Consider the following 50,942-nt stretch of genomic DNA (forward strand, 5'->3'; position numbering starts at 1 on the left):
ATCGTGCCCTGGCCGCGCATCAGGCTGGCGATGGCGCGGTTCTGCCAGGCGTGGGTCAGCTCCGACGCCGCGACGGCGGGATCGATCTCGAGACGCTCGCCGCACAGGAAGCCGCCGAAGTCGCGGACCAGCGCGGCCGGGTCCCGGGTGACGTTCATCAGCACGTCCGTCACCGCCAGGGCGCCGGCGTTGATGAACGGATTACGCGGCACGCCTCGCTCGGCCTCCAGCAGCGACAGATGGTTGAACGGCGTGCCCGACGGCTCCTTGCCGACCCGGGTCCAGATCTCGTCGCCGATCCGGTTCAGGGCGAGACCCAGGGCCAGGACCTTGGTGATGCTTTGCAGCGAAAAGGCCTCGTCGGCGTCGCCGATCACGTGCTCGCCGCCATCGACGGTGCGCACGGCCATGCCGAACTTGGTCCCCGGCACGCTGGCCAGCTGCGGGATGTAGTCGGCGGGCTTGCCCTTGCCGAAGTGCGGCTTCACCAGCACGGCCACCTCGGCCAGGACATCGGGGATCGAGAGCGCCTTCATCCTCGTCCCCGCTCGTCTCAGGCGAAGGCCGCGAAGTAGCGGTTGATCAGGGCCTGGTAGGCGCCGGCCAGTTGGCGGACCTCCTCGACCGGAACCCGCTCGTCGACCTGGTGCATGGTCGAGCCGACCAGGCCGAACTCGACGACCGGGCACAAGCTGCGGATGAAGCGGGCGTCGCTGGTGCCGCCGGTGGTCGACAGCTCCGGAACGCGGCCGACAGCGTCGCCGACGGCGGCGACGATCACGTCGGTGAAGGCGCCCGGCTCGGTCAGGAAGGCCTCGCCGCTGATCTTGCACAGCACCTCGACGCGGCCCGAGAAGCCCTCGGCGGCGTCACGGCACTCACCCTCGATCCAGGCGGCCAGGTCCTTGCCCTTATGGGCCGGGTTGAAGCGGATGTTGACCCGCGCCTTGGCCGAGGCCGGGATGACGTTGGTGGCGGTGTTGCCGACATCGACCGTGGTCACTTCCAAGTTCGACGGCTGGAAGCCGGCATAGCCCTCGTCCAACACCCGGCTCTGCAGGCGCGAGAGGATGTCGACCATGACCGGGATCGGGTTGGCGGCGCGGTGCGGATAGGCCACGTGGCCCTGCTTGCCGTCCACGGCGATCCAGGCGTTGATGCTGCCGCGCCGGCCGATCTTGACCATGTCGCCCAGCACGTTGGCGCTGGTCGGCTCGCCGACGATGCAGTGGTCGATGATCTCGCCCTCGGCGGCCAGGGCCTCGACGACCTTGACCGTGCCGTCCTCGGCCACGCCCTCCTCGTCGCCGGTGATCAGGAAGCTGATCGAGCCGGGATGGTCGGGGACGTTCGCGACCGCGGCGACGAAGGCCGCGATGGCGGACTTCATGTCGACCGCGCCGCGGCCGTAGAGCACGCCGTCCTTGATCTCGGCCTCGAAGGGCCCCGCCGTCCAGGCCGCGTCGTCGCCGACCGGCACTACGTCGGTGTGCCCGGCGAAGCAGAGGTTCGGCCGCGCCGTCCCGCGCCGGGCGTAGAGGTTCTCGATCTCGCCGAACTTCATCCGGCGGCAGGCGAAGCCCAGGGCTTCCAGCTGACGCTGCAGCGTGTCCATCGCGCCTTCGTCGGCCGGAGTCACCGACGGGCGGCGGATCAGGGCCTGGGCGAGCGCGACGGGATCGATGCTGACGGAAACGGGCGCGGGGCTGTTCATGGTCCTGCCTTTAGGCTTCCCTCCGTCGGGACGCAAACTCGGCAAGCCTATACACGGACCGCCCATGCCCAAGATCGATCTCGCCTCGGCTCCGACCCGCGTCGGCACGGCCTATCCCGCCCCGTTCAACACCCCCTGCCTGGATCGCCATCGCACCAAGCTGGGCGACGCGGTCGGGCTCTCGCAGTTCGGCGTCAATCTGCTGCGTCTGCCGCCTGGCCAGTGGTCCAGCCAGCGCCACTGGCACACGGCCGAGGACGAGTTCACCTGGGTCGTCGAGGGCGAGGTGGTGCTGGTCGACAACGACGGCGAGACGGTGCTGCGGGCCGGCGACTGCGCCGGTTTCAAGGCCGGAGACGCCAACGGCCATCACTTCCAGAACCGCTCCGACCGCGACGTGCTGCTGCTGGAGATCGGCTCGCGGCGTCCCGACGTCGACGGCTGCGACTATCCCGACATCGACCTCATCCTGCGCGACGGCGAGGACATCTACCGCCACCGGGACGGGACGCCCTACGAGACCGACCAGGGCCGCAAGCGCTAGCTGGACGACGCGGCCTCGAACACCGCCAGTTGGGCCGCGAACGCGCGCTGGAACGCCGGGCGCGCCTCGGCCCGGGCGACATAGGCGGCGAGGTTCGGATAGTCGGCCAAGAGATTCGCGCCCGCGGGGCGGCGCAGCACGGTGACCATCACCAGGTCGCCGGCGCTGAAGGCCCCGTCCAGCCACTCGGCCTCGCCCAGCCGTTGGGAAAGATCCTCTAGGCGCTTGCGCACCTCCTTCTCAAGGTCCGGCTGCCGAGCCTCGAACCACGGCTTTTCGCGCTCCAGAAGCATCGAGCGCTCGCGCTCGACGATCGGCGGCTGCACCGTGCTGACGGCGGCGAACATCCAGGCGATCGCCCGGGCCCGGGCTTCGGCGTCCGTGGGCAGCAGCCCCGGATGACGCTCGGCGATGTGGAGGACGATCGCGCCGGACTCGAACAGCACGAGGCCGTGCTCCTCATAGGTCGGGATCTGACCGAACGGCTGCAGGGCCTTGTGGGCCGGCTCCTTCATCTCGGCGAAGGTCACGAGCCGGACGTCGTAGGGCTGGCCGACCTCCTCCAGCGCCCAACGGACCGGCATGTCGCGCGCGAGACCGCGTCCCCGGTCGGGCGAGGTCTTGAAGGCGGTGAGGATCGGGTTCATCGCGCGTCTCCCAGGCTGTTGTAAGCCAAGGACGAACGCGCGGCGACGATGCCGACAGCCTTAAGCGGCGCGACGGGCCTTCTTGACCTTGGCGATGGCGCGATCGCGGCGCAGGCGCGAGAGGTGATCGATGAACAGGACGCCTTCCAGGTGGTCCATCTCGTGCTGGATGCAGACGGCGAACAGGCCCTCGGCCTCCTCGACGACCGTCTCGCCATGGTAGTTCATGTAGCGCAGGGTGACCTTGGCCGGGCGCTCGACCTCGTCGAAATATTCCGGCACCGACAGGCAGCCTTCCTCGTAGACGAACATCTCCTCTGAGCTGGCCAGGATCTCGGGATTGACGAAGTAGCGCGGCGCCTTCTCCTCGCCGTCGCGGGAGAGGTCCATGGTGATCACCCGCACGGGCTCGCCGATCTGGACGGCGGCTAGGCCGATGCCCGGGGCGTCGTACATCGTCTCCAACATGTCATCCATCAGGGCGCGCAGATCGTCGGTGACGGCCTCCACCGGGGTGGAGATCTTCTTCAGGACCGCCAGGTCGGCGGCGTTATCGACGGTGAGGATGCGACGGATAGCCATGATGCTCGTCAGGTAGGCGCGTCATTTCCGAGGGTCAAGGTGGGAGATTGTCCCGTCCCCGTCTGGGCGGCCAGCTTGGTCAGGGGGCGAACGGCCTGTTCGACGGGCGCGGGCTCGGGGATTTCCTTGCCTTCGTGGTCGACCGACAGGTCCTCGAAGCGGCGAGCCTGGGTGAGGACCTGGCTCTCCAGCGAGCCGACGAACTGGTTGTACTTGCCCACGGCGCTCTCCAGCGCCTTGCCCATGGCGCCGGCGTGGGCGCCCATCACCGAGACGCGCTTGTAGAGCTCGCGGCCGACCTCGACGATGCGGGCGGCGTTCTTGGCCTGATCCTCGGCCCGCCAGCCATAGGCCACGGCCTTGCAGAGGGCGAACAGGGTCGTCGGCGTGACCAGCACCACCCGACGGTCCATGGCCTCGGCCATCAGCTCGGGCAGGCGATCGAGGGCGGCGGCCAGGAAGCCATCGCCCGGCACGAACATGGCCACGAAGTCGGGCGAGCCCTCGCCCGCGAACTGGTCCCAATAGGCCTTGGACGACAGGCCCTGCATGTGGGCGCGGACACTCTGGGCGTGACGGGCCATGGCGGCCTCGCGCAGCACCTCGTCGGTCGCTTCTTGGGCTTCGAGGAAGGCGTTCAGCGAGCACTTGGCGTCGATCACGAACACGCCGCCGCCCGGCAGGGTGACCTTCACGTCGGGCCGGCGCCGGCCTTCCTCGCTGTCGACGCTGAACTGTTCCTGGAAGTCGAAGCGGCTGTTGAGGCCGGCGGCCTCCAGCACGTTGCGTAGGGTCTGCTCGCCCCAGCGGCCCTGCACGCCGGCCCCGCGACGCAGGGCGGCCGACAGCTTGCGGGCCTCGGCCTGGGTGGCGGTGGAGGCCTCCAGCAGGGCGGTGATCTGGGCCTTGAGGCCGCCGGTCTCTTCCGCGCGCGCCTTTTCGACGGCGGTGACCTGGGCCTCGAACTTGGCGAGCGTCTCGGCGACCGGCTTCAGCTGAGCCTCCAGGCGGGCCTCGGCCAGCTTCTCGCGGCTTTTGGCGTTCTCGTCGGCGCGCTTGATCAGCTGCTCGGCGATGGCGTTGGCGCTCTGGGCGGCCTGGGCCTTGATCAGCTCGATCTGGGTGGCGCTCTGGTCCTCGAGCAGCCGATGGCGTTCCTCGGCCTGGGCTAGGCGCTCGTTCAGCAGCCAGCTCTCGGCCTCGGCCTTGGCGGCGCGGCGCTGCGCGGTCACGGCCCACAATCCCATGGCCGCGGCGGCCAGGGCGAAGACGAGGGCCAGGATCGGATAAGGATCGGAGAAGTTCATGCTCCGTTCTTAGCCGGAGTCTGTGCTGCGAGGAAGTTCTCCTTCTCCCCTTGCGGGAGAAGGTGTCATCCGGAGGATGACGGATGAGGGGTCGCGCCGGACTAGGCCGCGAAACCCCTCACCCGGCCCTTCGGGCCACCCTCTCCCGCAGGGGGAGAGGGGAATTCAAAGTCAGTCGTCGCCGTCCGCGAGGTCGGCGATCATGCCGCTGATCGGTTCGCCGCCGAAGCCGGTGACGTTGTGGCCGCGATCGACCACGCCGACCTTGGCGGGGTGCGGGGCTTCGGTCTCGGCTTCCGGAGCCTTGTCTTCGGGCGTGCTCATAAAATCAGTCCCTCCACTATCGCTCCGGCGGTCCGAAGCGAGCCGGCGGAGCTTGGCGCGGGAAAGCGAGGCTGTCAGCCGGATTCCCGACCAAGGGCGAGGATTTCGTCAGGCCGGTCGCCGAGCGCGCAGCGCCTGGGCGATGGTGCCGTCGTCCAGCCAGTCGAGATCGCCCCCGACCGGCACGCCGCGCGCCAGCATGGTCACCGGCACATTGGTCTGAGCCAGGCGGTCGGCGATGTAGTGGGCGGTCGTCTGGCCGTCGACCGTGGCCGGCAGGGCCAGGATCACCTCGGCCACCTCGCCGCCCCCGACCCGCGCGACCAACTCGCCGATGCGCAAGGAGTCGGGACCGACGCCGTCCAAGGCCGACAACAGGCCGCCCAGCACGTGGTAGCGCCCCTTGAACGAGCCGCCGCGCTCCATGGCCCAGACCGAGCCGACCTCCTCGACCACGCACAACAGGCGGCCATCGCGGGTCGCATCGGCGCAGACGGCGCAGGGATCGGTGACGTCCAGCGAGCCGCAGACCGAGCAGGTGCGGACCTTTTCCTGGGCGTCGGCCATGGCGGCGGCCAGCGGCGCCAGCAGGGTGTCGCGCTTCTTGAGCAGGGCCAGGGCCGCCCGCCGGCCCGAGCGCGGCCCCAGCCCCGGCAGCTTGGACAGCAGGGCGATCAGGCGCTCGATTTCGGGTCCGGCGGAGGCGGCCATGGGGTCCTTTTTGCTCTGAACATCATGATCAGAGACTGTTTTTATTCCGTCGTCATCCCGGCCTCAGCGCAGCGGAGAGCCGGGACCCAGGAGCAACCGCACTGCGCCGGCTCCTGGGTCCCGGATAGCCTCTTCGAGGCTTCCGGGATGACGAGGCTATTGGCGCTAGAACTCCGAGCCTAGAATTTCATCCCGGGCAGGCCGCCCATCAGGCCCGCCATCGGGCCAGCGGCTTCCTGCATCAGCTGGGCCTGCTTGGCGTCCAGCTTCTTCTTGGCGTCGGCGTGGGCTGCGACGATCAGGTCGGCGATCACCTCGCCCTCGCCCGGCTCGATCAGGCTTTCGTCCAGCGTCACCTTGGCCAGCTCGCCCGTGCCCTTCAGCGTCACCGTCACCATGCCACCGCCCGACGTGCCTTCGACGGTGCTCTCGGCCAGGCGCGCCTGAGCGTCCTGGAGCTTCTGCTGCATGGCCTGGGCCTGCTTCATCAGGCCGCCGAGGTCTTTCATGTCTTGGTCTCCAACTCTCACATCGCGTTCCCCTCCCCTTGATGGGGAGGGGTAGGGTGGGGTGATGCTGCGATCGATGCGGCGCACGGCCGGAAAAGCAGAAATCACCCCCATCCCCGCCCTTCCCCCATCAAGGGGGAAGGGAGAATAGTTCAGCCCTCTTCCTCGTCCGGCTCCAGCGGCGCGGCTTCGGGCGTGAGGACCTTGCGGATCTCGACGATCTCGGCGCCGGGGAAGGCCGACAGGACCGAGGCGACGAAGGGGTCCTTCTTGATGGCCTCCAGCGCCTCGCGCTCCTCGCGCTTCTGGCGCTCCATCATGCTCTCGGCCCCGCCGCCGCCCTCGGCCGCGACCAGCCAAGGCTGGCCGGTGTGCTCCTTCAGGAAGCGGACGAGACGCCCCGCCAGGTTTCCAGGCGCGCCAGGAGCGGCCTCGAAGGTGATGGCGCCTGGCCGGAAGTTGATCGGCCGGACGTACTGCTCGACGTCCAGGCGCAGACCGATGTCGCGCTTGGCGGCGATCAGGGCCATGACGTCCTCGAACGAGGCCAGGACCGGCATGGCCTGGGCGCCGGGCGCGGCCATGGTCATGGGCGCGTGGGCCGAGGCCGTGGCCCCGCCCGCGCCGCCGCCGACCGACACGCCGCCACCGGGGCCGCCGCCGCCGATCGGGGCGCCGTCCCGCAGCGCCTTCAGCGCCTCTTCCGGACCGGGCAGGTCGGCGGCGTAGCACAGGCGGATCAGGGCCATCTCGGCCGCCGCCATGGCGTCAGGGGCGCGGCGCACCTCCTCATGGGCCTTCAGCAGCATCTGCCACAAGCGCGACAGCGTGCCGGCCGAGGTGTGGGCGCCGATGGCCGCCAGGCGGGCGGCCTGCTCCTTGGGCATGGACAGGGCGTCGGGGCCCAGCGCCTTGGACACCGCCGAGGCGTGGCAGTGGTCGAGGACGTCCAGCATCACCACCGCCGGATCGGCCCCGAAGCCCCACAGGGCGCGGAACGCTTCCAGCGCGTCCTTGGTCTTGCCGGCCATCAGGTGCTCGTAGAGCGCGATGGTCTGGCCGCGGTCGGCCAGGCCCAGCATGTCGCGCACCACCGTGGCGGTGACCGTCTGGCCGCGTTCGGTCTGGACGATGGCCTGGTCCAGCAGCGACAGGCCGTCGCGCACCGAGCCCTCGGCGGCGCGGGCGATCAGGGCCAGGGCGTCCATCTCGATCCGCGCGCCTTCCTTGGCGGCGATGCGGTCGAAGTGCTTGACCAGCACGTCCGGCTCGACCCGGCGCAGGTCGAAGCGCTGGCAGCGCGACAGGATCGTGACCGGGACCTTGCGGATCTCGGTGGTGGCGAAGATGAACTTGGCGTGCGGCGGCGGCTCTTCCAGCGTCTTCAGCAGGGCGTTGAACGCCGCCGTCGACAGCATGTGCACTTCGTCGATGATGTAGACCTTGTAGCGCGCCTCGACCGGGGCGTAGCGCACCCCGTCCAAGAGCTCGCGCATCTCGTCGACCTTGGTGCGCGAGGCGGCGTCTAGCTCCAGCACGTCCATGTGCCGGCCTTCGATGATGGCCCGGCAGTGGTAGCCCTCGGTGGTCAGGTCGACCGAGGGGCCTTTGACGGTGTCGGTCTCGTAGTTCAGCGCCCGGGCCAAGAGGCGCGCGGTCGTGGTCTTGCCGACGCCGCGGACGCCGGTGAGCATGAAGGCGTGGGCGATGCGGCCGGTCGAGAACGCATTCGCCAGCGTGCGGACCATGGCTTCCTGGCCGATCAGGTCCTCGAAGGTGCGAGGACGATACTTCCGCGCCAGCACGGTGTAGGCGTCGCCGGTCTCGGCGGGAGGGGCCTCGACGACCGGACGCGCCTCTTCGGCCGCCGGCGCGGCCGGAGGTCCGCCGAAGATGTCGGCGGTGTTCTCGTCGCGTTCAGCGGGCGCTTCGTCCCACGGCGGCGCGGAATCAGGCGAAAGGTCGTCGTGGTCGGCCATGGTCTTCAGTGTAGTGGGGCGAAGGGCGCAGCAAAAGCCTCACGCCCGCGCGCAAGCGCATCTGCTGACAGATTTGTCTCGATTGTAGGGGAAGGTGGAGACCGGACAGCGACCCGAAGGGGATCTCGTTGTGGCTGCTGCCTTCCGGCCCTGACCAGGTTGGCGAGGACTTCGTCCGAGCCGATCTCCGAGGCCTATATCGCGACTCATCGCGCAGGATGCAAGGCTGACGAGTCATTCTGCTCACGCTACACAGTGGCGCATGGCCCTTTCGATCATCACCAACACCTTCGCCGGCAACCCGTTGAACCGCGACAGCGAGCGGCGCGGGGACGAGGCGTTCATCGCCGAAAAGCTGGCCGACTCGGAGTCGCTGGCCGTGGCGCTGTGGAACGGCAAACCGCTGGTCGAGGACATTCTGGACGCCGACGGCAAGCCGAAAGGCGTGCAGATCGCCTACCTCCGCGCCGACATGGCCCAGGACCTGGCCGGCGGGAATGAGAAGCTGCTCTACATGGGCCTCTGGAAGGACATCGCGGTCTTCGCGGTCGACATCGAGGGGCCGGCGGACCCCGCCGAGGGACCGCTGCAGGGGCTGGGCCGCTTCGAGGAGCTGCGCGGGGCCGCCGCCAGCATGCCGCCGGCGGACGCCGGCATCCTGGCCACGGCCAAGTCGATGTTCGAATGGCGCCGCCGCCACCGCTGGTGCAGCGCCTGCGGCCAGAAGACCGAGGTCGCCGACGGCGGCTGGAAGCGCGTCTGCCCCGCCTGCGACGCCGAGCACTTCCCGCGCACGGACCCGGTGGCGATCATGCTGGCTGTCCATGACGGCAAGTGCCTGCTGGGTCGCCAGGCCGCCTGGCCGCCCGGGATGTTCTCGGCCCTGGCCGGCTTCATCGAGCCCGGCGAGACCATCGAGGAGGCCTGCGCCCGCGAGCTCCAGGAAGAGGCCGGCCTGAAGGCGACGGCCGTCCGCTACCACTCCAGCCAACCCTGGCCGTGGCCTAGCTCGCTGATGATCGGCATGATCGCCGATGTCGACAGCGACGAGGCCGCGCCGGACCAGACCGAGCTGGAGGAAGTTCGCTGGTTCACCAAGGAAGAGGCGATCCGCCTGATCAAGGGCGAGTTCGAAGGCGGCCTCTTCGCCCCGCCGGCCCTGGCGATCGCGCACCAGCTAATCAAGGCCTGGGCGGAGGGGTAGGGGCAATCAAGATGCTCCCCCCGCGATGCGGGGGAGCTGTCGCGGAGCGACTGAGGAGGCAAGCCACACGAACGCAGCGTTAGCCCCCTCCGGCCCTCTGGGCCACCTCCCCCGCATCGCGGGGGAGGATCTTCAAACCCCCACCAGCCCCAACAACCCCCGCAACGTCGGCGCGTCATCCTCCCGCCGCCACACAAGCCCCGTCTCCAGCACGGGCGGCGCCGCGAGCTCGACATAGGCCACGCCCGCCCGCGCCAGGTTCCTGAGCGAGGCCGGGACCAGCGCCAGGCCCAGGCCCGCCGAGACCAGGCTGATGATGGTCTGCATCTGGATGGCCTCCTGGACGATCCGCGCCGGCCGGCCTCGCGCGCTGAAATAGCCGGTGACCAGGTCGTGGAACGCCGGCGCGACGGTGCGGGGGAACAGCACCAGCGGCGCGTCCAGTAACGCCTCGGGCGCCAGGACGCCGTCCGTGATCGGCAACCGCCCGTCCGCGATCCAGGCGGCGGGGACGGCGGCGACCAGGGGTTCGGAGACCAGGCGGTGATAGGCCAGGGCTTCGGGCAGGGCCCGCTCGGCCGGCGGAATGATGATGCCCGCGTGGCGCTCGCCAGCGACCACCGCCGGGATCTGCACGTCGCTGGTCGCCTCGACCAGACGGATCTCGACGTCCGGATAGGCCTCGGCGTAGCGGCGGACGAGATCGGGCAGAACGCTGTAGTCGGCGGTGCTGACGAACGACAGGGTCAGGTAGCCCGTCTGGCCGTCCCGCAGCCGGCGCGCCGTCTCGGGCAAGGCGTCGATGGCGGCCAGGGCGTCCAGCACATGCGGCAGCCATTGCTCTCCCAAGGGGGTCAGTTCGACGCTGCGCTTGGTCCGCGCGAACAGCGGCGCGCCCAACTCCTTCTCCAGCGCCAGGATCGACTGGCTGAGCGGCGGCTGGGTCATGCCCAAGCGCTCGGCGGCCTTCCCGAAGTGCAGGCTTTCGGCCACGGCGGCGAAGTGGCGGAACTGGCGGATGTCCATGGCGATAGGCTTAGCGACTTAATCGGAGCCGACTAATATATTTTTCGATCGAGCGCGGGCGCCGTAAAAGACCCCACGACCGACACTGGAATTTGACCATGCCTCCCTATCGCTCGCGCACCTCGACCCACGGCCGCAACATGGCCGGCGCCCGCGGCCTCTGGCGCGCCACCGGCATGAAGGACAGCGACTTCGGCAAGCCGATCATCGCCATCGCCAACAGCTTCACCCAGTTCGTGCCCGGCCACGTGCACCTGAAGGACCTGGGTCAGTTGGTCGCCCACGAGATCGAAGCGGCCGGGGGCGTGGCCAAGGAGTTCAACACCATCGCCGTCGACGACGGCATCGCCATGGGCCACGGCGGCATGCTGTACTCCCTGCCCAGCCGCGACCTGATCGCCGACAGCGTCGAGTACATGGTCAACGCCCACTGCGCCGACGCGCTGGTCTGCATCTCGAACTGCGACAAGATCACGCCAGGCATGCTGATGGCCGCCATGCGCCTGAACATCCCGGTCGTCTTCGTCTCGGGCGGGCCGATGGAGGCCGGCAAGGTGCAGGTGAAGGGCAAGATCCGCGCCCTGGACCTGGTCGACGCCATGGTGGTGGCCGCCGACGACAGCTATTCCGACGAAGAGGTCTCGGCGATCGAGAAGGCCGCCTGCCCGACCTGCGGCTCGTGCTCGGGCATGTTCACCGCCAACTCGATGAACTGCCTGACCGAGGCGCTCGGCCTCTCCTTGCCCGGCAACGGCTCGGTCCTGGCCACCCACGCCGACCGCGAAGCCCTGTTCAAGGAAGCGGGCCGCCTGGTCGTCGATCTGTGCCAGCGCTGGTACGAGCAGGAGGATGCCACCGCCCTACCGCGCGGGATCGCCACCCGGGCCGCGTTCGAGAACGCCATGAGCCTGGACATCGCCATGGGCGGCTCGACCAACACCGTGCTGCACCTCTTGGCCGCCGCCCACGAGGGCGGGGTCGACTTCAGCATGGCCGACATCGACCGCCTGTCGCGCCGCGTGCCGTGCCTGTCCAAGGTGGCGCCGGCCAAGAGCGACGTGCATATGGAGGACGTCCACCGCGCCGGCGGCGTCATGGCCATCCTCGGCGAACTGGAGCGCGGCGGCCTGATCGACGCCAGCCAGCCGACCGTCCACGCCGCCACCCTGGGCGAGGCCCTGGCCCGCTGGGACATCGGTCGCACCAACAGCCAGACCGCCCACGAGTTCTTCAAGGCCGCGCCGGGCGGCAAGCCGACCCAGGTCGCCTTCAGCCAGGCCGCTCGCTGGGAGGACTTGGACTTGGACCGCGAAAAGGGCGTCATCCGCTCGGTCGAGCACCCGTTCTCCAAGGATGGCGGCCTCGCCGTCCTATTCGGCAACCTGGCCCCCGAGGGCTGCATCGTGAAGACGGCCGGGGTCGACGAGTCGATCCTGACCTTCCGCGGCACGGCGCGGGTCTTCGAGAGCCAGGACGCGGCGGTCAGCGGCATCCTGGGCGGCCAGGTCGTGGCCGGCGAGGTCGTGGTGATCCGCTACGAAGGCCCCAAGGGCGGCCCGGGCATGCAGGAGATGCTGTACCCGACCACCTATCTGAAATCGAAGGGCCTGGGCGCGGCCTGCGCCCTGATCACCGACGGCCGCTTCTCGGGCGGCACGTCCGGCCTGTCGATCGGCCACGTCTCGCCCGAGGCCGGCGAAGGCGGGCTGATCGCCCTGGTCGAGACCGGCGACTCGATCCTGATCGACATCCCCAACCGGGGGATCACCCTGGAGGTCGCCGAGGACATCCTGGCCCAGCGCCGCGCCGCCGAGCTGGCCCGCGGCGCCGACGCCTGGAAGCCGAAGAACCGCCAGCGCGAGGTCAGCCCGGCCCTGCGCGCCTACGCGGCCATGACCACCAACGCCGCCAAGGGCGCGGTGCGCGATGTCAGCCAGGTGGAACGGCGATAGAGGCGCTCTAATCAGCCGGTCGATATCAGCGCAACCAGCCTAAAATCATCGCCTTCCTGGGCCTTGTGCCCAGGACCCAGAGTTCCGAGACTGTTGCGCCAGACGTGCAGGCTGGGACTAGCCGCTGCGATGATCCCAAACGACGAGACTGCCTTCGAGCATGGGTCCTGGGCACAAGGCCCAGGAAGGCGATGCTGTTTGCTTGTGGTGGACTATGGAGCCCCTACCCCCGCACCGCGTACCGCGCCAGGAAGGTCTCCACCGCGTCCTCTGCGATCTCTCGCAGGGGCCGGCGGGGCTGGACCTCGTCGCCGGCCGAGAGGCCCAGCACCAGGGTCACGTGGTCCAGCATGCCCATCAGCTGGCTGGCCGCCCAGGAGGCCTTCTCGACCTTCAGCTCGCCGGTCCTGACCAGGTCGTTGATCACGGCGATCGCCGCGCCGCCCAGCTCGTCGCGGGCGCTCTGCAGCAGGTATTCGGCCACGTCCTCGAAGCGGCGCCGCTCGGACGTCACCACCCGGAACAGCGCCCGGGCGTCCGGACGCGAGAAGAAGTTGGCGTAGGCGCAAGCCAGGGCGGTCAGCCGGGTGCGCGCGTCGCCCTTGATCCGAACGGCTTCGCGGACCGGCGCGGCCACGCCGCTCACCGTCTCCATGACGATGGCCCGGAACAGGTCCGCCTTGCCCGGGAAGTAGGCGTAGAGCGTCGCCGTCGAGACCCCCGCCGCGCGGGCCACCACCTCCATGCCCGCGTCGGCATAGCCTTCGCGGAGGAACAGCGCCCTGGCGGAGGCGAGGATCTCCTCCCGCTTGTGACCCGACCGCTTCAGACCTGCGCCGACGAGCATGGGGAAACTCGCTGTTTGATTTGCGATGCAATCTAGCCGCGAAAATGAGGGGTAAGCAAGGGTCGCGCGAGAGGACTTCGCGTTCTGTTTCGGTTAAGGAGCGCCTTCGCCTGGTTTGTGGGCGCAAGAACGGGATCGAAAGCGTGATCAAGGACGCGGAAGCCGCGCGCGAACAGGAAGTGGCCGCCTGGTTTGGCGAGCGCGCGGAAAGCACGATCGAAACCTCGTGCGCCCGCGTGTTCCTGATTGGCGGCTCGGCCTTCAAGGTGAAGCGGCCGGTCGACTTCGGCTTCCTGGACTATTCGACGTTGGAGCTGCGCCGCTGGGCCCTGGAGCGCGAGCTGACCTTCAACCGCGCCGCCGCGCCGGACATCTATCGCGAGGTGCGCCGCCTGACCCGCATGGCCGACGGCGGGGTCGAGCTCGACGGCGACGGCGAGATCGTCGAGTACCTGCTGGAAATGCGCCGCTTCGACCAGAACGGCGTGCTGGCGACCCAGCCCTGGGCGATCGACGACGCGCTGGAAGATTCGCTGGGCCGCACCGTGGCGCGCTTCCACGCCGGATCGAGCCTACGTCCGCAAGGCGGCGGGGTCTCGGCCCTGGGCTACACGATCCGCTCCAACGCCAACCTGCTGCGCGGCCTCGCGCCCCGCCTGGGCAAGCAGGCCGTCGAGCGCCTGGTGCAGGAGACCGACCTCGCCCTGGAGCGCCTCGGCCCGCTGCTCGACGCCCGCGCCGCCGACGGCTTCGCCCGCCACTGCCACGGCGACCTGCACCTCGGCAACATCCTGATCGAGAACGGCCAGCCGATCCTGTTCGACTGCATCGAGTTCAACGACACCCTGTCGGACATCGACATCCAGTACGACCTGGCCTTCCTGCTGATGGACCTGGACTTCCGCCGCCGCCGCGACGCCGCCGGCCGGGTGCTGAACGCCTATCTCGACGAGGCGGCCCGGTCGTTCGGCGACGGTCTGTGGACCGGTTTGGCCGCCCTGCCCCTGATGCTGAGCGTCCGCGCCGCCGTGCGCACCCACGTCTGGGCCTATACCGGCGACGACGAGGCCGCCCGCGCCTATCTGCAGACGGCGCTGGAGCACCTGGCCCCGCGGCCGGTCAGCCTGATCGCCGCCGGCGGCCTGTCGGGCTCGGGCAAGTCGACCTTCTCGCGGGTCTGCGCGCCGGGCCTGGGCGCCGCGCCCGGCGCCGTGGTCCTGCGCACCGACGAGATCCGCAAGCGGCTGTGGGGCGTGCCGTCTCTGCAGCGCCTGCCGCGCGAGGCCTATACGCCGGAGATGAGCGCCAAGACCTACGACCAGCTGTTCCACGACGCGGCGCTGTGCCTGAAGGCCGGCCGCTCGGTGGTGCTGGACGCGGTGTTCCTCAAGCCCGAGGAGCGCGCCCGCGCCGAGGCCCTCGCCAAGTCCGCCGACGTCGCCTTCCAGGGCGTCTGGCTGGAAGCCCCACCGGAGGTGCTGCGCGCCCGCGTCGCCGCCCGCGTCAACGACGCCTCCGACGCCGACGTGGCGGTGCTGGAGAACCAGCTGGCCCGCGATCCGGGCGAGATCGCCTGGCGCAAGGTCGACACCGTCAGCGCCTTCGAGGACGAGGCCCGGGCGCTGGCGGAAGCCATGGGGTAGGGTCCACGCTAGGCGTGAATTACAAAACCCTAAATTGACGGCCCCTCCGCCGAACGTCGCTAATCCCTTCGCACAAAGGGATTCAAGATGAACCGACCGCTGATCCGCCTCTGCCTGGCCGCGAGCTTGATGGCCGCCTCCAGCGCCGCGGCCGCGCCGGATGTTTCGAGTCGGATCGAGGCGGTGACCTCGGGCCTGCGGCCGGCGGTGACGATCAAGGGCGCGCCGGTCAAGCGCGCCCTGGCCGACGAGATGGCGGCCCTGAAGGTCCCCGGCGTCAGCATCGCGGTCATCCACGACGGCAAGGTCGAATGGACCCGCGGGTTCGGCGTGACACGGACGGGCGGCGCGCCCGTAACGGCCGAGACGCTGTTTCAGGCGGGTTCAGTGAGCAAGCCGGTCGCCGCCATGGTCGCCCTCCGCCTTGTCCAGGAGGGCAAGCTGTCGCTCGATAGCGACGTCAACGCGACGCTGAAGTCCTGGACCCTGCCGCCCAGCCCCTTCACCGCGAGCAAGCCCGTGACCTTGCGGGCGCTGCTGTCGCACACGGCCGGAACGACGGTGCACGGCTTCGCCGGCTACGCCGCGGGCGAGGCGGTTCCGACCTTGCCCCAGGTGCTGAGCGGCGCGCCGCCCGCCAATTCCGCGCCGGTGATGGTCGACCAGCCCGTGGGCGAAGCCTACCGCTATTCGGGCGGCGGCTATTCCATCGCCCAGCAGATGATGGTCGACGCCACCGGCCAGTCCTTCCCCGCGCTTGTGCAAGATCGCGTCTTCAAGCCGATCGGCATGAGCCACAGCACCGAGGACCAGCCGCTGGACGCCGCGCGCCTGGCTAAGGTCGCCTGGCCGCACGACGCCGCCGGCGTCCCCATCGCCGGAGGGCCGCACACCTATCCCGAGATGGCGGCCGCCGGTCTGTGGACCACCGCCGAGGATCTCGCCCGGTTCGTGATCGACCTGCAGCGCTCGGCCAACGGGCGCGCCGACGGCGTGCTGTCGCCCGAGATGACCAAGACCATGCTGACCCCGGTCAAGGGCGGCTACGGTCTTGGCCTGAACATCGGCGGTGTGGGCCCCCGCAAGTACTTCGCCCATGACGGCTCCAACGCCGGCTACAAGGCCACCCTGGTCGGCTATCCGGACGGCGACGGCGTCGTGGTGATGACCAACGGCGACCAGGGCTACCAGCTCGGCGAAGAGATCGTCCGCGCGGTGGCCGCCGAATACGGCTGGCCCGACTATCAGCCGGTCGAACGTGAGGTCGCCAAGGTCGCGATCGCCGACCAGGCGCGGTTCGTGGGGACCTTCACGATCAAGGGGCCCGGCGATTTCGAGATCCGTCGCGACGGCGACCGGCTGGTGGCCGAGATCTGGAAGGGCGTGGTCGATCCACTCTACCCGGCCTCGCCGCGCGAGTTCTTCATCCTGTCCCAGGACCTGCGGCTGGTGTTCAGCGACGCCGACCACGGGACGGTGACGTTGGGCGCCTTTAGCGCGCCGTTCGAGCGCAAGGCCAAGCCTTGAGCTAGGCCGCGCCCCTCAGCCGGGCCGCGCTGGTCCCATCGACCGCCGAGGCGATGACCATGACCAGATCGGCGGGCCGGATCGGCTTGCCCAGGTGGTCGTCGAAGCCCAGGGCCAGGAAATGCTCGCGATCCCCGGCCATGGCCGAGGCGGTCAGGGCGATGATCGGCGGGGGCTGGGCGCCGACCCGGCCGGCGCGGATGGCCTCCAGCGCCGTGACGCCGTCCATCACCGGCATGTTGATGTCCATCAGCACGCAGTCGTAGCGGGCGTCGCCCAAGGCCTCGAGCGCGTCCTGGCCGTTGTCGACCACGGTGAGGACGACGCCGAGCGGCTCCAGCATGGCGCGGACGACCAGCTGGTTGACCGCGTTGTCCTCGGCCATCAGCACCCGAACCTGATCGAGGGCCGGGACATCTTCGAGGGCGTCGCGAGGTTCGGTCTCCAGGGCGACCGCCTCGGCCGCCTCGAACCGGAACACGAACCGCGCGCCGGTCTCGCTGGGCGCCAGGGTCAGGTCGTCGCCCATCCGCCGCGCCAGCGCCCGGGCGATGCTGAGGCCAAGACCCGCGCCGCCATAGTCGCGCGAGACGGTCTCGTCGGCCTGGGTGAAGCTGTCGAACACCCGCTCGCGGGCGTGGTCGGGCACGCCGGGGCCGCTGTCGGCGACCGTGATCGAGACCATGGGCCTCCCGTCCGGACCAAGAGCCGGTCTCGCGTCGAGCGTCACCCCGCCCACCGCCGTGAACTTGATGGCGTTGGAGACCAGATTGGTCAGCACCTGGCGGATGCGCAGGTCGTCGGCGCGGATCGTCTCGGGCAGGTCCGGCGCGATCGTGACGGTCAGGGTCAGCCCCTTGAACGCGGCGGCGTCGCGCCAGGCGTTGGCGACCTCGCCCACGACGGTCCGCGGGTTGATGTTGGCCGGCGCCAGCTCGATCCGGCCGGTCTCGATCCGCGACAGGTCCAGCACGTCGTTGAGCAGATGCATCAGGCTGTCGCCCGACCGGATCATCAGCTCGACCTGCTCGCGTTGGGCCGGCGACAGGTCCGAGCGCTCCAGAGCGTGGGCCATGCCCAGCAGGCCGTTCATCGGCGTTCGCAGTTCGTGGCTGGCCACGGCGATGAAGGTCGACTTGGCGCGGGCCGCCTCCAGCGCCTTCTCGCGTTCCTGGCGGAGGCCGCGAGTCAGGTCGTCCATCCGGCGAGCCGCCGCGCGGTCAGCAGCATCACATTGACCGTGGTCGCCACCAGGAGCAGCAGGCCCCAGCGCGCGGCGACGACCTCCGGGCCCGAGCCTTCGAGGAAGACGAAGGGGAAGATCACCAGGCAGACCATCGGCGCCAGGCCGGCCAGCACCACCAGCGGACCAGACTGGTGGCGGAAGTTCTGGGTGTAGATCACCTGACCGCACCAGATCGCCACCGCGCCCAGGCGGGTGTCGCCCGGGCCCTCCCACCACAACAGCGCGCCCAACCAGGCCCAGGTGGCGTTGATCGGCAGCGAGGCCCAGGCGAACAGCGCGCGAAGCCGGGCCGTTCCCGGGCGGCCGCCCTTGAAACGACGGGTGATCAGCCAGGCCGCGGCCTCGCACGCCAGCAGGCTGGACAGCCAGCCGACGGCGAGCGGCGCGCCCAGGCCATAGCCGACGATGGCCGCCGCCAGCGTCGCCGAGACCAGGCGCGGGACCGTCAGCCGATAGGTGTCGGCCGCGACCTCATCGAGCCGCGCATCGGACCATGTCTCGCTAAGCCAACCCAAGCCGGGTCTCCGGAACGACGAACCTCGCTCTCCCAGGCTCGATCAAAGCGCAAAAACATCAGAAGCCCGTGAAGACGCGATGCGACCGATGATCGCGGCCGAGCTTGGGGCCGGCCTCTCGCCCTACAGTGGCGCCGCATTGCACAATGGCGCGCGCCCCTCTAGCTTCTCCTGAACAACGATAATCAACCGGGAGAGAAACAGCCGATGTATGGGCTGATGCAGCATGGGGCGCTGACCCTCGACAAGATCATGGACCACGCCGCGCGCTGGCACGCCGATCGCGAGGTGGTCAGCCGGTCCGTCGAGGGGCCGATCGTGCGCACCACCTACGGCCAGATGCGCGACCGCGCCAAGCGGGTGTCGAACGCCCTGCTGGCCTTGGACATGAAGCCCGGCGACCGCATCGGGACCCTGGCCTGGAACACCGGTCGGCACATGGAGGCCTGGTACGGGATCATGGGCCTGGGCATGATCTGCCACACCCTGAACCCGCGCCTCTTCCCCGAGCAGATCGCCTGGATCGCCGACCACGCCGGCGACCGGATGATCTTCACCGACCTGACCTTCCTGCCGATCCTCAAGCAGATCCTGCATCACATTCCCAGCGTCGAGCACGTGGTGGTCTTCACCGACCGCGACCACATGCCGGCCGACTTCGCCCCGGCCGGCGACGCGCCGGGCTTCAAGGGCCTGCTGTGCTACGAAGACCTGGTTGAGCAGCACTCGCCGGACGTCGCCTGGGGCGGGTTCCCGGAGGATACGGCCGCCGGCCTCTGCTACACCTCGGGCACCACGGGCGACCCCAAGGGGGTGCTCTACTCGCACCGCTCGAACTTCCTGCACACCTTCATCACCCTGCAGCCGGACGTGATGGGTCTGTCGCAGAAGGACGTGGTGCTGCCGGTGGTGCCGATGTTCCACGCCAACGCCTGGGGCGTGACCTTCTCCGCGCCCGGGACCGGGGCCAAGATGGTCATGCCCGGCGCCAAGATGGACGGCGCCTCGATTCACGAGCTGCTGGAGACCGAGGGCGTCACCTTCTCGGCCGCCGTACCGACCGTCTGGCAGATGCTGCTGCATCACCTGGAGAGCACCAACGGCAAGATCACCACCCTGAAGAAGGTGGTGATCGGCGGGGCGGCCTGCCCCGAGAGCATCATCCGCGCCTTCCACGACAACTACGGCGTCGAGGTGGTCCACGCCTGGGGCATGACCGAGACCTCGCCGGTCGGCACCCTGTCGGTGATGACCGACGCGCTCAGCAAGCTCCCCTACGACCAGCAGATGCCCTGGCGCCTGAAGCAGGGCCGCCCGCCGCTGGGCGTCGAGATCTGCCTGAAGGATGACGACGACAAGCCCCTGCCCCACGACGGCAAGGCCTTCGGCCACCTGAAGATCCGCGGGCCGATCATCGCCGGCGAGTACTTCAAGGGCGCGGGCGGGAACATCCTCGACGCCGAGGGCTATTTCGACACCGGCGACGTCGCCACGATCGATCCGCAAGGCTTTATGCAGATCACCGACCGCGCCAAGGACGTGGTCAAGTCGGGCGGCGAGTGGATCAGCACGATCGAGATCGAGAACATCGCCGTCGGCCACCCCAAGGCCGCCCTCGCCGCCGTGGTCGGCGTCCCGCACCCCAAGTGGGACGAGCGCCCGGTGCTGCTGATCAAGCTCAAGCCCGGCGAGACCGCGACGCGGATCGAGTTCCTCGACTTCCTGCAAGGCAAGATCGCCAAGTGGTGGACCCCCGACGACGTACTGTTCGTCGAAGACATCCCGCTGGGCGCGACCGGCAAGATCGACAAGAAGGTCATCCGCAAGCGGTTGACGGAGGAGGGTTACGCGCTGCCGGGGTGAGGGAGGCGCCCTCCCGGGGAGAGGCGTGGACGTCAGCTATGGGTGGTTAGCGAACGCGTTGAAATCCCTCTCTCTTTGAGAGAGGGATTTCGCGCGGCGTCCGCAATGGGTCGCAAACCGACCTTCCAGGTCGGTGCGAGCCTTAAATCTCTTGGAGGCTGCAGCGTGTAGGGCTGGTCGGGTTGGTCAAGGACCGGCCTCCGGCCGGCCGCGCCGCGGCGGCGCTCCGCGCCGTCCTTGAGCAACCCGAACAGCCCTGCGATCGTCTCGCCGTGAGATGTAAGGAGGACTCCTTCTCGGAGGAGAAGGAGGGCGGACGCGCGAAACCAACAAGCATCCGACCTCCCCGGCGAATGCCGGGGCCCAGATTCATCCGGAGCGGTTGGGGCGGACGCGCCACGCGCCCTTGCGAGCGCCTCGACGTTAGCGGGTTCGATCTGGGCCCCGGCTTTCGCCGGGGAGGTCGGAGGATTTGCCGCGCCCCGTAAAAGCCCTCTGCCCCCTCACCCTCCCACCGCTGCGCGGCGGGCCCCGCCCTCTCCCTCTGGAAGAGGGGTTTAGCAACGCCCTCCCCTCAATGGAAATCCCGGCTCCGCAGCAGCCGCCCGGACACCTTCTGCCGCACGCGGGGGGCGGGCGCGCCGGGTTCGTCACGCAGGCTGGACAGGTGCGCCGAGAGATCGGTAAAGCCCTCGGCCACCACGTGGATCACCCCGTCGGCGCGCTGCACCCGGCCGTGGACGACCAGGAACGAGGCGGTCATCACGAGGTTGCGGTCGACCTCGAAGCGGTCTTTCCAGACCACCGCGTTGGCGACGCCGGTCTCGTCCTCCAGGGTGACGAACACCACGCCCTTGGCCGTGCCCGGCCGCTGGCGGATCAAAACGAGGCCCGCCACCGAGACGCGGGCGCCGTCCTTCAGGGTCGACAGCCGCTCGGCCGTGATCACCCCACGCCGCTGCAGCATGGGTCGATAGAAGCCGATCGGGTGGGCCTTCAGGGAAAGGCTGGTGGTGCGGTAGTCCTCGGCCACCTCCTGGGGCGCGGCCATGGCCGGCAGGGCGACCCTGTCCTCGAACAAGGGCAGGCCCGCCAGCAGCGGCGCCTGGACCGGGGCCTTGTGCTCGCCCTTCAGCCCCTTGACCGCCCACAGCGCCTCGCGCCGCGAGATCCCCACCCCGGCGAAGGCGTCGGCCTCCGCCAAGAGCTCCAGCGCGCGTTGGGGAACACCACCCTGGGCGAACTCGCCCGGCGTGCGAGCGCCCTCCTCGCGGGCCTTGGCCAGGACGGCGACGTCGGCCTTCTTCAATCCCTTGATCTGGCGGAAGCCCAGGCGGACGGCCTTCCAGTTCTGGCGGTTGGCGTAGTCGGCGATCTTGTCGGCCCGGGGCCGGAAGCCCTCATACGCGGCGCCCCGCTCCAGCGTGCAGTCCCAGTCGCTGGCCAGGATGTCCGGCGGCAGGACCTCGACCCCGTGCTCGCGCGCGTCGCGGACCAGCTGGGCCGGCTGGTAGAAGCCCATCGGCTGGGAGTTGATCAGGGCCGCGCAGAACACGTCCGGCCAGGCCCATTTGATCCAGGCCGAGACATAGACGAGCTTGGCGAAGCTGGCCGCGTGGCTTTCCGGGAAGCCGTAGTGGCCAAAGCCCTCGATCTGCTTGAAGCAGCGCTCGGCGAAGTCGCGCTGGTAGCCGCGCCGGACCATGCCCTCGACGAACTTGTCGCGATACTCGGCCGGGGTGCCGAGGTTGCGGAAGGTGGCCATGGCCTTGCGCAGGCCGTCGGCCTCGTCGGGCGTGAACTTGGCCGCCTCAATGGCGAGACTCATGGCCTGTTCCTGGAACAGCGGCACGCCGAAGGTGTTGCCCAGGATGCCTTTCAGCTCGTCCGCCGGGCCGTGCTCGGGCGAGGGCGCGGGCCACTCCACCGGCTCGATGCCGTTCTTCCGCTTGAGGTACGGATGGACCATGTCCCCCTGGATCGGCCCGGGGCGCACGATCGCCACCTCGATCACCAGGTCGTAGAACTTGCGCGGCTTCAGGCGCGGCAGCATCGACATCTGGGCCCGGCTCTCGACCTGGAATACCCCGACGCTGTCGGCCTTGCACAGCATGTCGTAGACGCCCGGGACCTCCTTGGGGGTGTCGGCCAGGTCTTGCAGCCAGTCCTGGCCGTGGTCCTCGCGCAGCATGCCCATCGCCCGCTGGATGGCGCTGAGCATGCCCAGCGCTAGGACGTCCACCTTCATCAGTCCCAGGCTGTCGATGTCGTCCTTGTCCCACTCGATGAAGGTGCGGTCCTTCATGGCCGCGTTGCCGATCGGCACGGTCTCGTCCAGGCGCCGCTTGGTCAGGACGAAACCGCCGACGTGCTGGGACAGGTGGCGCGGGAACTTCAGGAGCTCGGTGGCGAGCGCCACGGCGCGCGCGATCTCCGGCGCGTCGGGATCCAGGCCCGCGTTGCGCAGGTGCTCCTCGGGCAGGCCGTCGCCCCAGCTCCCCCAGACCGTGCCGGCCAGCAGGGACGTGACGTCCTCGGTCAGGCCCAGGGCCTTGCCGACGTCGCGGATGGCGCTGCGGGGGCGGTAGTGGATCACCGTGCCGCAGATGGCGGCATACTCACGGCCATAGCGCTCGTAGACATACTGCATCACCTCCTCGCGCCGCTCGTGCTCGAAGTCGACGTCGATGTCCGGCGGCTCGCCGCGGTTCTCGGAGATGAAGCGGGTGAACAACAGGCGGTGCTCGGTCGGGTCGATCGCCGTGACGCCCAGGCAGTAGCAGACCGAGGAATTGGCCGCCGAGCCGCGCCCCTGGCACAGGATCCCCATCTTCCGCGCCTCGCGCACGATGTCGTGCACGGTGATGAAGTAGTTGGGGTAGTCCATCTTGGCGATCAGCCGCAGCTCTTCCTCCAGCTGGGCCTTCACCTTGTCCGGCACGCCGTTCGGATATCGCCAGGCCGCGCCCTGCCAGGTCAGGTCGGTCAGGTGCTGCATCGCCGACTTGCCGGGCGGCACCGGCTCGTCGGGGTATTGCTCCTTGATCTGGCCGAGGTCGAAGCCGATCCGCTCGACGATCTCGACCGTGCGCTCGACCGCGCGCGGCCAGCGTTCGAACAGGCGGGCCATTTCGTCCGCCGACTTCAGGTGGCGCTCGGCGTTGGCCTCCAGCCGGAAGCCCGCCTCGTGGATCGCGCAGTGCTCGCGCACGCAGGTGATGACGTCCTGCAGCGGCCGCCGCTCGGGGCCGTGATAGAGCACGTCGTTGGTCGCCACGATCGGCGCCCCCGCCGTCCGGCCCAGGGCGTCGAGGCGGGAAAGCCGCTTCAGGTCCTGGGCGGCGTAGGCGCGACTGGCCGCCAGCCAGGACCGACCGGACAGGTCGCCGGCCATGCGGGTGAGGTCCCGCTTGAACGCCTCGTCCAGCGTGCGGGGCGGGACGATCAGGCCGAGCTGCCCGTCGGCATGATCCAGGAAATCGGCCCAACTCAGGTGGCACTGGCCCTTCTGCGCCCGGCGCTGGCCCAGGGTCAGCAGACGGGTGAGCCGAGCGAAGGCCTCGCGGTCGGTCGGGTAGCAGATCAGGCTGGGCGTCCCGTCCATGAAGTCCAGCCGGCAGCCGGTCAGGACCCGGACGTTGCGCCGCTTGGCCGCCGTCCAGGCGCGCACCACCCCGGCCAGGCTGTTGCGGTCGGCGATCCCGACGGCCTTCAGTCCCAGCGCCTCGGCGGCGATGGCCAGCTCCTCGGCGTGCGAGGCGCCGCGCAGGAAGGAGAAGTTGCTGGTGGTCTGAAGCTCGGCGTAGGCGGGGGGGCGCGCCATCAGTTCCTCCCCCGCTCGCGGGGGAGGTGTCGGCGGAGCCGACGGAGGGGGCTAACTGGAGCGCGGCCATGCTGGCCCCCTCCGACCCTCTGGGCCACCTCCCCCGCACGCGGGGGAGGAACTGGCCGCGCCTCACCCAAACAGGCCATGGATCCACCACTTCGGCGCGTCTTCCGCGCCAAACAGCCCTTGCCGAAAGATCCAGTACCGCCCGCCCGCCTCGTCCTCGACGCGGTAGTAGTCGCGGATCTTGCCCGGTCCCGTCTCGTCGAGCTCGACCCGCCACCATTCCTGGGCGATGCGCTCGGGCCCCTCGGCGCGGCGCACGCGGTGGGACCGCCCCCGCCAGGTGAAGGACACCGGCGGGTCGTCGGGCACCTTGGCCAGGACCGTGATCGCCTCGGGCCTCTTGAACAGCCTCACCGGGCGGGGACGGTCGGGATCCCAGGCCGCGGCGGGCGGCGGGTCCAGGGGCGCGGCGCGGACCACCGCGCGTTCGGGCACGTGGCTCTCATAGGGATCGGCGCGCCAGACGCGGGCCTCGCCCAGACGGTTGACCAGCCGGTCGATCAGCGGGGCCAGGGTCTCGTCGAGGCCGGCGCCCGCCGCCTTGTCCAGTCCGGCCTGGACGGCGGCCAGGGGCTCGACCCCGGCGGCGTGGACGGTGACGACCTCGATCCCGAAGCCCGGATCGACCTTGTCCAGCTTGGGGACGATCAGCTTGGCCAGGCGCTTGGCGTCGCGACCGATACGGGCGAGGCCCGCGCGCACGGGAAAGGCCTGGCCGTCCAGGCGGTGGAACACGACCTCGAAGCGCTTGGCCCCGCGCCCCTCGGCCTCCAGCCGGGCGCAGATCAGCTCAAGGGCGTCGGCGGCGACGCGGGCCAGATCCTCGGGCGCGCTGATCGGCTCGAAGAAGGCCAGGCGGTCGAACCAGGGACTGGCCGGCCGGCGGAAGGTCAGGGCCTCGCTCGCCGCGCCAAGGGCCTGGTCGAGGCGGGCCGTGAAGCCAAACCCGAACCGCTTGGCCAGCTGGGCGCGCGGCAGGCCGTAGAGCTGGCCCACGCGGTGCAGGCCCAGGCGCGGCAGCTGGGCCTCGGCCGCCTCGTCCAGGCGAAGGGCGGCGACGGGCAGGTCGGCCAGGGCTTCGCGCTGACCACCGGGCGCGACGACGGCCAGATCCTCGCCGTAGCGGGCCAAGCCCCAGGCCGCCCCGGCCGTGTCGGCGATCGCCGCCCGCGCCGGCACGCCCCAACGCGCCAGCCGCGCGACGAGGTCGACCAGCATGGCCGCCTCCCCGCCCCACAGGTGATCGGTCCCGGTGATGTCCAGGAGCAGGCCGTCCTCGCCGTCGATCGCCACGGCCGGCGAGAACCGCACGCACCAGTCGCAGAGCGCCTCCAGCGCCGCGCGGTCGGCGGCGGGGTCGTGGTCGAAGGTCAGAAGGTCCGGGACCAGGGCCAGGGCGTCGGCGGCCTTCTGGCCGGGGAAGAGGCCCAGGGCGCGGGCGGCCTGGTCGACGGCGGCGAGGCGGCGGGTTCCGCGTTCGGATACGAGCAGAGCGAGGGGGGGCTCAACAGATCCTCCCCCTAGCGGGGGAGGTGTCGCCGCAGGCGACGGAGGGGGAAGTCCTGCTGGCCCGGCCACTTCCCCCTCCGGTCCTTCGGACCACCTCCCCCTTTGGGGGGAGGATTTTACCGCGCCGTCAGCCGGCTTTACGCCACCCGGGTTCCGCCGGCGCCACGTCGTGATCGGCCAGTTGGGACACCAGACGGAAAGGATGCGGGCCATGGCCGGCCTCCTGCGCTTCCAAGATCCAGCCGCCGGAACGTCCGCCCCGGCAGCGCTCGAGTTCGACCCGCCAGCGCGGCGGTCCCAGGCCAATGTCGTCGGGCGGCGCGCCGCTGGGCTGCGGTCCGATCCGCCAACGACTGAACGAGGCCGAGCCGGACACCGTCCGAGGCCCTTCCCCCGCCCCTCCTCTCCCCACTTGGCCGCCATAGGGCCGGCGATGCAGCAGCAGCCCCAGGCCACCGCGCTTCTCGCAGGCCAACTGCAGGCGGCGGCCGGCGGTCAGGTCCGGGGCCTCGGCCTCGCCGACGGCCGCGCTCACCCCTTGTGTGGAAAGCGCGTCCTCCAGCACCGACAGCACCTCGGCCTCGTCACGGGCCCGGACCTGGATCAGCCGCTGGGCGGGGAAGCCCAGGCCGGCGAGGCCCGGCGCGAACAGGTCGCTTCGCCGCGCCACCCAGACCACGACGCCGGTCGTGACTAGAGGCTTCAGCAACAGGCTGGCGAAGGCCGCCGGGGCCGCGCCGGTCTCGCCCTCCAGCCCCGCGCCGACCACCTCGTGCCAGGCGCCCAGCGGCAGGCCGCCGCCCGGAAAGCAGGCGTCGATGGCCGGATCGCCGAACGGCAGGACCGGAGTCGGAGTCCGAGTCCCCGCTTCGATCGCGGCGATCCGGCCTCTCAGGGCCGCAAGACGCGCCTCGCGCGATCCGGCCATCGCACACTCCATGTTCCACTTTTGTTCTGATCTTCAGGCGCGGGAGAGTCAAGCCTTGGAGAGTCGGTCGCGACCGGCCAAAGTGTCTCAAACGGCCGTATGAAGTGAGCCCGCCATGTCCTTGTCCCGCGTCCTGATCGCCAATCGCGGCGAGATCGCCGTCCGCATCGCCCGCGCGGCGGCGGAGGCCGGGATCGAGAGCGTGGCGGTGTTCGCGGCCGACGACGCGGCCAGCCTCCACGTGGCCGCCGCCGACCAGGCGGTCGCCCTGCCCGGAACCGGGGCCAAGGCCTATCTCGACATCGAGGCCATCGTCGCCGCCGCCAAGACGAGGGACTGCCAGGCCCTGCATCCCGGCTACGGCTTCCTGTCGGAGAACCCCAGCTTGGCGCGGGCCTGCGCGGCGGCGGGGATCACCTTCGTCGGCCCCTCGCCCGAGCATCTGGCGACCTTCGGCGACAAGGCCGCCGCCCGGGCGCTCGCCGCCGAGCGCGGCCTGGCGCTGATCCCCGGGACCGGCCCGATCGACCTGGAGGCGGCCCGCGTCTTCCAGGCCGAGCACGGGGCGATCCTGCTGAAGGCCCGGGCCGGCGGCGGCGGGCGCGGCATGCGGGTGGTGCTGGACCCCGGCGAGTTGGACGCGGCCTACGCCGCCTGCGAACGCGAGGCCGTGGCCGCGTTCGGCGACGGCGGGCTCTATGCCGAGAAGCGGATCGAACGGGCTCGCCACGTCGAGGTCCAGATCGTCGGCGACGGCGCCGAGGTGCTGGCCCTGGGCGACCGCGACTGCTCCCTGCAGCGGCGCAACCAGAAACTGGTCGAGATCGCCCCGGCCGTCCTGCCCGACAACCTGGCCGCCCTGCTGGCCGGCTGGTCCGAGCGCCTGTGCGCCGGCTATCGCGGCCTGGCGACCGTCGAGTTCCTGATCGACGTCGAGACCGGCGAGCCCTACTTCATCGAGGTCAATCCGCGCCTGCAGGTCGAGCACACGGTCACCGAGGAGGTCACGGGCCTGGATCTGGTCCGCCTGCAGCTGGACCTGGCGGCTGGAGCCACGCTGGCCGACCTTTCCCTGACCACCGCCCCGCCCACCTTCGGCGTGGCCATCCAGGCGCGGATCAACGCCGAGACCCTGACCGCCGACGGCCAGGTCAAGCCGTCCAGCGGGACCTTGAGCGCCTGGGCGCCGCCCGGCGGTCCGGGCGTGCGGGTCGACGCCGGAGCGACGGCGGGCCAGGGCGTCGGCGGATCCTACGACAGCCTGCTGGCCAAGGTGATCGCGCGGGGCCGCACGCCGCGCGAGGCCGCCGCGCGCCTGGATCGGGCGCTCGCCGAGTTCGAGATCGGCGACGTCGCCACCACCGCCCCGCTGATCCGGGCGATCCTGGGCCATCCCGAGGTAAGCGAGGCGACCACCGGCTTCATCGCCCGCCACGCCGCCGACCTGGTGGTTCACGCGCAGGCCCTGTCGCCCGCCGTCGCCGAGACGCGGACGTTCGAAACGCCGGCGGGCGCCCTGGCCGCCCTCGCCCCGCTGGCGGCCACGGTCGGATCGGTGGCGGCGGCCGTCGGCGACCTGGTTCGGCCCGGCCAGGCCCTGGCGGTGCTGGAGGCGATGAAGATGGAGCACCTCGTTCCCGCCGAGACCGGCGGCCAGGTGCTGGCGATCCTGGTCGAGCCGGGTCAGACCGTGGCCGAGGGCCAGCCGCTGATCCTGCTGGAGCCGGCCGAGGTCGAAGGCGGCGTCGCGGTCGAGACGGCCGCCGAGAATCTCGATGCGATCCGCCCGGACCTGGCCGAGGTCATCGCTCGCCATCGTCACACCCTGGACGAGGCCCGCCCCGACGCGGTCGCCCGTCGCCGCAAGACCGGCCACCGCACGGCGCGGGAGAACATCGACGACCTGGTCGATCCCGGCAGCTTCCTGGAGTACGGAGCCCTGGCCGTCGCCGCCCAGAAGCGGCGGCGCTCGACCGAGGACCTGATCGCCAATACCCCCGCCGACGGCCTGATCACCGGGATCGGGACCGTCAACGGCGCGCTCTTCCCGCCCGACAAGGCGCGCACGGCGGCGCTGGCCTATGACTTCACCGTGCTGGCGGGCACGCAGGGCGCGATGAACCACCGCAAGTCCGACCGGCTGATGAGCGTGATCGCCGACCAGAAGCTGCCGGTCGTGTGGTTCGCCGAGGGCGGCGGCGGGCGGCCCGGCGACACCGACACCACGGCGGTGGCGGGGCTGGACGTGCCGACGTTCAGGAGCTTCGCCCAGCTGTCGGGCCTGGTCCCCAAGATCGCCATCGTCGCCGGCCGCTGCTTCGCCGGCAACGCCGCCATCGCCGGCCTGTCGGAGATCATCATCGCCACCCGGGACAGCAATCTCGGCATGGGTGGGCCGGCGATGATCGAGGGCGGCGGGCTAGGCGTCTTCCGGCCCGAGGCGATCGGCCCTTCGGCCCATCAGTGGCGCAACGGGGTCATCGACATCCTGGCCGAGGACGAGGCCCACGCCACGACGCTGGCCAAGCAGGCGCTGTCCTACTTTCAGGGCCCGCTCTCGACCTGGACCGCGCCTGACCAGCGGCGCCTGCGCCAGGCGATCCCGGAGAACCGGCTACGGGTCTATGACGTGCGGAGCCTCGTCAACGGCCTGGTCGACGAGGGGACGTTCCTGGAGCTGCGCGGCGGCTTCGCGGCCGGCATGGTCACGGGCCTCGTCCGCATCGAAGGCCGGCCGATGGGGCTGATCGCCAACGATCCGCGACACCTGGGCGGGGCCATCGACTGCGAGGGGGCCGAGAAGGCCGCCCGGTTCCTGCAGCTGTGCGACGCCTTCGCCCTGCCGGTGCTGAGCCTGTGCGACACCCCGGGCTTCATGGTCGGACCGGACAGCGAGGACGCCGCCGCCGTGCGCCGCGTCAGCCGCCAGTTCATCGCCGGGGCCAAGCTGCGCTCGCCCCTGTTCACGGTGGTCACCCGCAAGGGTTATGGCCTCGGGGCGCAGGCCATGGCCGGCGGGTCGTTCCATGCCCCGGCCTTCATCGCCGCCTGGCCGACGGGCGAGTTCGGCGGCATGGGCCTGGAGGGCGCGGTCAAGCTGGGCTACCGCAAGGAGCTGGAAGCGCAGACCGATCCGGTCAAGCAGAAGGCGCTCTACGACCAGCTGGTGGCCAAGCTCTACGCGGCCGGCAAGGCGACCAGCATGGCCGCGGCCCTGGAGATCGACGCGGTCATCGACCCGGCCGACACCCGGCGCTGGATCCTGGGCGGACTGGATGCGGCGGCTGGCGCGAGCCGGCCTTGGGCGGTGCGGGTGGATAGCTTCTGATCAATCGTCCTCCAGCGGGGAGGATTTCCGGCCTAGCCGTCCCGGTTCATCCACTGGGTGGCGATGATCGGGCCGAAGAAGAAGCCGATGCCGCAGGTGTCGGCGACGATGTCGAACACGTCAGCGTCACGGCCGATGACCGGCAGGCCCTGCAGGATCTCGATGGCGACGCCGAAGCCCAACAGCACCACGCCGATCTTCCAGTAACGGCTCCTGGGCAGGGCCATGGTCGCCAGGAAGGTCAGGCCGTAGAAGACGATGAAGTGCTTGGCCTTGTCCCACGGGATCAGGCCAGCGGTGTCGTCGCCGGGCGCCAGGGCCGCGTAAAGCGTGAACGCCACGGCGGCGACGAAGGCGGCCAGGCCCAGCCAGTTGATCTTGCGCGGAACGAGCAGGGACATGCGGGGCCTTTTGACAAGCTCCTCCCCCGCCTTGCGGGGGAGGTGGCCCAGAGGGCCGGAGGGGGCTAGCTGGACTTATGCCGCATTGGCCCCCTCAGTCGCGGAGTTTATCCTCGGGCGCGCGCTTCGCGCGACCCGGGGGTGACAGCTCCCCCGCATCGCGGGGGAGCATCTATAATCAGAACGTCAGGGCGCGCGCTTCCTTGACGTGCGGCAGAGCCTGGATCTTGCCCAGCAGGGCCGCGTCCGGCGCCTGGTCGACGCCCACGAGGGCGATGGCGTCCTCGTCGGCGGCCACGCGACCCAGGTTGAAGGTGGCGATGTTGACGCCCGCCTCGCCCAGCAGGCCGCCCAGGGCGCCGATGAAGCCCGGCTTGTCCAGGTTGTTGATGTACAGCATGGCCGGCGAGAAGGCCGCGTCCAGCTCCATGCCCTTGACCTCGACGATGCGCGGCGCGCCGGCGATCACCGTGCCGGCGAAGGCGCGCTTGCCCTTCTCGGTGGTGATGGTCACGCGCATCAGGCTGTCATAGGTGGGGCTGACTTCCTGGCGGCTCTCCGAGACGGTGATGCCGCGCTCCTTGGCCACGGCCGGGGCCGAAACCATGTTGATCTCGGCCAGCATCGGCTTCAGCACGCCGGCCAGGGCCGCCGAGGTCATCGGCTTGACGTTGAGGTTGCTGACCTCGCCCTCGTAGGCGATGTCGATGGCCTTGATGCCGAAGTCGACCATCTGGCCGGCGAAGGCGCCGATCTTCTCGGCCAGGGCCACGAACGGCTTCAGCTTGGGGGCTTCTTCGGCGGTGATCGAGGGGCTGTTCAGGGCGTTGGTAACCGCGCCGGTCAGCAGGTAGTCGCTGACCTGCTCGGCGACCTGCAGGGCCACGTTCTCCTGGGCCTCGCTGGTCGAGGCGCCAAGGTGCGGGGTGGCCACCACCTTGTCCGAACCGAACAGTGGGTTTTCCTTGGCCGGCTCGACGGTGAACACGTCGAAGGCCGCGCCGCCGACATGCCCCTCGTCCAGCAGCTTGCGCAGGGCTGCTTCATCGACCAGGCCGCCGCGGGCGCAGTTGACGATCAGCACGCCCTTCTTGGTCTTGGCGAGCGCTTCGGCCGACAGGATGTTGCGGGTCTTGTCGGTCAGCGGGGTGTGCAGGGTGATGACGTCGGCGCGGGCCAGCAGGTCTTCCAGCTCGACCTTCTCGACGCCCATCTCGACGGCGCGTTCGGGTGACAGGAAAGGATCGTAGGCCACGACCTTCATCTTCAGCCCGAGAGCCCGGTCGGCGACGATGCCGCCGATGTTGCCGGCGCCGATCAGGCCCAGGGTCTTGGCGTAGAGCTCCACGCCCATGAAGCGGTTCTTCTCCCACTTGCCGGCCTGGGTCGAGGCGTCGGCGGCGGGGATCTGACGGGCCAGGGCGAACATCATGGCGATGGCGTGCTCGGCCGTGGTGATCGAGTTGCCGAACGGGGTGTTCATCACCACCACGCCCTTGGCCGTCGCGGCCGGGATGTCGACGTTGTCGACGCCGATGCCGGCGCGGGCGATGACCTTCAGGCGGTTGGCGGCGGCGATCACGTCCTTGTCGAGCTTGGCGCCCGAGCGGATGGCGATGCCGTCATAGTCGCCGATCACGGCGATCAGTTCGTCCTTGGACAGGCCGACCTTGATGTCGAAGTCCAGGCCGCGGTTCTTGAAGATGTCGACGGCGGCGGGGCTGAGCTTGTCGGCGATGAGGACGCGGGGAGCGGTCATGGAGTCAGTCTCCGGATATCGGGCCCTTCCCCCTCGATGGGGGAAGGGTTGGGATGGGGGTGCTTGCTGATGTGGCGGGGGATCACCCCCACCCCTACCCCTCCCCCATCGAGGGGGAGGGAGGGCGCGAGTTAAGCGGCGGCCAGTTCGGCCGAGACGGTGGCGAAGGCCCAGTCGAGCCAGGGCGTCAGGGCCTCGAGGTCCGAAGCCTCGACGGTGGCGCCGCACCAGATGCGCAGACCGGCCGGGGCGTCGCGATAACCGCCGATGTCGAGGGCCGCGCCCTCCTTCTCGAGCAGGCTGGCCAGCTTCTTGGCGAAGTCGGCCTGGGCGTCTTCCGGCAGGGCGCAGATCTTGGGATCCACGACCTTCAGGCACACCGAGGTGTTGGAGCGGATCTCCGGCGTGGCGGCCAGGAAATCCACCCACGGGGTCTTGGCGACCCAGTCGGCCAGGACCTTCAGGTTCTGGTCGGCGCGAGCCTGCATGGCTTGCAGGCCGCCGATCGAGGCGGCCCACTTCAGGGCGTCCAGCGCATCCTCGACGCACAGCATCGACGGGGTGTTGATCGTCGCGCCCTCGAAGATGTCGGCGGCGATCTTGCCGTTCTTGGTCATGCGGAAGAGCTTCGGCATCGGCCAGGCCGGCGTGTACCTTTCCAGGCGGGCCACGGCGCGCGGCGACAGGATGAGGATCCCGTGCGCGCCCTCGCCGCCCAGAGCCTTCTGCCAGGAGAAGGTCACGACATCGAGCTTGGCCCAGTCGAGCTCCTGGGCGAAGGCCGCCGAGGTGGCGTCGCAGATCACGACGCCTTCACGGTCGGCCGAGATGAAGTCGGCGTTGGGCACGCGCACGCCCGAGGTCGTGCCGTTCCAGGTGAAGACCAGATCCTTGGCCGGATCGACCTTGGCGGTGTCGGGCAGCTGGCCGTACGGGGCGCTCAACACCTCGACGTCGGGCAGCTTAAGTTGCTTGGTGACGTCCGTGACCCAGTCCTTGCCGAAGGACTCGAAGGCCAGCAGTTGCACCGGGCGGGCGCCCAGCATCGACCACATCGCCATTTCGACGGCGCCGGTGTCCGAGCCGGCGACGATGCCGATCAGGAAGTCGGCGGGGACCTCCAGCACTTCGCGCGTCTGGTCGATGGCGGCCTTCAGGCGCGCCTTGCCCAGCTTCGACCGGTGCGAGCGGCCGAGGACGGCGTTCTGGAGATTTTGGGGGGTCCAGCCGGGGCGCTTGGCGCAGGGGCCGGAAGAAAACTCGGGACGAGCCGGGCGGATCGCCGGCTTGGCGAGGGTCGTGGTCATAGCGATGTCTCCCATCCTTACAGATGGACTGCGCCCCGTTGGGAGGGCGTGGCCCGCCGGCGAGAAACCGCGTTCGCGGCCAAAAGGCAAGGAGAGATTTGTCGCGGCGAGCGCTTTTATCGCCGTGCGAGGAAATTATTTTCCAGAGGCCCGCCGGCGCCAGGTCATCAAGGTGCCGATGAGGATGCAGGCCAGCACGCCGATCGAGTCGAGGTTGTTTATAAGCGCGTAGGTGCGATCCCGCGGCAGCTCGCCCACCAGATAGTAGGCGTGCAGACTGAACTGGATCGCCTGAAGCAGCATCGCCACGCCGAGCCATTGGCTCATGTAACGCAAGGCGAGATACAGGAAGCCGCCTCCCATGACGCCCTCGCCCAGCAGCAGCAGCAGCGCCGTGGCGCTCTTCGGCGCGGTCACGTGGACAAGCAAGGCATAGGCCGCCCCGGCCAGGACGATCACGACACCCAAGCGCTCGGCGCTGCCGCCTTTCCAGCAGGCCAGCACCAGAACGATGACTAGCACCGCCCAGCCAATCATCGGCGCGAACGAGGTGTACATGCAAAGGGCCTCTAACCGGAATTAGAGGCCCGAGATATTAAACTATTGCAATGTTCTCAGGACACTTCGCGTAGACCGCTCATGTCTTGACGATCCGCGCGGCCAGCTGGCTTGTCTTCGAAACCGATCATCTTGGTGCGCACGCCGATGCGCAACTTCACGTCATTCAGCTCACCGTGCGCCTCGACCATGGCGGAGCGGGCCTCACCGAGGGCCGAGAGCGCTTCGACCAGCTTGGCCGTCGCCCGATCACCGACCACGGCCGACAGACCGAGATCCCTGCGCGCCTTAACAAGATCGGCCATCAGCTCGGCCGTTTCGACCATCGCCGCGTCCACGGCCTTCTCCGACGCGAACAGCTTGGTCGCAACCCGTTGAGCCACAAATACTTTTTCCACGCCCGCCTCCATTAACAAAACGCTAACGAAGAAGGTAAATAGAAAGTTAAGGTTAAGCAACGCGTAAATGCACGCAATCGTTGGCGTGGCGTGCGGCCAGCGCTGTTTTGGAAGCGAAGCGTTAGGAACCTTGCGGCAAAGTGCCGCTACGATTGAGTCCCTGGGGGCTTATGAGCGACAGAAACACTCCGCGCGCGCGCCGCGAATCGACCCACGCGCCCCTCCAGGCGCGAATCGCCGGCGTGGCCTTGGCCACCACGGTGCTCGCGCTCGTGGCGGCGTGCCTGTGCTTCATGCTGCAGCAATGGAGCGTGGCGCGGCAGGAGTCGCGCGCCAACCACGCCGTCCTCGCCCAGATGGCCGCCGCCGGCGCCGCTGGTCCCCTGGCGGACAACAACCTGGCCGGCGTCTATCGCGCGTTGAGCGCGGTCGCCAAGGCGCCAGGCGTTGCGGCCGTCCGCATGGTCGACACCGGCGGTCGGACGATCGCCCAGATCGGCGATCCCGCGCCGGCCGACGTCGACACCCTGACCCGCCCCGTCGAGCTCAGCGGCCGCAAGATCGGCGCCGTTGTCCTGGTGGCGCGCCGTCCTGGGATCGGCCAGATCCTGGCCCGGGACCTGGCCCTGACGGGCGCGCTGTTCTTCGGCTCGGCCGGGCTGGCGATCCTGCTGGCCAACGGGCTGGCGCGGCGCATGGCTCGCCCGATGGAGCGGCTTTCCGAAGCCATGCACGAGACCGCCGTCGGCGGGCGTTTCATGCCGGTCGAACAGGCCGCCGATGATGACGTGTTCCAGAGCCTGATCGACAGCTTCAACCACCTGGTCGCGCGGTTGCGCGCCAATGACGACGACCTGCGCGGCGCCATGGCCGAGCTGGTCAAGGCGCGCGACGACGCCAACACCGCCAACGTCCTGAAATCGCACTTCCTAGCCAATATGAGCCACGAGATTCGCACCCCGCTGAACGGCGTGCTGGCCATGGCCGAGGTCATGGACATGGACGAGCTCAAGCCCGCCCAGCGCGAGCGCCTGGCCGTGATCCGCGAGTCGGGCGGCCTGCTGCTGGCGGTGCTGAACGACGTGCTGGACCTGTCCAAGATCGAGGCCGGCCGCCTCGAGATCCAGGACCGCCCCTTCGACATCGCCCAGCTGGCCCAGTCGATCCGCGAGAGCTACGCGCACCAGGCCCGCGAGAAGGGCTTGGCCTTCGAGGTCGCGGTGGCCCCCGAGGCCCAGGGCCTGTGGCGCGGCGACGTCGATCGCCTGCGCCAGATTCTCGGCAACCTGATTTCCAACGCCCTGAAGTTCACCCTGGAGGGCGCGGTCGCCCTCCGCTTCGCCTCGGCCGAGGACGGTTCGGGCCTGCGGATCGACGTCGCCGACACCGGCATCGGCATCGCGCCGGAGATCCTGCCGCGCCTGTTCGACAAGTTCGTGCAGGCCGACAGTTCGACCACCCGTCGCTTCGGCGGCTCGGGCCTGGGCCTGGCCATCTGCCGCGAACTGGCGGCGCTGATGGGCGGCTCGATCAAGGTCCAGAGCCGCGAGGGCCGCGGCTCGACCTTCACGGTCCTCGTCGCCCTGCCGCGCGAGGAGACCTTGACCGAAGTCCACTATATCGACGACGACGAGGCTCACGCGGTCGCGCGTCCTCGGGCCCGGGCGCGGGGCCCCGCCAAGGCGCCGCTGCGCGTGCTGGCGGCCGACGACAATCCGACCAACCAGAAGGTCATCGAGGCGGTGCTGGCGCCGCTGGGCGCCGAGGTGACCATGGTCCCGGACGGCGCCGCCTGCGTCGAGGCCTGGAAGGCCGCCAAGTTCGACATCGTCCTGATGGACATCCACATGCCGGTGATGGACGGCATCGAGGCCGCCCGCGCCATCCGCGCGCTGGAGGCCCAGGAAGGCCGGACCCGCACGCCGATCGTCGCCGTCACCGCCAACGCCCTGGCCCACCAGGTCGAGGACTACCTCGCCGCCGGCATGGAAGGCCACGTCGCCAAGCCGGTCGAGGTTAGCAAGCTCTATAGCGCCATCGAGGACGCGATCGCCTCGGCGCGGATGGCCAAGGCCGCTTAGGCGCGAACCTGAACCCCAAATCTTCCTGAACACGAGACAACAAGCGGCTCAGAACCGCTTCAGCCGTCGCGTGTTTCTCTAGCCTCAACGTCGTCCTCCCACCTCCCCGGGATCGGTCGGCGGAGATGTTCAAGAGGAACCGAACCGATGAAGAAGATTCTGATCCCGATCGTTACGGTCTCGACCCTGGCGGCCGCCGCCCTTCCCGCCGTCGCCTCGGCCCAGCCGATCAACCAGCGCCAGGACCAGCTGGAGCGCCGTATCGACATCGGCCTGCGCAACGGCTCGCTGACCCGCTCGGAAGCCTACCGACTGCGCGCCGAGCTGCGTGACACCGAGCGCCTCGAGCACCGCTATCGCCGCAACGGCCTGAGCGGCTGGGAGCGCGCCGACCTCGACCGCCGCTTCGACCGCATCAGCGCCCAGGTGCGCTACGAGCGCCATGACCGCGACTATGGCTACGGCTATGGCGACCACCGCGGCCCGGGCCGCTGGTAAGCCCTGTTAGTTGAAGGTCGGCTCCACCCGGAGCCGGCTCTCCACCACCGTCACGCCGCGGCCGCGCAGCAAGACGCGCGCGCCGCGGCGTTCGCATTCCAGGTCCCCGCCCCGGCCGGGATAGGCCTGGTGGAACTTCAGGACCTCGGCGCCCAGCTTGTCGCCGAACAGCGGCATGAGAATGCAGTGGGCCGACCCCGTGGTCGGGTCCTCCGGGATGCCGAAGCCGGGGGCGAAGAAGCGGCTGACCACCGCATGGGGCTGGCCCGGATCGGCCAAGGCGACCACCACGGTCTGGCCCGGCCCGCCGGTCGCCTCGCCGCCGATCGCCTTCAGCGCCGAGAGATCGGGCTTCAGGGCCCGCACCGTCGCCTCGTCCTCCAGCGCCGCGATCAGATAGGCCCCCGCCCAGACCTCGACCGGCGTCGCGCCTAGCGCTTCGGCGAGACCATCGGGAACCGAGGTCCGGCGCGGCGGATCGGCCGGGAAATCCATCTCCAGCCCCTCGCCGGCGCGCTTCACCGTCAGCGGCCCCGATAGCGTGTCGAAGGTCAGCAAAGGGACGTCGACGGCCAGCTCGGCGAACAGCATATGGGCCGCCGCCAGGGTGGCGTGTCCGCAGAGCGGCGCTTCCTTGGCCGGCGTGAACCAGCGCAGGCCATAGCGCGCCGGGTCATTCGTCTTCAGCAGAAAGGCCGTCTCGGCCTGGTTGTTCTCGGCCGCCAGGGCCTGCATCCAAGAATCGGAAGGCCAGGCGTCGAACGGCTCGACCACGCAGGCGGGGTTGCCCTTGAACGGGGCGCTGGCGAAGGCGTCGATAGTCCACTGGCGCATGCGGGCGACCTCCCGGAAATCCGATGGACATCGCTGTTATGCGGGCGGAGATCGCCGCGCAAAGCCTTTATTGTCCCGGTGACAATCGACAGTCCAAACACATCCACACAGCTACCTCGTGTCATCCCGGCCGCAGCGTAGCGGAGGGCCGGGCACGCGGCAGTGAGGCGGCCCCTGGTCCGGATAGCCTCTGCGAGGCTTCCGGGATGACAAGGGATTTTGGCGAACAGGAGCTCTCACCCCTCGATCGTGATCTCCGGCCAGCGGGCCTTGGCCGAACCTGTCGTGCGCTCCCAGCCGCCCGCCCCTTTCAGCCGCAGCGGATTGGGCCGCAGGCGCAGGGCGAACAGGTCCTCCAGGCCGAACGGCGCGTGGACGGTCAGGCTGTCGTCCGTCTCCAGCCGCACGCCGACGCAGAACGCCGTGGCCACGAAGCGCTTCAGCGCCGCGGCGCTGGTCTCCAGCGGCGGATAGGGCTCGTCGGCGCCGAACTTGTCGGCGAACCACAGGTGGACCCGCGCCTGGTTGCGGACCTCGACCAGATCGCGCAGCGGCGGCTCGAAGGCGGCGGCGACGCGCTTGATGACCACGTCCTCGGCCTCGTAGCTGACGTCGCTGGCGTCGTGATAGGCCAGGTCATAATCCTTGATGCCATAGTCCAGCGGCCGTCCGGTCAGGTGGTTCCAGACCGGCTGGTAGACCGCGCCGGAGAAGATCATCCAGTCGGGCAGATCAAGGTCCCGCGCCGTCTGGAGCACAGCCCAGGTGGTCGGCGTGGCGCGGACGATCTCGGCAAGGCGGGTTTTCAGCGTATCGGTCATGCGCGCAGCGTCCAGCCGTGGTCCAGAGGGCCGTGACCGCCGCCGAACCCCGGCGCGCGCAACATGGCCTCGTGGACATAGTTCCAGGCCCTAGCGACCGCCTGCTCAAGGGGCAGGCCCTGGGCCAGGCCGGTCGCGCAGGCCGAGGCCAGCGTGCAGCCGGTGCCGTGGGTGTGGCGGGTCTCGATCCGCTCGCCCTCGAAGGTCGTCTCGCCGTCGGTCGTCATCAGCACGTCGACGACGCGGTCTCCGGCCACATGCCCGCCCTTCATCAGCACCGCCTTGGCGCCCAGACTCAGCAGCGCCTCGCCCGCGCGACGCAGGTCATCGGTGGTCTCGACGGTCAGGCCGGTCAGGGCCGCGGCTTCCGGCGCATTGGGTGTCAGCAAGGCCGCGCGGGGGATCATCAGCGACTTCACCGCGCCGATCGCCGCTTCGGCCAGCAGCGTCGCGCCACCCTTGGCGACCATGACCGGGTCGACCACCGCCGGGACCGCGCCCGCGTGATCGATCGCGGCGGCGACGGTCTCGACCACGGCCGCGTCGCCCAGCATGCCGGTCTTGATCGCGTCGGCGCCGATGTCGTCCAGCACCGCCCGCGCCTGGGCGGCGATGACGTCCAGCGGGATCGGATGGACGCCAGTGACGCCCAGGGTGTTCTGCACGGTCACGGCCGTGATCGCGGTGGCCGCATAGCCGCCCAGCGCCGTGATCGTCTTGATGTCGGCCTGGATCCCCGCCCCGCCTCCGGAGTCCGATCCGGCGATGACGAGAACGCGGCCTTGCGGCGCCTGGGCGGGAGCTTGCGACATGGCGGCAGATGTAGGCGGGAATCGAGGCGATGGGGAGACCTGGCGGAAGCGCTTTCCTCGGCGTCATTCAGCCCCTATTACTCCTACTAATAAGCGGCGAGCGTCGCATCGCGTCAGGGAGTTTCGGGTATGGCCCAGGATGACTGCTGCTCCGTCGGTCCGGGTTGGCCCCGGCGCTATGTGCTTGCGGGCGGCTTGGCGGCGATGGCCTCGACCCCGATCCTCGCGGCCGAGCCCCGGCGCGGCGGTCAGGGAGGCCTCTCCGCCTTCGACATGCGCGATGTCGAGCTGCTGGACAGCCCCTTCCTGCACGCCCAGCGCCAGACCGAGGCCTATCTGCTGTCGCTGGAGCCGGATCGCCTGCTCAGCGCCTTTCGCACCAACGCCGGCCTCAAGCCCAAGGCCCCGCCCTATGGCGGCTGGGAGTCGGAGGCGACCTGGGCCGACATCAACTGCCACGGCCACACCCTGGGCCACTACCAGTCGGCCTGCGCCCTGATGTACCGCTCGACCGGCGACGCGCGCTTCAAGCAACGGGTGGACTACATCGCCGAGGAACTGGCCGCCTGCCAGGCCGCCTCGAACGCCGGCCTCGTCTGCGCCTTCCCGAAAGGCCCCGCCCTGGTCGAGGCGCACATCCGCGGCGAGAAGATCACCGGCGTGCCCTGGTACACCCTGCACAAGGTGTTCGCCGGCCTGCGCGACGGCTGGCAGTTGGCCGACAGCCAGACCAGCCGCGCCGTGCTGCTGCGCCTGGCCGACTGGACGGTCGACGCGACCGCGCCGCTGTCCGACGCCCAGTTCGAGACCATGCTGCAAACCGAGCATGGCGGCATGAACGAGGTCTTCGCCGACCTCTTCGCCCTGACCGGCGACACGCGCTATCGCACCGCCGCCGAACGCTTCTCGCACAAGGCCCTACTGACCCCGCTGTCCCAGCGGCGCGATACGCTGGACGGCCTGCACGCCAACACCCAGATTCCCAAGGTCGTCGGTTTCCAGCGCGTCCACGAGGTGACCGGTCAAGGCCCTTATGGCGACGCCGCCCTGTTCTTCTGGCAAACCGTCACGCGGACGCGGTCCTTCGCCACGGGCGGGAACGGAGACGGCGAGCACTTCTTCCCGAGGGCCGATTTCGAAAAGCACGTCTTCTCGGCCAAGGGCTCGGAGACCTGCTGCCAGCACAACATGCTGAAGCTGACCCGCGCCCTGTTCGCCCAGGACCCGCGCGCCGAGTACGCCGACTATTACGAGCGCACGCTCTACAACGGCATCCTGGCCTCGCAGGACCCCGACAGCGGCATGGTCACCTACTTCCAGGGCGCGCGGCCGGGCTACATGAAGCTCTACTGCACGCCCGTGGACTCGTTCTGGTGCTGCACCGGCACCGGCATGGAGAACCACGCCAAGTACCGGGACTCGATCTACTTCCACGACGACCGGTCGCTGTACGTGAACCTGTTCATCCCGTCGAAGGTCGCCTGGAAGGCCCACGACGCGACCCTGACCCAGACCACGACCTTCCCGGACGATCCGACCACCACCCTGCGCTGGGGGCTCAAGCGCCCCACCGCCCTGACGCTGAAACTGCGCCAGCCGGGCTGGAGTCAAACCGCGACCGTGCTGGTCAACGGCAAGGTCGCCCTGCGCTCGAAGACCCCGGGCTTCCTGGAGATCGCCCGGACCTGGAACGACGGCGACACGGTCGAGCTGCGCCTTGCGATGCAAACCGGCTTCGAGGCCGATCCCGCCGCCCCGGGCATCGCCGCCTTCACCCATGGCCCGCTGGTGCTGGCGGGCGCCCTGGGGACCGAGGGCCTTGCGCCCGGGGCGGACATCGTCGTCAACGAGCGGCTGTACGGAAAGTACAACGACGGCCCGTTCGCCGCTCCGACCCTGGCCGGCGATCCGGCGTCGATCGCCGCGCGCATCCGCCCGACCGGCAAGCCCCTGGAGTTTACCGTGGCCTCGGCCGAGGGCGTCGCGGTGCGCCTCGTCCCCTACCACCGCATCGCCCACCAGAGGTACGCGACCTACTGGCGGCTGAGCGGGGCCTAGGCGCTCGCGATCGCCGCCTGAACCGCTAGCGCCTGGACGGTCTCGCGGACGTCGTGGACGCGGACCGCCGCGACGCCGGCGGCGGCGGCGGCCAGATGCGCGGCCAGCGAGCCCCCCAGGCGGTCGTCGGCCTCGCGGGCGGACGGATCGACGCCCGCGATGAACCGCTTGCGGCTGGCGCCCAGCAGGATCGGATAGCCCAGGGCCACGAACCGGGGCAGCGCCGCCAGCAGGGCCAGGTTGTGCTCCACGGTCTTGCCGAAGCCGATGCCGGGGTCGAGCCAGATCTTCTCCTTGGCGACGCCGGCGGCCATGGCGGTGAAGGCGCGGGCCAGCAGGAAGGCCTCGACCTCGGCGACCACGTCGTCGTAGCGCGGGGCCTCCTGCATGGTCCCCGGCTCGCCCAGCATGTGCATCAGCACGACCTCGCAGCCGAGCTCGGCGGCGACCTCAGGAGCTTCCGGCGCAAAGCGCAGGGCGCTGACGTCGTTCCAGATCCTGGCGCCGGCCTTGACGGCCGCGCGCGCGACCTCGGCTTTCATGGTGTCGATCGAGATGGGGACAGCGCTGGCCGCGCGAACCGCCTCGATCACCGGGACGACCCGCCGGATCTCCTCGAAGGCCGAGACCGGCGTCGCGCCCGGCCGGGTGCTCTCACCGCCGATGTCGAGGATGTCGGCGCCCTGGGGGATCAGCCGGCGCGCGTGCTCGATCCCTTCCGCCGGATCGAAGAAGCGGCCGCCGTCCGAGAAGCTGTCGGGCGTGACATTGACGATCCCCATCACCTGGGGACGCGCGGCGGTGGAGCGGGCGGCGAGGCTCATGGCCCGGCTTTTACCCCTCGCACAGCATCCGGTCGATGCGTCCAGTCAGGTCGCCGATGGCGAAAGGCTTGGTCAGCACCTCCATGCCGTGCTCGATATGGCCGTGGTTCAGCACGGCGTTCTCGGCGTAGCCGGTGATGAACAGGACCTTCAGCTCGGGACGCAGGGCCCTGGCCGCGTCCGCCACCTGGCGGCCGTTCAGCCCGCCTGGCAAGCCCACATCGGTGATCAGCAGATCGACCCGGCGATCGCCCTGCAGGATGCGCAGGCCCGCCGCCCCGTCCTGAGCTTCGAGAACCGCGTAGCCGAGCTCGGTCAGGGCGTCGACCACCAGCATCCGCACCGTCGGCTCGTCGTCGACTACCAACACCGTCTGGCCGGCGTGGGTCGCTGCGGCGTCCAGCGCGGCGGGCGTCGGCTCCTCGTCCTCCTCGCCCAGGTGGCGCGGCAGATAGAGGCAGACCATCGTGCCCTGGCCGACCTCGGAATAGATCCGCACATGGCCGTTCGACTGGCGCGCGAAGCCGTAGACCATGGACAGGCCCAGCCCGGTCCCTTGACCGATCGGCTTGGTGGTGAAGAACGGATCGAACACCCGCTCCAGCGTCGCCTTGTCGATGCCCGAACCGGTGTCGCTGACGCAGACCGAGACGTACTGGCCGGACTCCAGTCCGTGCTCGCGGGCGGTGCGCTCGTCCAGCCAGCGGTTGCCCGTCTCGATCGTGATCCGCCCGCCGTCCGGCATGGCGTCGCGCGCGTTGATGCACAGGTTCAGCAGCGCGTTCTCAAGCTGATTGGCGTCGACCAGGGTCGGCCACAGGCCGGCGGCCGCCACCATCTCGACATCGATCGACGGGCCCACCGTGCGGCGGACCAGCTCGACAAAATCGGCCATCAGCCGGTTGATGACGATCGCCTTGGGCGCGAGGGTCTGGCGCCGCGAGAAGGCCAGCAGGCGATGGGTCAGGGCCGCCGCCCGCCGCGCAGCGCCCTGCCCCGCCCCCAGATAGCGCTCGACGTCGCTGGTCCGTCCTTGGGCCAGGCGAGCGCCGATCATCTCGAAGGCGCCCGAAATGCCGGCCAGCAGGTTGTTGAAGTCGTGGGCCAGGCCGCCGGTCAGCTGGCCGACCGCCTCCATCTTCTGGGCCTGGCGCAGTTCCTCCTCGGTTCGCTCGCGTTCCGCCAGCGCCTGGGCGATCCGCGCCTCGAGCGTCTCGTTCAGGTGTCGCAGCGCCGCCTCGGTGCGCTTGCGGTCCGTGACGTCCTGGAACAGCACGGCCACCTGCTTCAGCTCCGGGGGCTCGATCCGGAACGACGACAGCGCCAGATGCCGGCCCGTGGCGACCAGCTCCTGCTCGAAGCGGATTGGCACGCCGGTGCGCAGCACCTCGCCGTAGCGCGCGACCCAGGCGTCGGCTTCGTCCGGCACCATCTCCCGCAGTTTCTGGCCGACGACATTGGGAATGCCGGCGTGCCGCTCATAGGCGGCGTTGGCCATGATGTGGATGTAGTCGCTGTCGGGTCCGTGCGGGCTATCCAGGAACTCGATGACGCAGAAGCCCTCGTCCATCGACTCGAACAGGGCGCGGTAGCGGCGCTCCTCGGCCAGACGCGCCCGGTCGTCGAGAACGCGGGCGGTGATGTCGTTGCAGTGCAGCAGCACGCCCCGCACCACGCCCTCCTCGTCGCGCACGGGCGAGGCCAGCAGGTTGCACCAAGCCTCCTGGCCGGCCCGCGTGAAGGGCACGTTCTCCAGCTTGACGCTCTCGCCGGCGCGGCCGCGCGCCAGCAATTCGCCCGCCTGGGCGATGGGAAAGACTTCGGCGAAGGGGCGGCCCGCCGCGTCGGGCAGGTCCAGCATGGCTCGGGCGGCGTCGTTGTGCAGGGTCGCGGCGCGCTCACCCCAGGCCAGGAACGAGGGGATCGGCGAGGCCAGCATCATGCCAGCGGCGACCTTCAGGGCCGCGGGCCAGGCGGATGGCGAGGGCAAACCGGCTTCCGCCCAGTCGCCAGGGGCGAAGGCCGCGCCGGCCGTTTCGTCTGTCAGCGTTGTGACCATCGGTCGGCGGCGCCCCGGACCGCGAACTTGCGGTGAAGCTTGAACGCCTCCATTGCGAACGGGTTTCAGCTGGACAAGAAAAAAGCCGGCTCTCTCGAGCCGACTTGATCCTTGGAAACCTCGGCGGCGTCAGGCGGTGACGCTGGCGCCGGCGCCTGGCGAGAGCGGCACCAGCGAGGGCGCCACGATGGTCTCCTTGGTCTCTTCCTCTTCGCGCTTGGGGGGCACACCCTTCAGCACGCCGGCGATCTCCTCGCCCGAGAGGGTCTCGTATTCCAGCAGCGCCTTGCCCAGGGTGTGCAGGTCCTCGATCTTCTCGGTCAGGATGCGGCGGGCCTCGTCCAGGCCGTACTGCACCAGGCGCTTGACCTCGCTGTCGATCAGACGGGCGGTCTCTTCCGAGACGTTCTGGGTGCGGGCGACCGAGTGGCCCAGGAACACCTCGTCCTGGTTGTCGCCATAGGCCACCGTGCCCAGCACGTCGGAATAGCCCCAGCGGGTGACCATGTTACGGGCCAGGTCGGTGGCCGCCTTGATGTCGCTGGAGGCGCCCGAGGTGATGTTCTCCTTGCCGAAGATCAGTTCCTCGGCCACCCGGCCGCCCATCATGATGGCCAGGCGGCTGGTCATCTGCTGGTACTTCATCGAGTAGCGGTCGCCTTCCGGCAGCTGCATGACCATGCCCAGAGCCCGGCCGCGCGGCACGATGGTGGCCTTGTGGACAGGGTCGGCCAGCGGGACGTTCAGGGCCACGATGGCGTGGCCGCCCTCGTGATAGGCCGTCAGCTTCTTCTCTTCCTCGTTCATGGCCATCGAGCGGCGCTCGGCGCCCATCATGACCTTGTCCTTGGCCTGCTCGAAGTCGCTCATGGTGACCATGCGGCGGTTCTTGCGGGCGGCCATCAGGGCGGCTTCGTTGACCAGGTTGGCCAGATCCGCGCCCGAGAAGCCGGGGGTGCCGCGGGCCAGCGTCTTGACGTCGACATCGGCGGCCAGCGGCACGTTCTTCATGTGCACGCGGATGATCTTCTCGCGGCCCGAGACGTCCGGGTTCGGCACCACGACCTGACGGTCGAAGCGGCCCGGACGCAGCAGGGCCGGGTCCAGGACGTCGGGACGGTTGGTGGCGGCGATCAGGATGATGCCTTCGTTGGCCTCAAAGCCGTCCATCTCGACCAGCAGCTGGTTCAGGGTCTGCTCGCGCTCGTCGTTGCCGCCGCCCAGGCCGGCGCCGCGATGGCGACCGACGGCGTCGATTTCGTCGATGAAGATGATGCAGGGCGCGTTCTTCTTGGCCTGCTCGAACATGTCGCGGACGCGGCTGGCGCCGACGCCGACGAACATCTCGACGAAGTCCGAACCCGAGATCGTGAAGAACGGCACGCCGGCTTCACCCGCGACCGCGCGGGCGATCAGGGTCTTACCCGTACCAGGAGGGCCGACCAGCAGGGCGCCCTTCGGGATCTTGCCGCCCAGGCGCTGGAACTTGGCCGGGTCCTTCAGGAAGTCGACGACCTCCTGCAGTTCTTCCTTGGCCTCGTCGACGCCGGCGACGTCTTCAAACGTGATGCGGTTCTTGTTCTCGGTCAGCAGCCGGGCCTTGGACTTGCCAAAGCCCATGGCGCCCTTCGCCCCGCCCTGCATCTGGCGCATGAAGAACAGCCAGACGCCCACGACCAGCAGGATCGGCAGCAGCTGGACCAGAATGGCCAGGAAGCTGATCGAGCCGCTCTTGAACTTCACGTCGGCGTTCTTGGCGACCATGCGGTTGACCAACTCATCGGAGTCGATCGGCGCATTGACGGTCAGCACCTTGCCGCTGGCGTCCTTGGCCTGGACGACCTGGCCGGAAATCTCGGCCGACTTGATCTGACCGGCGTCGACCTGCTTGAGGAGCTGCGAATAGCTGATCTCGCCGCCGCCCTTGGTGCGCGCGTTCTGGCTCACGAAGAACACGCCCAGCAGGGCCGCCACGATCACCAGCCAGATGGCTGCGTTCCGAAAATTCATACGGGTTGTCTTCCCAACGATAGGTCTTCGCCCCTCAAGATAAGGGCTCGCGAGCGGTTGCGCCACGGACGCGACGTCCGGTCACGCATTCTTGGTCATAAAGGCCGACGGCGGCCTCGAAACGACCCAGAACGAGCAAACGCGCGCGCCCTCCCCCTTCGGCTGCAAAGTCCGGGCCGTCAAGCGCGGGCGAGCACGGCGCCGCGCCATGCCGCAGCACCAGCGGCAAGCTGGGCCGGGCGGCGGCGGGCAGCTTGACCAGACGCCCGCGCTGCTCGGGCGACAGGCGGGAGGCCTGGCCCTTCAGCGCGGAGATCGCCAGGGGCTCCGCGCCGGCGGTGATTTCCCAGCGACCGTCCCATACGCCGGTCTCGCCCGGCGCCAGCTCCAGAGGCGCGAGACCGCCGCGCGCCGTCTCGCCGGCGTCGCGACAGATCAGCACCGCGTCGTCCGCCTCGATCCGCGCGCCGGCCAAGGTGGCGGTGAAGGTCTCGCCGTCGCGCAGGCGCTGCGCAAGGCGCTCCAGCCGCTCGCCGCGCGGCGGGCGCTCGGTCCCGGCCGCGCACAGCAGGGCGGCGGCCAGATGGGCGGCGGCGACATCTCGCGGCAGGCGGATGGCTCCGGCCGGATCGATCGAGAAGACAGGCGGCGGCCTTGCGACCTCCGGCGCCGCGACGCTCTCATCGGCCCCGCCGGCCCGGGCGCGGGCGCGGGCGCGGGCATAACGCAGGTCGGCGTTGGCCGGATCTTCCAGCCAGGTCTCGCCCTCGGCGGTCAGCGCCGCTCTGATCTCTCCGCGCGTCAGGGACAGCAGCGGCCGCAGCAGGAAGATGTCGCGCCCCTCGGGCCAGACCGGCGACGGCGCCCATTCGCGGGGATCGGGGACCGTCGAGCCCTCGGCGCGCATGGCCGCGCTCTCGGCGAGGTCGCTGGCGGTGTGTCCCAGCAGCAGGACCGAGGCCCCGGCCTCGCGGGCGGCGGCGGCCAGCAGCGCGTGGCGCGCGCGGCGGGCCGCGGCTGGAAGGCCGGCGACAGGCTTGGGGCCGGTCCAGGCGAGGGCGCGCGCTTCGGCGCCCAAGGCGCTCGCCTTCTGGACCGCCTCGACCGTCCATAAGGCGCTGTCAGGTTGCAGTTGGTGATCGACGACCAGCGCCAGCACGCGCCGCCCCCGCGGCCGCGCCCAATCGAGCGCCGTCTTCAGAAGAAACAGAGAATCCCCGCCGCCGGAGAAGCCGACAGCCAGCGGGGCTTCGGCCAGAGCATCCAGACGGCGGGCGAAGGCGCGCGAGATTCCCTCTCTCTTCGAGAGAGGGAGGGGCCCGCCGCCGGAGGCGGTGGGAGGGTGAGAGGTTTCACCGTCCACCGGACAATCCCTAGCCCTTCACGATGCAGCGGCGACCCGCGCCAAGTTCGGTGAGAGCGTACCCTCTCACCCTCCCATCGCAAGCGATGGGCCCCTCCCTCTCTCAAGGAGAGAGGGCTCAGGCGTTTACGAACACTTCGCCGCGACGCGGGTCGAGGCCGCGCGGGAGGTCACTTGCGACGAGGCCTTCGGATAGCGCTTGGCCAGCTCGTCCAGGGTGCGGCAGGCCTCGGTGGTCTTCTTCAAGGCCACCATCGAGCGGGCCAGCTTCAAGGTCGCGTCCGGCGCCCAGCTGGTCTGCGGCCAGCCGCGGATAGCGCCGATATAGGCGGCGGCGGCGTCGGTATAGGCCTCGCGCACGAACAGGGTCTCGCCCAGCCAGTAGCGGGCTTCCGGCGTCTTGGCGTTGTCCGGATAGTTGGTGACGTAGGTCGAGAAGGCCTGCTCGGCGTTGGCGTAGTCGCCGTCCAGCAGCAGTTGGCGCGCCTGCTTGAAGGCCACGGCCGGATCGGCCGGCGGCGGGGGCGGCGGGGGGACCGCGCCATCGGCGGCCGGGGCGGCGCCGGCGGCCAGCTGGCCATTGGCGGCGGCGGCTTGCAGGTCGGCCAGCGTCTTCTCGACCGCCGCGAGGCGCTGCTCCAGCGCGTCGGCGCGCGCCTTCTGGTCGGCGGCCGCCTTGTTGGCCTTGCCAAGCTCGAAGGTGACGGTCTCGTTCTGGCCGTTCAGCTTGGTCAGGGTCTGCTCCAGATCGGTGACCCGGTCGTTCAGGGCCGCGATCTGGGCGTCGGTCTCGGCGGGTTGGACCACGACGGGCTTACCGGTGTCGCGCCCCTGGAAGACGATCGCGCGCAGCTCGCGGACCACCTTCTCCATCCGCTCCACGCGCTTGACCGAGCGGTCGTCCAGCGGATCGGCCTCCGGCAGCGGGGTCTGGGCCACGGCCACGGCGGCGCTGGAGGCGAACAGGACGGCGAGCAGGGCGGATTTGAGCTTCATATCGTCGACTATGCCCCGATTACGGACAAAAGTGCGGCACAAAAAGCCCTCCCCCTTGATGGGGGAGGGTTGGGTGGGGGTGATATAGGGTCTTGCGAGCAGGAACCGCTGCATCACCCCCATCCCTGCCCTTCCCCCATCAAGGGGGAAGGGTTCATCGATGTTAGCGGGCGCCGTCCGTGATGGCCGTGTGGCCGTTACGGTTCTTGGCCCAGGCCTCTTCGGTCGTGCCGGCGTCGATCGGCTTTTCCTTGCCGAACGAGATGGTCTCGATGCGCGAGGCGGCGACGCCCTGGGCGATCAGGAAGTCGCGGATGGCGTTGGCGCGACGGGCGCCGAGGGCCAGGTTGTATTCGCGGGTGCCGCGTTCGTCGGCGTTGCCTTCGATGCGGACCTTCACGGCCGGATAGCGGTTCAACCACTGGGCCTGGCCAGCCAGCACCGGCTGGGCGTCGGCGCGGACCGAATATTCGTCGGTGTCGAAATAGACGCGGTCGCCGACATTGACGACGAAGTCCTGCACCGAGCCCGGCAGCGGGCCCTGGGCGACCGGCGGCGCCGGCGGCGGGGTGTAAGGAGCAGGCTCCTGGGCCGGCGGCGGCGCGGGCGGCGTCGGCGCGGCGGGCTGGGGCTTCGGACGCGAAGCGCAGGCGGCAAGCGAGGCGGCGGCCAGGCCGACGAGCGCCAGTCTAGCGGCGCGCTGGGTGTCGAAGCTCATCCAGTTTCTCCTCAAGTCAACAACTCTGGACCTGATCCATACCTGCGACATGCCGGCAATGGACCTGCTAAATGCCTGGCGGGACCTCACAATGACGTCAGAAGTCCGTCAGGCGACGCCGAAACTCTTCCGCAAGGGAAAATCCCGGCGCCTGGCGACGCCGAGTTAGAGCCCTGGAAACGCGCTCGCAAGGCTAAGGTTGCGCGCCTCCGCGATTTGTCAGTCCAGAAGCGGCGACCAGGCCGGGTCGGAGCCCGAACCATTGTAGGCGGCCGGCCGCAGGATCCGGCCGGTGATGTCCACCGTCCAGAGCTTGGGAACGCCGCCGCCGCCCTCGCGGAAGAACATCAGCACGCGACCGTTCGGCGCCCACGTCGGGCCCTCGTCCAGATAGCTGGTGGTCAGCAGGCGCTCGTCGCTGCCGTCGGGGCGCATGACGCCGATGTGGAATTCGCCGCCGGTCTGCTTGGTGAAGGCGATGAAGTCGCCGCGCGGGCTCCAGACGGGGGTCGTGTAGCGCCCGCCGCCGTACGAGATGCGGCGCACGCCCGTGCCGTCGGTGTTCATCACATAGAGCTGCGCTTGGCCGCCCCGGTCGGAGTTGAACACGATCTTGGTGCCGTCCGGCGAGAACGAGGGCGAGGTGTCGATGGCCGGGTCGGTGGTGATCCGGGTCGTCGAGCGGCTGCGCAGGTCCATCACATAGATGTCGCTGTTGCCGTTCTTCTCGACCGAGAAGGCCACCTTGCCGCCGTCGGGCGAGAAGCGCGGGGCGAACACCATGCCGGGGAACTTGCCGACCGTCTCCTGGCGGCTGGTCTCCAGATTCAGCAGGTAGATCGACGAGCCCGTCGGCCGCAGGGCCATGTAGGTCAGCTCCTGGCTGGTCGAGCTGAAGCGCGGGGTCATGACGATGTAGGAACCGTCGGTCAGGTACTGCGGATTGGCGCCGTCCTGGTCCATGATGGCGATGCGCTTGGTGCGGTTGTTGCCCGGGCCGGACTCCGAGACATAGGCCACGCGCGTATCGAAGTAGCCCTCCTCGCCCGTGACGCGCTTGTAGATCGCGTCGGCGATGATGTGGGAAAGGAGTTTGTCGCTCGACAATCCAGGCCCCACGGTCGGCTCGAGCCAGCGCTCAATCGCCCCCTTCGCGAGTCGCTCGCGGCGGAGATCGAAGTTTCGGCAGGCCTCACGAAGCCCCTCGTAGGACGACTCGTAGATCATCGGAATGCTGCGCCTCCGGGCCCGGCGCGAATGCGTCGAGCGTTGTTTGACCGCTGCCCCGTCAGGCCCAAGCCGACAAGGCGAGGGTTCGACGCGACTTGAGCACGCTATCGCGATCGTCGCAGGGCATGGAGCACTATTTTGACGACCGAACGGTTCCACACGCCGGCCAGCCTTGAAAAAAACTGGCACTCCGTGCTTTCTCGACGCGCGCTCGGCCGGTTTAGGCGGCGTCGCGGGCGGCGGCGAGCGCCCGGGAAGCGGCGCCGGTCGCGACGAAGAGGGCGAGGTCGGCGACGATGGCGTCGGCCGGGAGGAGGGCGACCGGGCGTGCGCCGAGCGCCTTCGTGGCGGCGGCGAGCGAACGGGTCGCGAGGAAGGCGACGCGCGCGCAGAGGCGTTCCGCGGCGTGGAGGTAGCG

The 50,942-nt window shown here is 69.7% G+C and carries 40 protein-coding genes, 1 other RNA gene and 4 pseudogenes; 11 read left to right on the top strand and 34 right to left on the bottom strand.

Going from position 1 to position 50,942, the window contains the following annotated elements:
- Positions 1–536 (bottom strand): glutaminase (locus Q0379_RS19835; protein WP_299015764.1); only part of this gene is annotated, 536 nt, incomplete at its 3' end.
- A 17-nt stretch (positions 537–553) separates the two neighbouring features.
- A complete protein-coding gene (dapE, locus tag Q0379_RS19840; RefSeq protein ID WP_299015766.1) occupies positions 554–1,714 on the bottom strand; it encodes a succinyl-diaminopimelate desuccinylase in 1,161 nt (386 codons plus the stop codon).
- Positions 1,715–1,778: 64 nt separating this feature from the next.
- Here dapE and Q0379_RS19845 point away from each other — a divergent pair, with 64 nt between their 5' ends.
- Complete coding sequence (locus Q0379_RS19845; protein ID WP_299015769.1) at positions 1,779–2,258, top strand: cupin domain-containing protein; 480 nt, start codon at positions 1,779–1,781, stop codon at positions 2,256–2,258.
- On the opposite strand, the gene Q0379_RS19850 is transcribed toward Q0379_RS19845, so the two are convergent.
- From Q0379_RS19850 to recR, 5 genes are all read right to left on the bottom strand, one after another.
- On the bottom strand, positions 2,255–2,905 hold the full coding sequence (locus tag Q0379_RS19850; protein ID WP_299015771.1) for a glutathione S-transferase family protein: 651 nt from the start codon (positions 2,903–2,905) through the stop codon (positions 2,255–2,257). The two genes, Q0379_RS19845 and Q0379_RS19850, sit on opposite strands and share 4 nt — an antisense overlap.
- Before the next feature lie 60 nt (positions 2,906–2,965).
- Positions 2,966–3,487 (bottom strand): peptide deformylase, encoded by a 522-nt coding sequence (gene def / locus Q0379_RS19855; protein ID WP_299015775.1) that lies wholly within the window; start codon positions 3,485–3,487, stop codon positions 2,966–2,968.
- Positions 3,488–3,495: 8 nt separating this feature from the next.
- Positions 3,496–4,794, bottom strand: a complete 1,299-nt coding sequence (locus Q0379_RS19860; protein WP_299015778.1) for a DNA recombination protein RmuC — start codon at positions 4,792–4,794, stop codon at positions 3,496–3,498.
- 171 nt (positions 4,795–4,965) lie between these two features.
- On the bottom strand, positions 4,966–5,118 hold the full coding sequence (locus Q0379_RS19865; protein WP_099537020.1) for a hypothetical protein: 153 nt from the start codon (positions 5,116–5,118) through the stop codon (positions 4,966–4,968).
- Positions 5,119–5,226: 108 nt separating this feature from the next.
- Positions 5,227–5,829 (bottom strand): recombination mediator RecR, encoded by a 603-nt coding sequence (gene recR, locus Q0379_RS19870; RefSeq protein WP_299015785.1) that lies wholly within the window; start codon positions 5,827–5,829, stop codon positions 5,227–5,229.
- 35 nt (positions 5,830–5,864) lie between these two features.
- Here recR and Q0379_RS19875 point away from each other — a divergent pair.
- Positions 5,865–5,954, top strand: a pseudogene (locus Q0379_RS19875) (hypothetical protein); the annotation flags it as partial.
- Between the two features lie 54 nt (positions 5,955–6,008).
- Here the strand turns inward: Q0379_RS19875 and Q0379_RS19880 are convergent.
- The 3 genes from Q0379_RS19880 to ffs all read right to left on the bottom strand — a co-directional run bounded on the left by Q0379_RS19880 (position 6,009) and on the right by ffs (position 8,507).
- On the bottom strand, positions 6,009–6,338 hold the full coding sequence (locus tag Q0379_RS19880) for a YbaB/EbfC family nucleoid-associated protein (protein WP_299015788.1): 330 nt from the start codon (positions 6,336–6,338) through the stop codon (positions 6,009–6,011).
- A 152-nt stretch (positions 6,339–6,490) separates the two neighbouring features.
- Positions 6,491–8,317 carry a DNA polymerase III subunit gamma/tau gene (locus Q0379_RS19885; RefSeq protein ID WP_299015791.1) on the bottom strand — a complete coding sequence of 609 codons (1,827 nt, stop codon included), beginning with the start codon at positions 8,315–8,317 and terminating at the stop codon, positions 6,491–6,493.
- Between the two features lie 92 nt (positions 8,318–8,409).
- Positions 8,410–8,507: signal recognition particle sRNA small type (ffs, locus tag Q0379_RS19890), an RNA gene on the bottom strand.
- Positions 8,508–8,579: 72 nt separating this feature from the next.
- Here ffs and nudC point away from each other — a divergent pair.
- A complete protein-coding gene (gene nudC / locus Q0379_RS19895) occupies positions 8,580–9,521 on the top strand; it encodes an NAD(+) diphosphatase (protein WP_299015794.1) in 942 nt (313 codons plus the stop codon).
- Positions 9,522–9,653: 132 nt separating this feature from the next.
- Here the strand turns inward: nudC and Q0379_RS19900 are convergent, their stop codons facing one another.
- Positions 9,654–10,547, bottom strand: a complete 894-nt coding sequence (locus tag Q0379_RS19900) for a LysR family transcriptional regulator (protein WP_299015797.1) — start codon at positions 10,545–10,547, stop codon at positions 9,654–9,656.
- Between the two features lie 98 nt (positions 10,548–10,645).
- On the opposite strand from Q0379_RS19900, the gene ilvD reads away from it, so the two are divergent.
- On the top strand, positions 10,646–12,499 hold the full coding sequence (ilvD, locus tag Q0379_RS19905) for a dihydroxy-acid dehydratase (protein ID WP_299015800.1): 1,854 nt from the start codon (positions 10,646–10,648) through the stop codon (positions 12,497–12,499).
- 223 nt (positions 12,500–12,722) lie between these two features.
- On the opposite strand, the gene Q0379_RS19910 is transcribed toward ilvD, so the two are convergent.
- Positions 12,723–13,346: a TetR/AcrR family transcriptional regulator gene (locus Q0379_RS19910; RefSeq protein WP_299015803.1), complete on the bottom strand. Its 624-nt coding sequence runs from the start codon at positions 13,344–13,346 to the stop codon at positions 12,723–12,725.
- A 143-nt stretch (positions 13,347–13,489) separates the two neighbouring features.
- On the opposite strand from Q0379_RS19910, the gene Q0379_RS19915 reads away from it, so the two are divergent.
- Positions 13,490–14,989, top strand: a complete 1,500-nt coding sequence (locus Q0379_RS19915; RefSeq protein WP_299015806.1) for a bifunctional aminoglycoside phosphotransferase/ATP-binding protein — start codon at positions 13,490–13,492, stop codon at positions 14,987–14,989.
- Between the two features lie 87 nt (positions 14,990–15,076).
- Entirely contained in the window at positions 15,077–16,516 is a 1,440-nt protein-coding gene (locus Q0379_RS19920) for a serine hydrolase domain-containing protein (RefSeq protein ID WP_299015809.1), read from the top strand.
- A 1-nt stretch (position 16,517) separates the two neighbouring features.
- Here Q0379_RS19920 and Q0379_RS19925 read toward each other — a convergent pair whose 3' ends face one another.
- Positions 16,518–17,717, bottom strand: a complete 1,200-nt coding sequence (locus Q0379_RS19925; protein ID WP_299015812.1) for an ATP-binding protein — start codon at positions 17,715–17,717, stop codon at positions 16,518–16,520.
- Complete coding sequence (locus Q0379_RS19930; protein ID WP_299015815.1) at positions 17,705–18,277, bottom strand: hypothetical protein; 573 nt, start codon at positions 18,275–18,277, stop codon at positions 17,705–17,707. The genes Q0379_RS19925 and Q0379_RS19930 overlap by 13 nt, the downstream gene beginning before the upstream one ends.
- A gap of 207 nt (positions 18,278–18,484) precedes the next feature.
- Here Q0379_RS19930 and Q0379_RS19935 point away from each other — a divergent pair, with 207 nt between their 5' ends.
- On the top strand, positions 18,485–20,140 hold the full coding sequence (locus Q0379_RS19935; RefSeq protein ID WP_299015818.1) for a long-chain-fatty-acid--CoA ligase: 1,656 nt from the start codon (positions 18,485–18,487) through the stop codon (positions 20,138–20,140).
- Between the two features lie 186 nt (positions 20,141–20,326).
- Here the strand turns inward: Q0379_RS19935 and Q0379_RS19940 are convergent, their stop codons facing one another.
- From Q0379_RS19940 to Q0379_RS19955, 4 genes are all read right to left on the bottom strand, one after another.
- Positions 20,327–20,419, bottom strand: coding sequence for a hypothetical protein (locus Q0379_RS19940; protein WP_299015872.1), 93 nt, complete (start codon positions 20,417–20,419; stop codon positions 20,327–20,329).
- Positions 20,420–20,714: 295 nt separating this feature from the next.
- Complete coding sequence (locus tag Q0379_RS19945; protein WP_299015821.1) at positions 20,715–23,963, bottom strand: error-prone DNA polymerase; 3,249 nt, start codon at positions 23,961–23,963, stop codon at positions 20,715–20,717.
- Between the two features lie 132 nt (positions 23,964–24,095).
- Positions 24,096–25,754 carry a DNA polymerase Y family protein gene (locus tag Q0379_RS19950; protein WP_299015824.1) on the bottom strand — a complete coding sequence of 553 codons (1,659 nt, stop codon included), beginning with the start codon at positions 25,752–25,754 and terminating at the stop codon, positions 24,096–24,098.
- On the bottom strand, positions 25,669–26,481 hold the full coding sequence (locus Q0379_RS19955) for an ImuA family protein (RefSeq protein ID WP_299015827.1): 813 nt from the start codon (positions 26,479–26,481) through the stop codon (positions 25,669–25,671). Before Q0379_RS19955 ends, Q0379_RS19950 begins: the two co-directional genes overlap by 86 nt.
- 103 nt (positions 26,482–26,584) lie before the next feature.
- On the opposite strand from Q0379_RS19955, the gene Q0379_RS19960 reads away from it, so the two are divergent.
- Positions 26,585–29,797 carry a carboxyl transferase domain-containing protein gene (locus Q0379_RS19960; RefSeq protein WP_299015830.1) on the top strand — a complete coding sequence of 1,071 codons (3,213 nt, stop codon included), beginning with the start codon at positions 26,585–26,587 and terminating at the stop codon, positions 29,795–29,797.
- Positions 29,798–29,829: 32 nt separating this feature from the next.
- Here the strand turns inward: Q0379_RS19960 and Q0379_RS19965 are convergent, their stop codons facing one another.
- The 5 genes from Q0379_RS19965 to Q0379_RS19985 all read right to left on the bottom strand — a co-directional run bounded on the left by Q0379_RS19965 (position 29,830) and on the right by Q0379_RS19985 (position 34,220).
- Positions 29,830–30,198, bottom strand: a complete 369-nt coding sequence (locus tag Q0379_RS19965; RefSeq protein WP_299015833.1) for a VanZ family protein — start codon at positions 30,196–30,198, stop codon at positions 29,830–29,832.
- Between the two features lie 178 nt (positions 30,199–30,376).
- Positions 30,377–31,957 (bottom strand): phosphoglycerate dehydrogenase, encoded by a 1,581-nt coding sequence (gene serA / locus Q0379_RS19970; RefSeq protein ID WP_299015835.1) that lies wholly within the window; start codon positions 31,955–31,957, stop codon positions 30,377–30,379.
- A 131-nt stretch (positions 31,958–32,088) separates the two neighbouring features.
- Entirely contained in the window at positions 32,089–33,264 is a 1,176-nt protein-coding gene (locus Q0379_RS19975; RefSeq protein ID WP_299015837.1) for a phosphoserine transaminase, read from the bottom strand.
- A gap of 135 nt (positions 33,265–33,399) precedes the next feature.
- Positions 33,400–33,822 (bottom strand): hypothetical protein, encoded by a 423-nt coding sequence (locus Q0379_RS19980; RefSeq protein ID WP_299015839.1) that lies wholly within the window; start codon positions 33,820–33,822, stop codon positions 33,400–33,402.
- Positions 33,823–33,878: 56 nt separating this feature from the next.
- The gene (locus Q0379_RS19985; protein ID WP_299015875.1) at positions 33,879–34,220 is read right to left on the bottom strand and encodes a hypothetical protein; all 342 of its coding nucleotides are present in this window, start codon (positions 34,218–34,220) and stop codon (positions 33,879–33,881) included.
- Between the two features lie 67 nt (positions 34,221–34,287).
- On the opposite strand from Q0379_RS19985, the pseudogene Q0379_RS19990 reads away from it, so the two are divergent.
- Both Q0379_RS19990 and Q0379_RS19995 read left to right on the top strand, forming a co-directional pair.
- Positions 34,288–36,301: pseudogene (locus tag Q0379_RS19990) on the top strand (ATP-binding protein).
- 147 nt (positions 36,302–36,448) lie between these two features.
- Positions 36,449–36,799, top strand: coding sequence for a hypothetical protein (locus Q0379_RS19995; protein WP_299015841.1), 351 nt, complete (start codon positions 36,449–36,451; stop codon positions 36,797–36,799).
- Positions 36,800–36,805: 6 nt separating this feature from the next.
- Here the strand turns inward: Q0379_RS19995 and Q0379_RS20000 are convergent, their stop codons facing one another.
- The 3 genes from Q0379_RS20000 to thiD form a co-directional block, all read right to left on the bottom strand.
- On the bottom strand, positions 36,806–37,633 hold the full coding sequence (locus Q0379_RS20000) for a PhzF family phenazine biosynthesis protein (protein ID WP_299015846.1): 828 nt from the start codon (positions 37,631–37,633) through the stop codon (positions 36,806–36,808).
- Positions 37,634–37,869: 236 nt separating this feature from the next.
- Positions 37,870–38,454: a nucleotidyltransferase family protein gene (locus Q0379_RS20005; RefSeq protein ID WP_299015849.1), complete on the bottom strand. Its 585-nt coding sequence runs from the start codon at positions 38,452–38,454 to the stop codon at positions 37,870–37,872.
- On the bottom strand, positions 38,451–39,266 hold the full coding sequence (thiD, locus tag Q0379_RS20010) for a bifunctional hydroxymethylpyrimidine kinase/phosphomethylpyrimidine kinase (RefSeq protein ID WP_299015852.1): 816 nt from the start codon (positions 39,264–39,266) through the stop codon (positions 38,451–38,453). The genes Q0379_RS20005 and thiD overlap by 4 nt, the downstream gene beginning before the upstream one ends.
- Before the next feature lie 129 nt (positions 39,267–39,395).
- On the opposite strand from thiD, the gene Q0379_RS20015 reads away from it, so the two are divergent.
- Positions 39,396–41,324, top strand: a complete 1,929-nt coding sequence (locus Q0379_RS20015; RefSeq protein ID WP_299015855.1) for a glycoside hydrolase family 127 protein — start codon at positions 39,396–39,398, stop codon at positions 41,322–41,324.
- On the opposite strand, the gene folP is transcribed toward Q0379_RS20015, so the two are convergent.
- From folP to Q0379_RS20055, 8 genes and pseudogenes are all read right to left on the bottom strand, one after another.
- The gene (gene folP / locus Q0379_RS20020) at positions 41,321–42,148 is read right to left on the bottom strand and encodes a dihydropteroate synthase (protein WP_299015857.1); all 828 of its coding nucleotides are present in this window, start codon (positions 42,146–42,148) and stop codon (positions 41,321–41,323) included. The two genes, Q0379_RS20015 and folP, sit on opposite strands and share 4 nt — an antisense overlap.
- Positions 42,149–42,158: 10 nt before the next feature.
- A pseudogene (locus Q0379_RS20025) lies at positions 42,159–44,437 on the bottom strand (ATP-binding protein).
- Complete coding sequence (gene ftsH / locus Q0379_RS20030; RefSeq protein WP_099538118.1) at positions 44,337–46,217, bottom strand: ATP-dependent zinc metalloprotease FtsH; 1,881 nt, start codon at positions 46,215–46,217, stop codon at positions 44,337–44,339. Before ftsH ends, Q0379_RS20025 begins: the two are co-directional and overlap by 101 nt.
- A gap of 34 nt (positions 46,218–46,251) precedes the next feature.
- The gene (tilS, locus tag Q0379_RS20035; RefSeq protein WP_299015878.1) at positions 46,252–47,508 is read right to left on the bottom strand and encodes a tRNA lysidine(34) synthetase TilS; all 1,257 of its coding nucleotides are present in this window, start codon (positions 47,506–47,508) and stop codon (positions 46,252–46,254) included.
- A gap of 198 nt (positions 47,509–47,706) precedes the next feature.
- A complete protein-coding gene (gene ybgF / locus Q0379_RS20040; protein ID WP_299015863.1) occupies positions 47,707–48,576 on the bottom strand; it encodes a tol-pal system protein YbgF in 870 nt (289 codons plus the stop codon).
- A 163-nt stretch (positions 48,577–48,739) separates the two neighbouring features.
- Positions 48,740–49,309, bottom strand: coding sequence for a peptidoglycan-associated lipoprotein Pal (gene pal, locus Q0379_RS20045; RefSeq protein WP_299015866.1), 570 nt, complete (start codon positions 49,307–49,309; stop codon positions 48,740–48,742).
- A 204-nt stretch (positions 49,310–49,513) separates the two neighbouring features.
- Positions 49,514–50,383 (bottom strand): annotated as a pseudogene (tolB, locus tag Q0379_RS20050) (Tol-Pal system beta propeller repeat protein TolB); the annotation flags it as partial.
- Positions 50,384–50,744: 361 nt separating this feature from the next.
- On the bottom strand, positions 50,745–50,942 hold a 198-nt coding region (locus tag Q0379_RS20055), incomplete at its 5' end, for a hypothetical protein (RefSeq protein ID WP_299015869.1).

The sequence above is a fragment of the uncultured Caulobacter sp. genome (genome assembly GCF_937900395.1).
GTDB lineage: Bacteria > Pseudomonadota > Alphaproteobacteria > Caulobacterales > Caulobacteraceae > Caulobacter.

Bases quoted from the DNA above. Each gene is read 5' to 3' on its own strand.
- ilvD (WP_299015800.1), top strand. From the start codon at position 10,646: ATGCCTCCCTATCGCTCGCGCACCTCGACCCACGGCCGCAACATGGCC.
- folP (WP_299015857.1), bottom strand. From the start codon at position 42,148: ATGAGCCTCGCCGCCCGCTCCACCGCCGCGCGTCCCCAGGTGATGGGG.
- Q0379_RS19865 (WP_099537020.1), bottom strand. From the start codon at position 5,118: ATGAGCACGCCCGAAGACAAGGCTCCGGAAGCCGAGACCGAAGCCCCG.
- dapE (WP_299015766.1), bottom strand. From the start codon at position 1,714: ATGAACAGCCCCGCGCCCGTTTCCGTCAGCATCGATCCCGTCGCGCTC.
- Q0379_RS19960 (WP_299015830.1), top strand. From the start codon at position 26,585: ATGTCCTTGTCCCGCGTCCTGATCGCCAATCGCGGCGAGATCGCCGTC.
- Q0379_RS19925 (WP_299015812.1), bottom strand. From the start codon at position 17,717: ATGGACGACCTGACTCGCGGCCTCCGCCAGGAACGCGAGAAGGCGCTG.
- Q0379_RS19900 (WP_299015797.1), bottom strand. From the start codon at position 10,547: ATGGACATCCGCCAGTTCCGCCACTTCGCCGCCGTGGCCGAAAGCCTG.
- def (WP_299015775.1), bottom strand. From the start codon at position 3,487: ATGGCTATCCGTCGCATCCTCACCGTCGATAACGCCGCCGACCTGGCG.
- recR (WP_299015785.1), bottom strand. From the start codon at position 5,829: ATGGCCGCCTCCGCCGGACCCGAAATCGAGCGCCTGATCGCCCTGCTG.
- Q0379_RS19945 (WP_299015821.1), bottom strand. From the start codon at position 23,963: ATGGCGCGCCCCCCCGCCTACGCCGAGCTTCAGACCACCAGCAACTTC.
- Q0379_RS20000 (WP_299015846.1), bottom strand. From the start codon at position 37,633: ATGCGCCAGTGGACTATCGACGCCTTCGCCAGCGCCCCGTTCAAGGGC.
- Q0379_RS19860 (WP_299015778.1), bottom strand. From the start codon at position 4,794: ATGAACTTCTCCGATCCTTATCCGATCCTGGCCCTCGTCTTCGCCCTG.
- Q0379_RS19880 (WP_299015788.1), bottom strand. From the start codon at position 6,338: ATGAAAGACCTCGGCGGCCTGATGAAGCAGGCCCAGGCCATGCAGCAG.
- ybgF (WP_299015863.1), bottom strand. From the start codon at position 48,576: ATGAAGCTCAAATCCGCCCTGCTCGCCGTCCTGTTCGCCTCCAGCGCC.
- Q0379_RS19965 (WP_299015833.1), bottom strand. From the start codon at position 30,198: ATGTCCCTGCTCGTTCCGCGCAAGATCAACTGGCTGGGCCTGGCCGCC.
- Q0379_RS19910 (WP_299015803.1), bottom strand. From the start codon at position 13,346: ATGCTCGTCGGCGCAGGTCTGAAGCGGTCGGGTCACAAGCGGGAGGAG.
- Q0379_RS19885 (WP_299015791.1), bottom strand. From the start codon at position 8,317: ATGGCCGACCACGACGACCTTTCGCCTGATTCCGCGCCGCCGTGGGAC.
- Q0379_RS19950 (WP_299015824.1), bottom strand. From the start codon at position 25,754: ATGGCCCGCATCCTTTCCGTCTGGTGTCCCAACTGGCCGATCACGACG.
- Q0379_RS19980 (WP_299015839.1), bottom strand. From the start codon at position 33,822: ATGTACACCTCGTTCGCGCCGATGATTGGCTGGGCGGTGCTAGTCATC.
- Q0379_RS20015 (WP_299015855.1), top strand. From the start codon at position 39,396: ATGGCCCAGGATGACTGCTGCTCCGTCGGTCCGGGTTGGCCCCGGCGC.
- nudC (WP_299015794.1), top strand. From the start codon at position 8,580: ATGGCCCTTTCGATCATCACCAACACCTTCGCCGGCAACCCGTTGAAC.
- ftsH (WP_099538118.1), bottom strand. From the start codon at position 46,217: ATGAATTTTCGGAACGCAGCCATCTGGCTGGTGATCGTGGCGGCCCTG.
- Q0379_RS19850 (WP_299015771.1), bottom strand. From the start codon at position 2,905: ATGAACCCGATCCTCACCGCCTTCAAGACCTCGCCCGACCGGGGACGC.
- Q0379_RS19920 (WP_299015809.1), top strand. From the start codon at position 15,077: ATGAACCGACCGCTGATCCGCCTCTGCCTGGCCGCGAGCTTGATGGCC.
- thiD (WP_299015852.1), bottom strand. From the start codon at position 39,266: ATGTCGCAAGCTCCCGCCCAGGCGCCGCAAGGCCGCGTTCTCGTCATC.
- Q0379_RS19845 (WP_299015769.1), top strand. From the start codon at position 1,779: ATGCCCAAGATCGATCTCGCCTCGGCTCCGACCCGCGTCGGCACGGCC.
- Q0379_RS20005 (WP_299015849.1), bottom strand. From the start codon at position 38,454: ATGACCGATACGCTGAAAACCCGCCTTGCCGAGATCGTCCGCGCCACG.
- serA (WP_299015835.1), bottom strand. From the start codon at position 31,957: ATGACCGCTCCCCGCGTCCTCATCGCCGACAAGCTCAGCCCCGCCGCC.
- Q0379_RS19955 (WP_299015827.1), bottom strand. From the start codon at position 26,481: ATGGAGTGTGCGATGGCCGGATCGCGCGAGGCGCGTCTTGCGGCCCTG.
- Q0379_RS19975 (WP_299015837.1), bottom strand. From the start codon at position 33,264: ATGACCACGACCCTCGCCAAGCCGGCGATCCGCCCGGCTCGTCCCGAG.
- Q0379_RS19995 (WP_299015841.1), top strand. From the start codon at position 36,449: ATGAAGAAGATTCTGATCCCGATCGTTACGGTCTCGACCCTGGCGGCC.
- Q0379_RS19935 (WP_299015818.1), top strand. From the start codon at position 18,485: ATGTATGGGCTGATGCAGCATGGGGCGCTGACCCTCGACAAGATCATG.